This window comes from Corallincola platygyrae (assembly GCF_039544265.1).
In the GTDB taxonomy this organism is placed as follows: Bacteria; Pseudomonadota; Gammaproteobacteria; order Enterobacterales; family Neiellaceae; genus Corallincola; species Corallincola platygyrae.
Window position 1 is genome coordinate 115,344 of the sequence record NZ_BAABLI010000012.1, and the last position, 57,671, is coordinate 173,014.

Consider the following 57,671-nt stretch of genomic DNA (forward strand, 5'->3'; position numbering starts at 1 on the left):
GTTGAAACCAAGAATATGCGGGGGTGGATTTTTGGTAGTGAAAAGCAGGCAACCTGGACTCAGAAGATCTACCGCCAAAGCTTTAAGTTCCAGAACCCGCTACGCCAGAACTATAAACACGTTAAGACGATTGAAGCCGCGCTCAACATCCCGGCGGATACCATACATTCCGTGATTGCCTTTGTTGGTGACTGCACCTTAAAGACAGATATGCCTGCCAATGTCACTCAAAACGCTGGCTTTATCCGCTATATAAAATCGTTTACCCAGACGGTGTTTACTGAGGAAGAAGCTCAGAGATTAGTAGCGCAGATACAGGCTGGACGGTTAACCCCGTCATTCAAAACCGACCGCCAACATGTGAAACACCTGAAAAACCGCGAAAGTAAAAAACCAGAGAAACAGTGTCCGCGCTGCGGCTCAGCCATGGTGCTTAGAAAAGCAAAACGCGGTGCAAATGCAGGTAATGAGTTTTGGGGATGTTCGGCGTTTCCGAAGTGTAGGGCTGTGGAAAATCCGATTTAACGGTCAGCAGCCTGCTGCGGCTGCTGCCTAATAACCAAACAGGAACTAGCATATCTAAGCTCCCACTTAGCCATAATCCGCCTTTACAAATTCCTATTTGCCAGTTTGAAAACTTATACCTATTTAAGAATAAGTAAAAGGAGAATCAAAGTAACTAAGAAAAAGCAGTGCTAACATATATCTTAGTTTCTCCTTTGATTGTTAAAATACGCTCTAAAACCATAATGCATAACTATATCCGCATCTGGATCTAAGCTGTATATTTCAGACCCATCCAATGGCTCTCTGTATTTAAATTTAAAGTTGCTACTTGAATACTTGCTACCAATAATTGAACGCTCAAAAAGATCCTCCAAAACATCAGAAGAATCTTTTCCTTCGAACTCTGCATCATTCATATACTTGATAGCACACTCATAATTACAATCAATGTCATTGTGAATTTTTCTAAGCACCTTGAATATTTTAGAAACTTCTTTGTCCGAGTAAAAAGATGATATCTCGCTACGAAACTCTTTAACTAGCTGACTAGCATAAGTTCCTATAAAATCGTTTACCTGTTGCTTACTTAATGGAACTGAAGACTCACCAGATTCTAAAGGTAGAAATAACAAAAGAAGATCTCTTGGCCTAAAAAGTGTATGATCTAAAACATACTTGAAGGAAGATTTCTGTTGATAATTGTCTGTTGTATCCACCAAGCTTTTCCAAGGATCTGACTGGTTACATGGAAGTTCTGCTTTCTCAAATGCTTTTCTAATTCTCAAATCAATAAACTTTCTGATATTAAGATCACTTTCATTATCACCTCTCTGAAAGTCATCTTGATACCATTTAATAGGTGCTGCATATGAAGCCATCATCTTTGCAGTATCAGGGTATTTGTCTCCAACATATTTCTCAACATCATCTCTAAGAAGTATAACAGCCTTAGCTTTAATCTTATTCTTAGAGAAGAAATCATTATTAATGTATTTTGCAACTCGCAACAGACTGACAATACTATCTACGCTAGATCTATTATTTATATCAAAGCCAACATCAAGGTCATCAAAAAATATAACATAAGAGTTTTCATTATCTAACTCAAACCTAGACGTTAATACACTCTTAATAACTTCTTCCAAGTGAGGCAAGAGTTTATAGAAAACTGCTTTCTGAGATTTTATAGAAAATTCTTTTTTAATCTTTTGTCTATAAAACCTTTTTAAGGGCTCTACATTAACTTCAAATCCCTTGTTTTGAGTTATTTCAACTAAATCTGTTTCAGTTATATCCACAAACCCAGTATTCTTCCTTAAAAACTGCCTCAACTGTTCAAAATCATTACTATCCTTCGCGGCTTCACTCTCAGAAAAAAGACGGATAAGGTGAGTATATATTAGCCACTTAAAAATAGATTCTTTCTCAAAATCATGTCCCTTCTCATTACCAATTTGAACAAGCTCTTCTAGGTTTATTCTGTCTTGCTTAACAAAGTCGACAAAAAGGTTACTCATCCCTAAAGACTTAGCATATGCAAACTGGGCGAAGGCGCTTTTCCCTGCGCCTTTTCGCCCGATAACAATAAACTTCTCATGAGATAACTGATTGAATAGATCATGCCAATCTTCATATACATCAGTTAATTTCATTCTGGATTGTTCTAAAGCTTCAGCTTCAGCTTCAGGAGCGCCTAAGAACAGCCTCCTATTCTTGGTCCCTCGGGCAAGATTTCCAAATAACATCTAACCAATTCCTTTGTTTCGTTTACTTGATTATCTTCAAGTTAGCTAGGCCAATATGCTGAAAAACTCAAGATATCGTGACAACCTAACAACTTAAGCTAACTTTGCTTTTCGTATTTATCTGGAATTCGTGGTTCCAGTTAAAAGTCTTTACTCTTTAGACAAAATGACTTAATGCGGAGTGCATTTGCTAGCGTTTTAAAAAGCATAGTTATGAACTCACTTCGTACCAATTTTGTCCAAAGCCGACTTTAGTAATTTAGCAAGTTCACTCGCAGGAAGATCTTCTTTGTGATTATGTTTTTCTAGAGTTGAACTTGGATTAAAGTCTATAGCTTCAATTGTTGATGCCGCCAGCTTTGTTGTTAGTTCTTCTTTGGCTTCGCTATCATTTAGTTTTTCTATTTGGCGTTTGTGGCCAACGTATGTTTTTGCGATTGTTTCCTTGTGAGCATACTCTTCCTGTAACCGTTTACTTTGAGATTGTTGCTTACTAGAAAATAGAGCTAGCCAGATCAAGGGGCCGAATAGCGGTAGCCTCTTTAAAAACTCAACGGTGTAGTTAAGCTTATCTTCACCACTACCGTTTAAATCATTAGCCAGATAAACCATTATTGCTATACATGCTACAAATACGAACGTCCATATATTTTTAGGCCAGCGATAGGAATTTTTTTGATCTTGAAACGCTTTAGCCAGTTCGACATTCGTAGCACCAGATAAGGCTCCCTCAATTTGTGCCAACAGCTCTTCAGACCTTGATTGGTGAGTTTCTAGGTCATCTTCATATTTTTCAAAAAGGGACTCAAGCTTTGATTCTAATCCTTCTTCAGAATCTTGGTCTCCGTACAACCTGACATAGGATTCCTTAAACTTTTTTCTGGATGCTGAGGTTTCCTCTAAAATCTCTTCTATTTCAAACTTACTTGACTCTATTTCAGGCAATAAACCATTTGATGCTTCATGTATTCTCTCATGCGTGACTATAATTTCTGTAAGTAGAGAATCGGTTCTCTCAACAATATCGGAGATTTCATTTTTTGAGTCTTGAAGCTGAGACTTCAAACATTTACCTTCGTCATCATCCTCAAGTAAATATTTATGTAACTCAGATATTTCATGCTTATTCTGACGTAATTCACCTAATAGCGTATTGGCTTCTTCCTTTATCTGGTTTCTTAACCTAGTGAAAGAGCCTTTTTGACCAGGCGTTAAGTTTTCATTATCCAATATATTTAAATCCCTATAATTTCTTAAGCCACAATCATAAGTAATAGCTAGCGACTCAATGTGTCATGGATTTCCTTCTCGAAGTACTAAAAGACGAGCTAGTACCCAGTATTAACATATTTACTAATAAATACGGAAGACGATTTTTCTATCAATATAGAGAAACCAGTTTTTGGCTTCTGATAGCTTCTTGTTGCCCATTACAGCACCAGAAATCCAAATCACTTTTTCATCTGACTTTCCACCAAGGAGAGCAGAGGCTTCATCTAAACCTTTTTGTTTTAGAACACAAAGGTCGTCCGACTCCAGCAATATCGTTGTGACTGGCTCTTCTACACCATTTGCTCTATCTATTTTTAGAAGTTTCAAAAGATTCACGCCCCTTGATAAACATAGTTAGTTGCTTCTGTTCACCTAGAAGATCTAGCCTACCCTACAACGGAGAAGTTGCCTATGTCCGTCGCGCTCAATAGATTTAAAAAAGACTAACCAATAATACGGTAGTCGAGCAGAATAAAAATCGGAGCTAGCTCAAGATTATGGGAAGAGTTGCGATCTTCATAAGCTACACGAAGTCATTGAAACAATCGCTTTCACTCAAAAATCTATGTTTCAGAAAATTTCTACTTTAGGAGAGCACACATTAGTAGCTATAACGTGATAATTGATGGTCAATTGTTTATATAGTAGAAGGTTCGTTACTCTGATAAGTTTTGGTGCACGAACAGTCTGTTTTAAAAAAGCGAGCACCACTTTCGCGATGCTCGCTTCTTCTATCTAACCGCTTTTATGCCAGCAGCCTAACGCTGCTGACTTATGTTCTCAACGAACTAAACCCTACTCATACTCACTCATAGGTACACAAGCGCAGAACAGGTTGCGGTCGCCGTAGACATCATCAATGCGGTTCACCGATGGCCAGAACTTGTTGGCGGCGACAGCGCTTACTGGGTATACCGCGGTTTTGCGGTCATAGCTGTGCTGCCAGTCGGCTTCAATCACGTCGTACTGGGTGTGCGGGGCGTGAACCAATGGGTTGTCTTCCAGTGTCCAGTCGCCCTGCTCTACTTTGCTGATCTCGTTGCGTATAGAGAGCATGGCTTCGATAAAGCGGTCCAACTCTACTTTCGATTCAGACTCTGTCGGCTCTACCATCAACGTACCCGCTACCGGGAAGCTCATGGTGGGCGCGTGGAAGCCGTAGTCGATCAGGCGCTTGGCGACGTCCATCTCGGTGATGCCGGTGGCTTCTTTGAGTGGGCGCATATCGATAATGCACTCGTGCGCCACGCGATCATTCTGGCCGGTGTAGAGGATCGGGAAGTGGCCTTTGAGTTTGGCGACCAGGTAGTTGGCATTGAGGATCGCCACTTCGGTGGCTTTCTTCAGGCCGATGCCGCCCATCAGGGCGATATATACCCATGAGATAGGCAGGATGCTGGCACTACCAAAAGGTGCGGCAGATACTGCGCCGTTTTCGTTGCCCAAGTCGAACTGGGTGTGACCCGCCACAAACGGTGCCAGGTGTTTCTTAACACCAATTGGCCCCATGCCCGGACCGCCGCCACCGTGTGGAATACAGAAGGTTTTGTGCAGGTTCAGGTGCGATACGTCGGCACCGATAAAGCCAGGCGAGGTAACGCCTACCTGTGCGTTCATGTTGGCGCCATCCAGATACACCTGACCGCCGTGCTGATGCACAACGTCGCAGATCTCCTGAATAGTGTCTTCGTATACACCGTGGGTAGATGGGTAGGTGATCATGATGCAGGAGAGGCTGTCGGCCAGCTCTTCGGCTTTGGCACGCAGATCATCCATATCAACGTTGCCCTGCTTGTCACAGGCAACCACGACTACTTTCATGCTGACCATTTGTGCCGATGCCGGGTTAGTACCATGGGCAGAAGCCGGGATCAGACAGACGTTACGGTGACCTTCGCCACGGCTTTCGTGGTACTTCTGGATCGCCAGCAGGCCGGCGTATTCACCCTGTGCGCCTGAGTTAGGCTGCATGCAGATAGCATCGTAACCTGTGATATCCACTAGCCAGTCTGACAGCTGGTCGATCATGGTTTTGTAGCCAGTGGCTTGCTCTGCCGGGCAGAACGGGTGCAGCTCGCCGAACTCTGGCCAGGTCACCGGGATCATCTCGGCGGTGGCGTTGAGCTTCATGGTGCAGGAGCCGAGGGAGATCATGGAGTGGTTCAGAGCCAAGTCCTTGTTCTCCAGGCGCTTGATATAGCGCAGCATCTCGGTTTCGCTGTGGTAGCTGTTAAATACCGGGTGCTCCAATACTGCGGTTTCACGCTGCAGTTCGGCAGGAATTGAGCTGGCATCTGCGGCGGTCAGTTCGGCATCGATGTTATCGATTTCGAGTGCATGGCCTTCACCCAGCAGTACGTCCCACAGTTGAGCGATGTCGCTGCGTGTCACTACTTCGTGCAAGCTGACACCCAATTTGCCGTCCAGATCCAAACGCAGGTTAATGCCCGCTGCTTGGGCGCGGCTGACGATTTCGTCTTTGTTATCGACGGCCAGGGTCAGGGTATCGAACCAGTGGCCATTTACCGGCGTAATGCCTTTTTTGCTCAGGCCCGCTGCCAGAATATCTGTGTAGCGGTTGATGCGCTGAGCAATGGTTTTCAGGCCTTCAGGGCCGTGATAGACGGCATAGAATGCGGCCATATTGGCCAGTAATACCTGGGCGGTACAGATGTTGGAATTGGCTTTTTCGCGGCGGATATGCTGCTCGCGGGTCTGCATCGCCATACGCAGGGCGGTTTTGCCGTTGGTGTCTTTCGATACACCGATAATACGGCCCGGCAGTGCACGCTTATATTTGTCACGCGTAGCAAAGAAAGCCGCGTGAGGACCACCGTAGCCCATAGGCACACCAAAGCGTTGGGCAGAGCCCAGTACCACGTCGGCACCCAGTTCACCGGGTGATTTCAGCAGCATCAGCGCCATGATATCGGCCGCGACACAGGCCACGCCTTTGGCGTCCTGTACCGCTTTGATTTGGTCGCGGATATCAACAATGTCGCCTTCGCTGGTGGGGTACTGGAACAGGGCACCAAAGATATCTTTACCCGCAATACTCTCATCAGATAGGACGGTTGCCGGGCCCACTTCAACTTCAAACCCAAAGGCTTCGGCGCGAGTTTGCAGCACGTCGATGGTTTGTGGATGAACCGTGTCAGCCACATAAAACAGATTGGCTTTTTTGTTTTTGGAGACACGCTTGGCCAGGGCCATGGCTTCGGCCGCGGCGGTGGCTTCATCCAGCAGAGAAGCACTGGCCAGATCCATGCCGGTCAGGTCCATGCTCAGCTGTTGGAAGTTCAGCAGGGATTCAAGGCGGCCCTGGGCGATCTCAGGCTGGTATGGCGTGTATGCGGTGTACCAACCCGGGTTTTCTAATATGTTTCGCAGGATCACATTAGGTACCAGCGTGGGGTAATAACCCATGCCGATATAGGATTTTGCGACGGTGTTTTTGGCAGCAACAGATTTCAGGTAGGCCAGTACTTCCTGTTCGGTTCGGCTTTCGCCTGTGGCCAGCGGTTGTGGCAGGCGAATGGCGGCAGGCACGGTCTGTTCAATCAGATCATCCAATGAACTGGCGCCTGTATCGGTCAGCATGGCGGCGATCTCTTGTTCGCTTGGGCCGATGTGACGTCGAACAAAAACATCTTTCTGCTCCAGGGAGCTGAGGGAGCGGTTTGAAGGTGCGGTCATCTTTACTGTACCTGTCTGATTTACTGCGTCAGGGGTTAAAAAAGACAGGCCCCGGCAAAATGCCGAGGCCTGGTTAAGCGTATTACTAATTAATCTTCGTCGAGCGTGTTGGCGTAATCTTCAGCGCTCAGCAGATCGTCCAGCTCTTCTGGCTCGCTTGGCTTGATCTGGAAGATCCAGCCGTCGCCGAACGGGTCGTTGTTGACCTGCTCTGGGGTGCCTTCCAGATCTTCGTTAACGGCAACGATCACACCTGAGATAGGTGAATAGATGTCTGAGGCGGCTTTTACTGATTCACACACGGCAACGTCGTCGCCAGCGGCTACTTCGTCTTCCACTTCCGGCAGCTCGACGAATACCATATCGCCCAGCAGCTCTTGTGCATGCTCTGTGATACCTACGAAGCAGGTACCGTCGGCTTCTTTACGAACCCATTCATGAGTGGCGGTGTACTTAAGTTCACTCGGCACGTTACTCATCTTCTCTTCCCTCTGGATATTTATACTTCAAATAACTAATGCTTTTGACCGTTATACCACTGGCTTACCGTTACGAACAAAGACAGGCGGAACCAGTTTTACTGTAACCCACTTTTTGCGCATTTCCACTTCAACTTCAGCGACTTCAACTGAAGGAATACGGGCCAATGCAATACCTTGACTCAGCGTAGGCGAGAAGGTTCCCGATGTGGTGATGCCAGTATGCTCTGAACCGTCGGTGGCTTTCACTTTCACCGCCATGCCAGCGCGCAGTACGCCTTTGGTTTCCAGCAGCAGGCCAACCAGTTCTTCGGTGCCTTCGGCTTTTTGTGTTTCGAGTACGGCGCGGCCGATAAAATCACGGTCGCTAGGCTCAAGGGCGACGGTCCAGCCCATGTTTGCCGCCAGTGGGGATACGGTTTCATCCATATCCTGACCATACAGGTTCATGCCTGCTTCTAAGCGCAATGTGTCACGGGCACCCAAGCCGCAAGGACGTACACCGGCATCCAGCAGCTTCTGCCACAAGTCTTCCGCTTGTGCTTCAGGTACCACGATCTCGTATCCGGCTTCACCGGTGTACCCTGTGGTGGCAATAAACAGATCACCTGCCTGCACACCAAAGAATGGTTTCATGCCGTCGACCATGGTGTTTTGCTCATCGCTGAATACGGTAGCGGCTTTGGCTTTGGCTTCCGGGCCCTGCACGGCGATCATGGATAACTCTGGGCGCTCGCTTACTGCAACGTTGAATGCGTCTGCTTGTTTGTTGATCCACGCTAGGTCTTTTTCACGGGTCGCTGAGTTAACCACCAGGCGGAACCAGTCATCTGCCAGGTAGTAAACAATCAGGTCATCAATCACACCGGCTTCAGGCGTACACATGGCGGTGTAAAGGGCTTTGCCCGGCGTTTTCAGTTTGGCGACGTCGTTGGCGAGAAGAAAACGGAGGAAGTCGCGAACACGTGCGCCTTTAAGATCAACAATGGTCATGTGAGAAACATCGAACATACCGGCGTCTTGGCGAACGGCGTGGTGCTCTTCGATTTGTGAACCGTAGTTGATTGGCATCTCCCAGCCATAAAAATCAACCATCTTTGCGTTGGATGCTAAGTGCTTATCAAACAATACAGTTTTTTGCGGCATTGAGATGTCTCCGGCCGGGGGATGAGATGGGGGCGGATTATACCCGCCAGATTACGCCTGAGAAATACCTAATAGAGCAGAGATTGCTTTGACCTGTATCAAAACTGTAAAGCGGCGGCGACAGGCTCACCATTTTGGGGCTCTAAAAATTTGAAGTGACATTTTGGGGCCCCAGCCTGAGCTCAGGCTTGGTCTAACACTCGCTCTAAAACCGATATGAAACGTCTATGGAAAGCACATCAATACCGGGATTGTACTTATTGGTATCTGCGTTAGAGGTGTGCTGGAAGGTTAATCCCAGATGCCAGTTTCTATGGGCTTCAAATACGACACCGAGGTGAGACGTAAAATGTAGTTCACCACCAGCATCAAAATGGGGGGCTTCGGGTGAATCCAGGTACGTAGGTGCAATACCAAACTGCAGATGAAGAGGGAAATCGTCCTTGAACCAGCGGAAGTTGGGACCTATGGCCACATGCCACATATCGTGACCGTTGATCTCGTAAATACCGCCCATGGACATAATTTCTGTATTGAAGTGCCAGCCGCTATCCCAGGACCAGTTCCAGGGCGTGGAGAGGTTGGCATACACCGCCATCAACTCTTCTTCGTGGCTATTACTGTAGTCGGAGATACCGTATCGGGCACCGAGGCCGAGCAGGTCGAAGGTGGTTTCGTCCTCAGCGTAGGCTGAAGGCACCAGTACTGCAGCAGATAAACAAGCAACCAAACACCCTGACGCTCGCAGCATGCCTATATCTCCCTATAACTTATTGATACGCTTGATTAACTAAAGCACACCTATGAGATATAGAAAAATATTAAATGCTATTTATTAGGGGCTGGGCACACCTTCAATGGCGAGCTTCGCTAATTGCTGTTTGAGCGGTGTTAACTCATCGGCCACGCGCATACCGACACCACGCAATAGTTTCAGCGGTGGGATGTCGTTGCTGAACAGGCGTTTGATCCCTTCCATTGCAGCGATCATGGCAACGGTTTCGGCCTTGCGTTCACGTTCGTAGGCGCGCAGGTTCTGTCGCAAGCCGATATCTTTATTGCCATCCGCCAACGCCAGCAGGTGTTTTGCCAGTGCTTTGGCGTCCTGAAAGCCGAGGTTAACGCCCTGCCCTGCCAGCGGATGAATAGTATGGGCAGCGTCCCCCATCAGAACCACACGATCGCAGCTCCAATTGCGGGCATAACGCATGGTCAGCGGTATCACGGCTCGTTCGCCCTGTAGCTCACAAAGCCCCAGCTTCATATCAAAAGCAGTGGCCAGCTGTTTATTAAACTCGGCTTCAGATGCCTGGCCATGCTGTTTGGCTAACTCTGGCGGCAGTGACCAGACAATGGAGCAGAGGTTATCTTCCGGCAGTGGCAAAAAAGCCAGCGGGCCATCAGGTGTGAAGATCTGATAAGCGGTGTGGCTGTGTGGCAGATCGGTTTTGATTGTGGCGACCAGTGCGTGGTGGTCATAATCCCAGAATGTCAGCGGCAGGCGGGCCTGCTGACGCAGCCAGGAGTGGGCACCGTCGCCCGCCACCATCAGTGGTGCTGAAACAGGTTCATCGTCATCCAACAGCAGCCAGGCTTCTCGCTCACTGAGGCGCAGCTTTTTCGGCGCTACGCCGTATAGCAGATCGACATTGGCGGCTTGTTTCACCGCTTGATACAGGCCAGCACAGATATGACTGTTTTCGACAATATGGCCCAGGTGACTCATGGCTAATTCATCAGCCGCAAAGCCGATACGGGCAAAACTGTCTTTTTCCCACACGCTCATCTGCTGGTAAGGGCTCAATCGTGCCGGTGCAATATGCTGCCAGGCACCGATGTCACGCAAAAACTGTTCGCTGTTATGGTTTAGTGCGCTGACACGATTGGTATAGCTACTTTGATCGTTATCTGAAGCTTGGCCGACCGGCGGTTGGCCTTTATCTATCACAGCCACCCGCAGTGGGGTATCAGCCAATGCGGCGGCCAGACTCAGGCCGACCATACCACCACCCACAACGATCAGATCGTAACTACTCATAATGTGTTTCCAGAAAGAGGTTCAACACGGCCAAGGCCCATGCCCAGCTGTGTCAGAGGTGCCTGCAATGATGGCAGCCATTGCAGCGCCGCCAGTCCGGTGCTTCGCAGCAGCGCCATGGATCGGGCATTATTGGAGAACAAACGGCACAGGCCATCTGTGAAATTCACCACCTGATTGATATCTGCCTCTCGGCCATCGCGGTAATGTTTTAACACGCCATGCAGGCCGATATCAGTTTGTTCGCGCCAGCTGTCAGCAACCACCCTGACCAGGGTTTGAATATCGCGCATTGCCAGATTAAAACCCTGTCCTGCGATGGGGTGCAGCGCATGGGCAGCATTGCCCAAAACAACCGCGCGATGATGAATAAGCTGTTCACTCTGCATCAATTGCAGTGGATACACGTCTCGCACACCGGCTTTTTTCAATCGACCTAAACGATAACCTGCCACCGGCTGCAAGGCTTTGATAAAGGCTTGGTCATCTAATTCGGCGATCTGTTTGGCCTGCTCATGGCCCAGGCACCACACCAATGAAGTGCGACCGCCGGACATAGGCAGCAAGGCCATGGGGCCTGTGTCGGTAAAACGTTCGTATGCCCAGCCATTGTGTGGCTGTTCAAACTCCAGATTGGCAATCACTGCGCTTTGTTCATAGGCACTGCGTCGCACGCCGATACCCAATAACTCGCGGGTATGGGAGCGACCACCATCTGCTACCACCAGCAATTTGGCGGTTAGCTGCTTGCCGTTGTCCAGCTGCAACTGAACCTGATCCTGCTGTTGCTTGAGTTCAGAGACTTTGGCGGGTGCGAACAGGTCGACTTGGGATTGTTGCTGCAAACGCTGAGTGACCACTGCACCAACACTGCTGACTTCCAGCACATGGCCAAAGCTAGGCTGGCCTTGGCTAGAAGAGCTTTGCTCGGATGCATGAAGGTTGGTCACGCCAAAGTGGCCGCGATCAGACACCTGGATATGTTGGATAGGCGCGGCATCGGCTGCCAATGCGCCCCAAAGAGACCATGCCTTGAGCTGTTCAATGGTATTGGCTGATAGCGCAAGTGCGCGATTATCAAACGAGGGGTGGTTGTCGCTTTCAGGGGCGGCACCATCAATCAATGCCAAGCGAATTTGTGGGCATTCGTCGAGTAAACCCAATGCCAATGTGGCGCCGGCCATGCCGGCACCAACAATGATCAAGTCATACTGAGACGCTGCATCACTCATCAGGCAGTAACCGCTTCCCCGGCCATCATCTGCTCAACCTGATCCAACTCTTTCACAGCGCTGGCGGTGAGGTTGTCGTGACCGGATTTAGTCACCAGCAGGTTATCTTCAATACGAATGCCTGTGCCACGCCACTGCGCGTCGACTTCGGCATCGAGAGCGATGTACAGACCCGGTTCGATGGTCAGCACCATACCCGGTTCAAAAGGACGCTCGGTATCGTCCACTTTGTATTCGCCAACATCGTGTACATCCAGGCCAAGCCAATGGCCAATGCCATGCATGTAATACGCGGCGTAGGCTTTCTCTTTGATCAGGGTTTCCAGCTCACCTTCGAGAATGCCCAGCTTTATCAGACCGGCCGTGAGTACTTCAATCGCTTTGTCACCCACCTGCTTGATGGTGTTGCCGGGCGTGACCAAGGCCATCGCGGCTTTTTGTGCATCCAGTACCAACTGGTAAAGCTTACGTTGCGGTTCGCTGAACTTACCTGACACCGGGAAGGTACGGGTGATATCGGCGGCATAACCCTGCAGCTCACAGCCGGCATCGATCAGTACCAGGTCGCCATCTTTGAGGCCATCGGCGTTTTCGGTGTAATGGAGAATACAGGCGTTGTCGCCACTACCAACAATGGTGCCGTAAGCAGGCGAGCGAGCGCTGCGCATGGCAAACTCGTGGTGAATTTCCGCTTCCAGCTGATATTCGGTCGCACCGTCTTTTGCGAACCTCATAGCGCGGTGGTGGGCATCGGCAGAGATAACACCCGCTTCACGCATCACGGCTATTTCCGCTTCTGATTTAATCAGGCGCATCTCGTGCAAAATCGTGCGTGCGTCGAAGATCTCTTTTGGTGCTTTCCAGCCTTTCTTCGGGCCGCTGCGCAGTAAGCTCAGGGTGGCCAGGATCTGTTGGTCAAACTCCGGATAAATACCCTGAATAAAGTAAACGCGCTGTTTGCCATCCAGGGCTTTGCGAAGCTGTTCACTGGCATCTGCAATATCAAACGCTTCATCAACCTTCAGCGCTTCGACTGCCGCTTCTGGTCCCAGTCGACGCCCTTGCCAGATCTCCGCCAGCTTGTCTTTATTACGGCACAGCAGCTTGGTTTCGTTACTCTCGCCTTTGCTCTGGCCTTTGTTCTGGCCTTTGCTGAGGATCAGTAAGGCATCTGGTTCAGCAAACCCGGTCAGGTAGAAGAAGTCGCTGTCCTGACGGAACAGGAATTCGGTATCACGACTGCGGGTTAGCTCTTGGGCTGCCGCAAACACGGCCACGCTGTTGTCAGCCATCTGGTCAAAGAAACGCTGACGGCGGGCGATAAATTCAGACTGGGGGATGCTAGGTACTTGGCTCACTACGACGCTCTCATGCACTTAACTAAAAACAAACGCAATTAATGCAAACGGGGTTTTGATTCTGCCGCGGATGTTTCGCGATAACCCAGTTCATTGAAACAGAAGATGGCAGATACGCGCAGATACTCGACTACCTCAATAAATGCCGCTTCCATTTCATCGGGATCTTCATCCTCATCACCCAGAGATACGCGGGACAGTTCAGCCAGATCAGCGATAATCTCTTTGAGCTCGTCAGATGCGCTTTCCAATCCACCACAGGCAACGGCAAAACCCGCCAGGAACCCTTCAACCCAATCAGCCATGGCGTCAACACGTTGGGCCAGGTCAACTTCATCTTCGGGCAGCAACGGGGCAAACGTCAGACTCTCATCTACCAGCACCTGGCAGACATGTTGATAAACACGATCGGTGGCATCCGCAAGATCGGACGGCAACGCAAACCCTTCGTTTACCAGATCTGCCAGTGGTGCGCGCCAGCTGCGACCGTCGAGTGGAATGCCGCCGCAAACCAGGCCCGAAATAACACCGTGCACTTCTGCGGCCGATGCCAACAACTTGAATTTGTCCAACAGCTCGTTGAACTCTTCGAATTCGTAAATTGCGCTTGCGCTCATGGGGTAACCGTTAATATTAGCTCTTTGGGGGCTAGCTTAGCATTGACCTGGATACAGACCAACGCTGGCTGCTTTAATCCTGAGCAAACAGACCACAGAAGTGGCAAATTAGGTTGACTTGCACTCTGCCACGAGGAAAATGGATCCCACAGCGCATGCTAAGCTTTTAGCTTTCCTGGTGTGTTTGCCAGTGGGTTACGTCCCTGAGCCGATATCCACATTTTAAGGGTTGTTTAGTCATTGCTATTGAGCATGCTCAGCTCGACTGAGACGCCTACGGTAGTGCTAGATTTCCCGCCTTGAACCGGAGGGTTCAAGGGCTGACACCCGCAGCGGCACACTGGGAAACTTCTCATAATAAGGCCCGAATGCCTTGAACCTCAGCCGCCAACAGATCCGCCAACACGTTCGAGAACGACGTCAGCAACTCTCTGATGCTGACCAGCGGCTGGCGGCTGAATCGTTACTATGCCAATTACAGTCGCTTCCCCAGTTTCAAAACGCCAATCGCGTTGGGCTTTATCTGGCCAACGATGGCGAAATCGATCCTGAACCGGTAATTCAACACCTGTGGCACAAAGGCTGTGACGTCTATCTGCCGGTGCTTCACCCTTTCAGCAAGGGCCACCTGCTGTTCCTGCACTACGACAGAAATACCCTGCTGATCCGCAATCAATACGGTATTCCCGAGCCACGGCTGGATGCCACCGCCATTGCTCCCCTGACCTCACTGGACCTATTGCTGTGCCCATTGGTGGCATTCGACGCAGAGGGCAACCGTTTGGGTATGGGTGGCGGCTTTTACGATCGGACCCTCAGCCGCTGGCATCCTGAGGCAAATCCGGCTCCCTACCCCGTGGGACTGGCCCATAATTGTCAGCAAGTTGAGGCGTTACCGGCGCAAGAGTGGGATGTGCCACTGCCGATGATCGCCACACCAGACAAGGTTTGGCAGTGGTAGCCGACCTGTTTCAGACAAGGCTGAAGTTATTTTAGACGTCTAGACTTCTACTAGACGAAATACTCGGCTATAATTCCGCCTCCTTCAACCTGTACTCAGACACAGGGACTGACATGACGCAAGACGAACTGAAAAAAGCGGTCGGCTGGGCCGCATTAGAATATGTCCAACCTGGCACCATTGTTGGTGTAGGCACGGGCTCCACGGTTAACCACTTCATTGATGCGCTGGCAACAATGAAAGATGACATCGAGGGAGCCGTTTCCAGCTCGGAAGCGTCAACAGAGAAGATGAAGTCCCTGGGTATCGAAGTATTCGATCTGAACAGTGCTGGCCCGCTGGATCTATATGTAGATGGTGCCGATGAGATCACCAAACACCTGCATATGATTAAAGGTGGTGGTGCCGCACTGACTCGCGAAAAGATTGTCGCGGCAGTGGCGAAGAAGTTTGTCTGTATCGTTGACCAAAGCAAACAGGTTGGTCGCCTCGGCAAGTTCCCTCTGCCCGTTGAAGTGATCCCCATGGCTCGCAGCTATGTGGCGCGTGAGCTGGTTAAACTGGGTGGTGACCCGGTTTGGCGCGATGGCGTTATCACGGATAACGGCAACGTCATTCTGGATGTTCATAATCTGGATATCCTGGATCCAGTGGCACTGGAAACAGAGATCAATCACATCACGGGTGTGGTTACTAATGGCATTTTTGCTCGCCGCGCGGCAGATGTTGCGCTGGTTGGTAGCGAACAGGGTGTAGCTAAGGTCACTCTGGATTAATCATGATGGCCCGCAAGGGCTTTTAGCAGTTTTCAAAGTAAAGAGTTGGATGTCGTTATGCGCAAAATTTCGCTAGACAAGCACAAGATTAAAATCCTTCTTCTTGAAGGATTACACCAGAGCTCAGTAGAAGTTCTGAAAGCGGCCGGTTACGAAAACATTGAATACCACAAAGGCTCGCTGTCCGAAGATGCGCTGAAAGAAGCGATCAAAGATGTTCACTTTATCGGTATCCGCAGCCGTACCCAGCTGACCGAAGAGGTGCTGGCATGCGCTGACAAGCTGGTTGCTATCGGCTGCTTCTGCATCGGCACCAACCAGGTCAACCTGGCTGCCGCCGAGAAGCGTGGTATCCCGGTATTTAACGCACCGTTCTCCAACACCCGTAGTGTTGCCGAATTAGTTCTGGGCGAAATCCTGCTGTTGTTCCGTGGCGTACCAGAGCGTAACGCCAAAGCGCACCGTGGTGAGTGGGATAAGAGCGCTATCGGCAGCTACGAAGCGCGTGGCAAAAACCTGGGCATCATAGGTTACGGCCACATTGGTACCCAGCTGGGTATTCTGGCTGAAACTATCGGCATGAAGGTGTACTTCTACGATATCGAAACCAAACTGCCATTGGGTAACGCCAATCAGGTGGCCAGCATGGAAGAGCTGCTGGGCCTTGCAGATGTTGTTTCTCTGCACGTACCAGAAACGCCGCAAACCAAATATATGTTTGGTGCTGAGCAACTGTCTCAGATGAAAGACGGCGCCATCCTGATCAACGCCGCACGCGGCACTGTCGTTGAGATTGATGACCTGTGTGCAGCACTGCGTGAGAAGAAAATCTCAGGTGCAGCCATCGACGTATTCCCGGTTGAACCGAAAGCCAACGGCGAAGAGTTTGAATCACCGCTGCGCGAGTTCGACAACGTGATCCTGACACCACACGTAGGTGGTAGCACCCAGGAAGCACAGGAAAACATCGGCATCGAGGTAGCAGGTAAACTGGCCAAGTACAGTGACAACGGCTCTACCCTGTCTGCAGTTAACTTCCCAGAAGTATCACTGCCAGAGCACGAAGGCTGCAGCCGTCTGCTTCACATCCACCACAACCAGCCTGGCGTGATCAACCAAATCAACCAAGCGTTTGCAGCGAAAGGCATCAACGTTGCCGCACAGTACCTGCAAACAACCGCTGATATCGGTTATGTGGTTATCGAAATCGACACCGAGCAGGCTGATGTAGCACTGGCGGAACTGAAAGCGATTGATGGCACCATCCGCTGCCGTATCCTGCACTAGGATTTAGCTTTTGCTGGATTAAGAAAAGCCCTGCGATGCAGGGCTTTTTTGTTGCTGCCTTGTTTACTATTGGGTTCTATACAGTGGCTTCTTTAATTCAAAACTGAATTCCCGCCAGCCCAACCAATTAATAAAGGATTTCGGGCGCTTACTTTCATTTTTCTGAATTAAAATTGGATTTCAGCGCCCAAGTCAGGGAGTGAATACGCCTTCACTCCCTGACAACCACTCTTTACCGGCAGAGAGTGCGCCCCAACTATGTGCTTATCCTTCGCTTTCACCGGCATAGGGTCTGGTGGCCTTTGGCGTATGAGTGTTGTTCGAACGAAACGCGCAATTGAGCAAGAAATGAGTTGCGTAGCTTAGTGAGCTAAGCAAGTAACGAATGACGCAGCGAAAGTGCGTTTCGACGAACCCCATCTCCTCGAAAAAAGGGGCAGCATCAGTTGGGGATTTATTCTACGTTATCGGCAGCTTATTGAGACCCACTCAACTTCGCCACCTCTGCCTTGCCTAAATCCCCAACTGTTTGCTGCAAAAACACCCGCTAAAGGTCACCAGCCCCTACACTAACGGCTCGATAAACGTCCCTGTTTAACGAGCCTAAGATGGGCATCCTTGCCCATCTTCACGTCGATTCTTGGGCTCGCTACGGGCACATAGAGGGGGGAAGTGTCCCGTAGCTAACTACGGAGTAATTCCCCCTTCAAGCGCACTGACCGTAACAGCTATGCAAGGTCACGAGGCAGGACGCCGAGTGAACAAAGTCAGCACAGGGAAGTGCTGTCTTTGTGTGCCGCCAGCAGAGCTGGTTAAGGGAAGTGAACAGCGCTTGGTGGGGGCGCAGGCTACACCAGTAGAGAATGTTGTTAGGGCCTTGGGCGAGCAAGTCCCTAACTAAGGGTGCCAAATCAGAGCTCTATTAAAAAATAGGGAATATAAGCACACTTATGGTTTCAAGAGTTAGTTCAAGTCGCCTATCAGTTTTTTTAACGGAGAAAGTGTTCAGAAACGATACAACAACGTCAAACTGGTCCGGGTATCCAACGTCTCTAGCGTTTCATCAAATAGCCCATCGTCATTAATCGGGTTGGTCTGATGTACAAAGGAGAAACTTAGCTTCAGCAGCATCTGACCGATCAAAGAAGCACTAAGGGATGTGTCGGAACGGGTAATGGTGTTCTCCTGACCAATTTCAGAAGAGAACACTTCAGCAAAGGTGGCGGTATCACTGATCTGCCACTCGAGTTTGGCAGCCAGTCGGGAAATAAACTCTCGTTGATCTTTTTCTACATCATTTCGGCGGTAACCTGGGCCGGCTTCCAAATCGAGATAGGCGATATCGGCCTGCCATGCTCGCCAGCCATAACCTGCCGATACGGTGATCAAATCACGTAGGCCATTAAAGCGATCATTTTCGTAGTCAGCCAAACCAAACGTGTACTCTAAATCGTTCCATTCTCGCTGGGTCTTCAGAGTAAACTTGTAACGCTCTTGAGATGTTGACTCATCATCTTTCTTGAAATCAGACTCAAACGCATAATTATTGCGCCAACCAATCATAAAGTGATCGACTTCGATACGGCTGCGATAGCTGGTGGTTTCTGTATTACCGGTGGAGTTGTTAAGACCTACCTCAACGGAACCGGCAAAACCCCGACGCGATAACTCCTCATCACTGTATTCGTCATCCAGTGGTGACCAGAGATCGGCATGAGTAGGGAAAGAGCAGAGTGAGAAGAGTGACAAACTCACTGCCAAAATGCGCCTGAACAACCTCTCCCCCGAACGAACATAATAATCAATAAAAACCTAGATTCTATGTTACCCACACAACAGCCTTTGGCAATCAGAGATTACCAACTATGCGCGGTACTCGAGGAGTCTTTTTAGAAGCTATAGAGCAGTGTCACGGCAGTTCTGGTATCCGTCTTCGACAACTCTTCGTCGTCTTCCTCATCAACCGTCGGCGCAGTCTGATGAGTTACAGTAAAAGAAGCTTTCATCGCCAGTGAACCAATAATGCTTGCGGTTATGGCGGTTTCAGAACGGGTGACTACGTTATCTTCACCAATCTCTGAACTCAAGCGCTGGGTAAATTTTGAGGTTTCACTGATATCCCAGCTGTAATTGCCTGCGACACGAGCAATCATTTCATCATTCTTGTCTTTCGCATCATTAGTACGATAACCAGGACCACCTTCCAAATCGAGGAACATGCTGTCGGTTTCCAGAACCCGCTGACCGTAACCCACCGAAATGGTATTCGCGTCCTCCATACCGTTGAATCGATCGTTCTCATAACTGTATCGATAGAAGGTATAGCTATTGATAGCAAAGGCCCACTGTCGGTTACCCTGAGCAGACGCGAAGTAACGTTCCTCTTTCACCTCATCGTCATCTTCTTTGTAGTCGGTTTCGAATACGTAATTGTTTCGCCAACCAATAAGGAAATGATCAACATCGATTTTTGAGCGGTAGGTAGTGGTTTCAGTGTTACCCGTAGTCATGTTGAACCCCAGTTCAACGCCACCAGCAAAACCACGTTTGATCAGCTCTTCTTCGGTCAGTTCCTTTTCATCCCAATCAATATCTGCAAACGCGGGCGCGGCAAAAGAGACAACGAAAACGAGAGCAAAGGCAGTGAGAAACTTCATTGGTACACCAAACTGGAAGATAAAAACCTCAGCCAGCATGGACTGAGTAAACGTGTCGATTATGCACGTTTACCCAGCTCAGCTCTAGCATGAGATTGCAGATAGTACGTCTACGAAGCCTGCTTCATATTTAGGTCCATCTGTGGGAATGGGATCTCCACACCGGCTTCATCATAGGCTTTCTTAATCTGCTCATTCAGGTCGAAGAATACGGTCCAGTAATCAGGTGTATTCACCCAGCAACGAATTGCCAGGTTAACGGAAGAGTCAGCAAGCGCTGCTACGCCTAATGTGAAACCGTCTTCATTAATCACCAATGGGTGCTCAGACATCACTTTTTCGGCAATAGATTTCGCCTGGGCTAAATCAGCACCGTACGAAACACCAATCACCAGATCGACGCGACGTTTGGCTTCACGACTGTAGTTGGTGATAGCTCCACCCATGACCTGAGCATTAGGTACCACAATGACTTTATTGTCGGGGGTTTTCAGTACTGTTGAGAAAATTTGGATAGACTCAACCGCGCCTGACACACCACCGGCTTCAACAAAATCGCCTTTACTGAATGGGCGAAAGCCGACGATCAATACACCGGCTGCGAAGTTAGATAGGCTGCCCTGCAGTGCCAAACCAATCGCCAGACCAGCAGCTGCAATCACAGCGGCAAAAGAGGTAGTTTCTATGCCCAACTGAGCAAGAGTGATGATGATGGTGAAAGTTAATGCGGCGTAGTAAACCAGATTCCCAACAAAACCTATGAGAGTGGCTTCCATGCCCCTTGCCTTCATCATCTTCTCAACCAATCCACGTAACCAGCCGGAAACCATCCGACCGATAAAAAAGATAATAATGGCAAGGACTACATTGGTGGCGAATGTCAGCAGCATGGGCTGACCATCTTTGATCAGGACTTCGATCTGTTCCATGGAGCACGCTCCCTTCTGAATCGTTTTTTATTTTCCACTAGAGTCACAGACTCTAACATTCACCTCGTACTGCTCTATCTCGGGCTTGGGTTAACTATAGCGGTGGAGTGTGACAAACCAAAACATCAATGTCAGATGACCAAAGCCAGGCCTTCTATTCAGGGGGAAACGACTAAAGTGAAGGGGGTTAGGTTGCTGCGAAACATAGATAAGCACTGGAGCAATTTTCGACCGTTCTTCCTGTACATCGTCACTCCTGTGCGCCCGTGTGCCCGCGGAATACGACCGCCATGGACGGCGGAAATGTCGAAAATGCAGGAGCAATTTTCGACCGTTCGTCCTGAACATCGTCACTCCTGTGCGTCCATGCACCCGTGACATACCGTTCGTCCTGAACATAAAAAACCCGCCGGATGGCGGGTTTTTAGAAGCTTATAAAAGCTCAGCGATTACAGTACGTCGATCGCGTTCAGGTCAGCGAATGCTTTTTCAAGACGCGTAACCATGTTGGCTTGCGCTTCACGCAGCCATACACGTGGGTCGTAGTACTTCTTGTTTGGTGCGTCTTCACCTTCAGGGTTACCGATCTGGCCCTGCAGGTAGTCTTTCTTAGACTCGTAGAAGTTCTTGATACCTTCCCAGTTAGCCCACTGAGTATCAGTATCGATGTTCATTTTGATAACACCGTAAGAGATAGACTCTTGGATCTCAGCTTCGCTAGAACCTGAACCACCGTGGAATACGAAGTTCAGAGAGTTAGCTGGGATACCGAATTTCTCTGAGCAGTGAATCTGAGAATCACGCAGGATAGTCGGAGTCAGAACAACGTTACCAGGCTTGTATACACCGTGTACGTTACCGAAAGAAGCAGCGATAGTGAAACGAGGGCTGATCGCGTTCAGCTTCTCGTAAGCGTAAGCTACGTCTTCTGGAGTAGTGTACAGCTCAGACTGATCCATATCAGTGTTGTCTACGCCGTCTTCTTCACCACCAGTACAACCCAGTTCGATTTCCAGAGTCATGCCCATCTTAGCCATGCGCTCCAGGTACTTACCACAGATCTCGATGTTCTCTTCCAGAGACTCTTCAGACAGGTCAATCATGTGAGAAGAGAACAGAGGCTTACCAGTTTGAGCGAAGAACTCTTCACCCGCGTCCAACAGGCCGTCGATCCAAGGCAGCAGTTTCTTAGCTGCGTGGTCAGTGTGCATGATCACAGGAACGCCATAAGTCTCAGCGATAGCGTGAACGTACTTAGCACCAGCAACAGCACCTTTGATTTGTGCTTCCTGACCTTCCAGTTTCAGGCCTTTACCAGCGAAGTAAGCAGCACCACCGTTAGAGAACTGAACAACAACTGGAGACTTAACTTTTGCAGCTGCTTCCAGAACACCATTGATGGTGTCGGTGTTAACTACGTTAACTGCTGGCAGAGCAAACTTGTTCTCTTTAGCGATTTCGAAAACTTTCTGTACGTCGTCACCAGAGATAACGCCCGGCTTTACTGCATCAAAGATCTTAGACATGACAAATTTCCTAATTAAGATTCATTTCTTAGTGTTCCCTAGCGGCGATTCAGTTCCATCACCTTGTTAATTGCTATCAAATGTAGCAGGAACACAGCAAAAGACGGGCATTTACGCCCGTCCTATCGCATTTAGCCTTTTGCGCGCTCTTCAAGCATCGCAACGGCTGGAAGCGTTTTACCTTCTACAAACTCAAGGAAGGCACCGCCACCAGTAGAGATGTAAGATACATCTGCTTTAATACCGAACTGGTCGATAGCAGCCAGGGTGTCACCACCACCAGCAACAGAGAAGCCAGCGCTTGAAGCGATTGCTTCAGAGATACCCTTAGTACCCGCTTCGAAGTTCTTGAACTCGAATACGCCTACTGGACCGTTCCAAAGAATGGTCTTGGCATCTTTTAGGATCGCAGCCAACTCAGCAGTAGAGTTAGGACCCAGGTCGAAGATCATATCGTCGTCAGCAACTTCGCTCACGTCTTTGATCTCAGCTTCTGCATTTTCGTCGAAAGCTTTGGCACAGGCAACATCAGTTGCAACTGGGATTGAGCACTCTTCCATCAGCTTCTTCGCTGTAGGGATAAGGTCAGCTTCGTACAGAGACTTACCAACGTTGTGGCCTGCAGCAGCGATGAAGGTGTTTGCGATACCACCACCAACAACCAGCTGGTCAGCAACTTTTGACAGAGACTCAAGAACAGTCAGTTTGGTAGATACTTTAGAACCACCAACGATAGCAACCATTGGGCGCTCAGGGTTAGCCATTGCTTTACCCAGTGCATCCAGCTCGCCAGCCAGCAGAGGACCAGCACAAGCAACAGGTGCGTACTGAGCAACACCGTGAGTAGAGCCCTGTGCGCGGTGGGCAGTACCGAACGCGTCCATTACGAATACGTCACACAGTGCTGCGTACTGCTTAGCCAGACCTTCTTCGTTCTTCTTCTCACCTTTGTTGAAGCGAACGTTTTCCAGAACTACCAGCTCACCAGCAGCTACTTCAACGCCTTCCAGGTAATCTTTCGCCAGACGAACAGGCGCGTCCAGTGCTGCTACCAAGTAGTCAACAACTGGCTTCAGAGAGAACTCTTCAGCGTACTCGCCTTCGGTAGGACGACCCAGGTGAGAGGTCACCATCACTTTTGCACCTGCTTCCAGTGCCAATTTGATGGTAGGCAGTGATGCCAGGATACGAGCATCTGAAGTAACTTTACCTTCTTTAACAGGTACGTTGAGATCGGCACGGATTAGTACACGTTTGCCGGCCAGCTCCAGATCAGTCATTTTTATAACAGACATGGTGGTTCCTCTAAGTTCGACTGAAGTTAAGTGAATCAGGTTGAGTTTGTGAGACCGCATTCATTATAGACCGGGCTGTATCAATCATCCGGTTTGCGAAGCCCCATTCGTTGTCGCACCAAACTAGTAATTTGATCAAATGATGGTGGCTAACTCTGGTTTGTGTTCCATCCACAATCGATGAGTGTGGATCGTGGTTAAAGTCAGCTGATACCAATGGTTCGTCAGTATATGACAGGATTTGGGAGAATTCTCCCTTAGCCGCATTTTGTAGTAATTGATTTACATCACGGATCGTCACTTTCTTGTGAACCGTGACCGATAGATCCATCGCCGTGACGTTTATTGTCGGTACTCGCACCGCAATCGCTTCAAATCGTCCGGCAAACTTCGGCAAAATGCGTTCAACCCCTGCCGACAGTTTAGTATCGACAGGAATAATCGAATGTCCAGCGGCACGGGTACGTCGCAGATCAGGGTGATACGCATCGATCACCGGCTGATCATTCATTGCCGAGTGTATCGTCGTTATCGCGCCCGACTCAATGCCAAACGCATCATCCAGCAACTTAATGACAGGAACAATACAGTTGGTGGTGCAGCTACCGTTGGAGATAATGGTGTGCTCTGGTTCAAGCACATCATGGTTAACGCCCCAAATCACTGTGGCATCTACATCGGCTTCTTTACGCGCTGGCTGTGAAAACAGCACTTTCTTGGCGCCCGCATCCAGATGCATCTGGGCATGGCCGCGACGGTTGAAACTACCGGTACATTCAAAAACGATATCAACGCCCAACTGGTCCCATGGCAACTGAGAGATATCAGCTTGCTGGAACAGGGCGATATCATCATCACCTACTCTTAAGCCCTGCTCTGTCAGTTCAACAGACTCAGAGAAACGGCCATGGGTAGTGTCGTAGCGCGTTAGGTGGGCAATGCCATCAGCATCGGCCAGCTCATTAATCGCGACCACTTTGATATCTTGTTCGTTGCGCTCATACAAGGCGCGCAACACGCTACGGCCGATGCGGCCATAGCCATTAATCGCCACTCTTATCGTCATAGCGTTGCGACAGAATGTCCTTTAATGGGGAGAGCTAATGAAAAGGCGAGCCATGGGCCCGCCTTACATCAAAACAGAATTAGCCGAGCAGTTCGCGGCAATTCTCAAGTACGTTTTCGGTGGTGATACCGAACAACTTGAACAGTTCGCCAGCAGGCGCTGACTCACCGAAAGTGTTCATACCGATAACGCGGCCATCGAGGCCAACATATTTGTACCAGAAGTCAGCAATACCGGCTTCAACTGCAACACGGTTAGTCACAGCCAATGGCAACACGGCTTCTTTATATGCAGCATCCTGAGCATCGAACACGTCGGTAGAAGGAATCGATACTACACGTACCTTGCGGCCTTCTGCAGTCAGTGTTTCGTAAGCTTCAACTGCCAATTGAACTTCTGAACCGGTAGCGATCAGGATCAACTCTGGCTGGCCTTCACAGTCTTTCAGGATGTAACCACCACGAGCGATGTCAGCAACTTGTTGAGGTGTACGCTCCTGGTGTGCCAGATTCTGGCGAGTAAACACCAGTGACGTAGGACCGTCTTTACGCTCAATCGCTGCTTTCCACGCTACCGCTGATTCAACGGTGTCACATGGACGCCAGTTTTCCAGGTTAGGTGTCATACGCAGGCTGGAAAGCTGCTCAACCGGCTGGTGCGTCGGACCATCTTCACCCAGGCCGATAGAATCGTGGGTATATACGAAGATGCTGCGTTGCTTCATCAGTGCAGCCATACGCACAGCGTTACGCGCGTATTCCACAAACATCAGGAAGGTTGCGCCGTAAGGTACGAAACCTTTGTGCAGTGCAATACCGTTCATGATGGCAGACATACCGAATTCACGTACGCCGTAGAAGATGTAGTTGCCGCTGGCATCATCAGCCGTCAGGCCTTTAGCATCGCTCCACAGGGTCAGGTTTGAACCTGCCAGGTCAGCTGAGCCGCCCATAAATTCTGGCAGCAGAGGACCGTAGGCGTTCAAACAGTTCTGGCTCGCTTTACGCGTTGCGATAACCTCGCCTTTATCCTGCAGGTCAGCGATGTACTGATTCGCTTTCTCAGCAAAGTCAGCAGGCAGGTCACCCTTCATGCGACGCTCATATTCAGCCGCCAACTCTGGGTAAGCCGCTTTGTATGCGCCGAACTTGTCGTGCCAAGCCGCTTCTTCGGCCTGACCCGCTTCTTTCGCGCTCCACGCATCGTAGTGATCTGCAGGGATTTCGAATGGACCATGAGGCCAACCCAGGAATTCGCGGGCTGCTGCGATCTCTTCATCACCGAGAGGAGCACCGTGACAATCGTGGCTGCCACCTTTGTTAGGAGAGCCGTAACCAATCACTGTCTTACAGCAGATCAGCGTCGGTTTGTTTGTTTCTGCACGCGCCGCTTCGATAGCCGCTGCAATCGCGTCAGCATCGTGACCATCAACGTTAGCAATCACGTGCCAGCCGTAAGACTCGAAACGCTTAGGTGTATCGTCAGTGAACCAACCTTCTACTTCACCGTCGATTGAGATGCCGTTGTCGTCCCAGAATGCAACCAGTTTACCCAGGCCCAGGGTGCCGGCCAGAGAACAAGCTTCGTGGGAGATACCTTCCATCAAGCAGCCATCACCTAGGAAACAGTAGGTGAAGTGGTCAACGATGTTGTGGTCATCACGGTTGAACTGTGCAGCCAGTGATTTTTCAGCAATCGCCATACCTACCGCATTGGTGATGCCCTGCCCCAGTGGACCTGTGGTGGTTTCAACACCTGGTGCATAACCGTATTCAGGGTGACCTGGAGTTTTTGAATGCAGCTGACGGAAGTTTTTCAGATCGTCAATTGAGAGGTCATAGCCGGCAAGATGCAGCAGGGAATAAAGCAGCATTGAACCGTGGCCGTTAGAAAGAATAAAGCGGTCACGATCAGCCCAATCCGGATTGGTTGGATTGTGCTTGAGATAATCGCGCCACAGAACCTCGGCGATGTCAGCCATACCCATTGGGGCGCCCGGGTGTCCGGACTTGGCTTTTTGCACACCGTCCATGCTCAAGGCACGGATCGCATTGGCTAGATCACGACGAGAAGGCATCGAATACTCCCTGCTCAAATATGAAGTGTCTGAAAAAAATGGACGCATATTGTCAATGTTTCTTGGGACATTAGCAATGAAATTCTCAGACTGCTTCACTGTAATCTAAAATTTACGTTTACTCGTATGAGAACAGCGCTATGTACCTAATTTGGAAATTGGGGCTAGCACCGAAACACGACAATTGGTTAGAATAGACGTCTAGACGTTTATACATTTATCAGTCTATCTATCTGGATGACACCATGGCACAACATATTTTTACCTCAGAGTCAGTCTCCGAGGGGCACCCTGATAAAATAGCGGATCAGATCTCTGATGCCGTGCTTGACGCTATTCTTGAGCAGGATTCGATGGCCCGAGTTGCCTGTGAGACCCTGGTAAAAACCGGCATGGTTTTGGTTGCGGGTGAAGTGACCACCGAAGCCTGGGTAGACATAGAGCAGTTGGTACGCGATACCGTACGTGACATTGGCTACATTCACTCTGACATGGGTTTTGATGCTGACTCTTGTGCTGTCGTGAATGCTATCGGTAAGCAGTCCCCGGATATCGCACAAGGTGTTGACCGTGGTGACCCACGTGAACAAGGCGCCGGTGACCAGGGCCTAATGTTCGGCTACGCCAGCAACGAAACTGACGTTTTGATGCCTGCACCTATTACCTATGCTCACCGTTTGGTGAAGCGTCAGGCTGAAGTTCGCAAGAACGGCACACTCCCCTGGTTGCGTCCTGATGCGAAAAGTCAGGTCAGCTTTATCTACGAAGGTGGTAAGCCAGTCGGTATCGACGCCGTAGTACTTTCCACTCAGCATTGCGACAGCGTCAGCCAGAGCGATCTGGTTGAAGCAGTACGTGAAGTGGTGATTGACCCAGTCCTACCACGCGAGTGGATCACAGACAAAACCAAGTACTTCATTAACCCAACCGGTCGTTTCGTTATCGGCGGTCCAATGGGTGACTGTGGCCTCACCGGCCGTAAGATCATTGTAGATACCTACGGTGGTATGGCTCGTCACGGTGGTGGTGCTTTCTCTGGTAAGGACCCATCTAAGGTTGACCGCAGTGCCGCATACGCTGGCCGCTATGTAGCCAAGAACATTGTTGCGGCGGGTCTGGCAGATCGCTGTGAGATCCAGGTCAGCTACGCCATTGGTGTGGCTGAGCCAACTTCTATCAGCGTTGAAACCTTCGGTACCGGTAAAGTGGCTGATGAGTTGCTGGTTAAGCTGGTGCGTGAGCACTTTGACTTGCGCCCATACGGCCTGACCGAAATGCTCAATCTGGTTCAGCCTATCTACAAAGAAACAGCCGCATATGGCCACTTTGGTCGTGAGCAGTTCCCTTGGGAGCAGGTTGATAAAGCTGACATTCTTAAGGATGCCGCGGGCTTGTAATTCAATAATCAGCCCCCACTATAAAGGCAAGCGTACGCTTGCCTTTTTTGTTTATACTGCCAAACAGCTTGTACTGTTTTCGCTGTAATTTATGCAAGCACTGCCTCACTTATAGCGACGGAGCTTTCTATCCCCCATGCGCATAGTTCGCCTCTACCATCCTGATCCGATTCAACAGGGCGATCAGGTTCAACTTTCAGATGACGCCGCGGGCCACGTTGCCCGCGTATTAAGAATGCGTGTGGGTGATGGTATTACCCTTTTCAATGGTGATGGCAACGCCTATCACGGTGCGCTGATTGAAGTCGCCAAACGTTCGGTTAAAGCCGAGATCTCCAGCGTTGAAGCTGCGAATACCGAAAGCCCTCTGGCCATTCACTTGGGCCAGGGGATCAGCCGCGGCGATAAGATGGACCTAACGATTCAAAAATCTGTCGAGCTGGGTGTCACTGAGATAACCCCACTGATCACTGAACGTTGCGGCGTCAAACTCAATGCCGACCGCTGGGACAAGAAGGTCGTCCACTGGCAGAAAGTCGCTATCAGCGCCTGCGAACAGTGTGGACGCAATCGTCTTCCCGTGGTCAATCCACCCCAACAGCTCAGCGATTGGTTAGCCCGTGAAATCCATGCCACACGGATAACACTGCATCCCCACACCGACACCAGCTTTGCCACCATGGAGCAGCCCGGTGAATCGGTCGAGTTATTGATTGGCCCTGAAGGCGGCTTGTCAGAGCAGGAAGTTACCCTGGCGGAACAGCAGGGGTGCAAAACCATCAAGCTGGGCCCCAGAATTCTTCGAACAGAAACCGCTGCACTGGTCGCGATCAGTGCGCTGCAACTCAGATTTGGCGATTTAGGATAAACAGATGACGAGAAAAATCGGCATAGTGATGGACCCCATCGCTGATATCAATATCAAGAAAGACAGCAGTTTTGCCATGCTGTTGGCTGCTCAGGCGCGCGGATGGGAACTGCACTATATGGAGATGCAGGACCTGTTCCTCGATCAAGGCGAAGCTTTTGCTCACACCCGCTCACTGGCAGTAAAAGAAGATCCTCAAGGCTGGTTTACGCTGGGAGAAGAGCGTACTCGCCCACTAAGCGACCTTGATGCGATCCTGATGCGTAAAGATCCACCCTTCGATACCGAGTACATCTATGCCACCTATATGCTGGAGCGTGCTGAGCAGGCAGGCGTATTGATCGTCAATAAACCTCAGAGCCTTCGAGATGCCAACGAAAAGCTGTTTACTGCCTGGTTCCCCGAGTTAACACCACCCACTCTGGTTAGCCGCCGTGCGGACGATATTCGCAGCTTCTACGCCAAACATGGTGACATTATTCTAAAGCCACTTGATGGTATGGGTGGAGCATCGATTTTCCGCGTTAAGCCGGAAGATCCTAACCTGGGCGTGATCATCGAAACACTGACCGAACACGGCCAGCGCTACTGCATGTCTCAGGCGTTTATTCCTGATATCACTGATGGCGACAAACGCATTTTGGTGATTGACGGCGAGCCCGTGCCTTATTGTTTGGCTCGTATACCAGCCGAGGGGGAAACCCGTGGCAACCTGGCCGCTGGCGGCCGCGGTGAGGCGCGCCCATTGAGCGAATCCGATATGCGTATTGCCAGAACAGTTGGGCCAACTCTGAAAGAGAAAGGTCTGATATTTGTTGGCCTAGACGTAATCGGCGAAGGGCTCACCGAAATCAACGTGACCAGCCCTACCTGCATCCGTGAAATCGAATCTGCGTTTGATATTGATATCGCGGGCATGCTGATGGACGCTATTGAGAAGCGGCTTTCCGTTCGCTAGTTACAGAAGTCGCTAGTTACGAAAGTAATAACTAAATCAAATGGCAGCGAATACGGTGAAATGGCACCGTAGCTGCCATACTAAGAAGTATCAGAAGTAAACGGGGCCCCGATATATGGAAAGCTTGCGTAACCACCTGCTTATTGCCATGCCCACGCTGAAAGATCCCTATTTTTCGCGCAGCGTCACCTACATCTGCGAACATGATGACAAAGGTGCCATGGGCTTAATCATCAATCAGCCCGCGCCCATTACCGTGAGTGAGTTACTTAAACAAGTCGAGCACCTGGAGCTTGACCAACTTCCTAATGCAACCAAGGAACGTAAGGTCTACTCCGGTGGTCCGGTCAGCCCTGAGCGCGGTTTTGTTCTGCACTCTGCACAGCATGGCTGGACCAGCAGCTTGCAGGTGTCGCCAGAGATCATGGTGACGACATCCAAGGACATTCTCACCTCGTTGGGTACAGAAGCCGCACCTGACCAATATATTGTGACGCTCGGCTACTCCGGCTGGTCTGAGGGGCAGTTGGAAGAGGAGCTGGCTAAAAACAGCTGGCTAACCATCCCGGCCGATGATGATCTGATATTCAACGTACCTGCCGATAAGCTTTGGGAAGAAGCCGCTAAGCGTCTTGGCATCGATATTTGGAGCATTAGTCCCGAGGTTGGCCACGCCTAATGAGCACAACAAATCGAACAGTTCTGGGCTTTGACTACGGCACCGGCAGTATCGGTGTGGCTGTGGGTCAGGAACTCACAGGTACAGCCTCCCCCTTGGCCGCGCTCAAAGCCCGTGACGGCATACCAAACTGGGACCAGATAAAGCTTTTAATCGACGAATGGCAACCGGACCTACTTGTGGTTGGATTACCGCTCAATATGGACGGCACTGAACAACCCATTACGGTTAGAGCAAAGAAGTTTGCAGGCCGCCTGCATGGACGTTTTGGCAAACCCTTTGAAATGCAGGATGAACGCCTGACGACGGCGGATGCCAAAGAACGCTTGTTTGAGTTTGGTGGCTACCAGGCACTGCAGAAAGATAAGATAGACAGCGTCTCCGCTGTGCTGATTATCGAAAGCTATTTCAGCGCACAATATGAGTGATCTCGGATACCGACGGACAGGGAGACGGACAGAGAGCAGCGCCTTCGCGAAGTCTGTACTTCGGTTATCCAAACAAACCGGTACTCCGTTTGCCAATTAAAAAGTTTGTTTTGCCTATTTTCCAATCATCATTTTGGGGATACTATATCGCCATTCGACGATTAACTATGATAATGAGTCATGCCTCAGTGTTCACCTGCTAGCTCTATCTTCGAAAGAACTGCCGAAGATGTAGTAAACGAAGAGCAGTTTGCAGCGATAGCGAAAGCTTTGGCACATCCTGCTCGAGTACGGATTGTTGCTATTCTTACTGAGCTGGAAACTAGGAACGGTTGCCTTAACAGTGATTTGGTCACCGAACTAGGTTTGGCTCAGTCCACTGTCTCTGAACACCTGCGTATATTAAAAAAAGCGAAGCTGATAACGGCAGAGCCGCAACCACCGCGGATGTGTTACCGGATCAACAGCGAGCAGTTAGCGCGCTTTTCTACTCTGTTAGCCAAGATTCAAGCGCCATAGTTAAGCCAAACAGCGGCGTATCTCACGCAACTAGTTTGGCAAAATAAATCGCTATTCGACGATTAACGAAATAAGTTTATAGAAAAACTCGCAATAGGCGAGATGAAGCAGGAACATTATGCAACAGCAACCTAAACTCGGCTTTTTGGACAGATATTTAACCCTTTGGATATTTGTCGCCATGACCATCGGCGTCAGCCTGGGAACCCTATTCCCTGAGCAGATTGAACAGTTCAATACCGATTGGTCAGTGGGCACCACCAACATTCCGTTGGCGATCGGACTGATTCTGATGATGTACCCCCCCCTGGCAAAAGTGAACTACAGCCTGATGGGCAAGGTATTCGCCGATAGAAAAGCGGTGACGCTCTCTTTGATACTCAACTGGTTGGTAGGCCCCATACTGATGTTCGCACTTGCCCTGCTGTTCTTGGGAGACGAGCCTGGTTTGATGACAGGGGTTATTCTGATCGGCCTGGCTCGCTGCATCGCCATGGTTTTGGTTTGGAATGATATCGGCGGCGGTAACAAGGAGTATGGCGCTGCGCTGGTTGCGCTTAACAGCGTATTCCAGATCGTTAGCTACAGCTTTCTGGCGTGGTTATTTATTACGGTATTGCCGCCCAAGCTGGGCTTCACCGGCCAAGTCGTTGATATCTCCATCGGAGAAATCGCCTACAGCGTCTGTATTTATCTCGGGATCCCATTTGCTGCGGGCATTCTGGGTCGCTCGATTCTGATTAAGTTAAAGGGTGAGGACTGGTATACCAATCGATACATTCCGGCCGTTTCTCCCATCACGCTGATTGCCCTTCTGCTGACGATTGTGCTGATGTTCAGCCTGAAAGGAGAGATGATATTCGACTTGCCGATGCAGGTGGTTCGGGTCGCCATTCCGCTCTGTATCTATTTTGTGCTGATGTTCTTTATCAGTTTCTATATAGGCAAAAAGATGGGGATCCAGTTCGATAGGAATGCTTCGATTGCTTACACGGCAACGGGCAATAACTTCGAGCTGGCAATTGCCGTCGCGATTGCAGTATTTGGGTTGAACTCCGCCGAAGCCTTTGCTGGCGTAATAGGCCCACTGATTGAAGTGCCAGTGCTGATCGCCTTGGTGAACTTTACCTTGCGAGTGAGAAATAGGATGGGTAAACGAGCCACTGCAGCGAGTTTATGACCAAAACAGGCCGCGAAAGCGGCCTTCTTGCGTTCTCAGGTGAAGCAGAAAGCCCACCAAGCTCACAACTTCACATTTCTTAATACAGTCTCGTTATCTACTTGGTTAGGATAAGCAAATTCGAAACTAGGTGTCGAGTTTAAGGGATGTAACCCAAATGATGTGTCAGGTTGGGAAGTGGTTGTCTTGCGTATTGATTGGCATGGTGCTGATTGGATGCAGTGGCAAGCCGAAACCAGAAATGCCAAAAGCAGTGCTAAACTACCACGCCGAAGATGATGGCAGCATCGCATTTACTTACACCCTACCTTTTGTGAACCCGCTTTTTAACCAAACGTCAAAGCAGCAGAAGCCTAAAGGCGGACAGTATCGCAGTCTACAATCGGCATCAGGGCCCCTGGACCCGGCTCTGATGGGGATTACTGACCCACAGATGGAAGAGATGGCAGAAGTGGGATTAGATGCAGCATTGGATGAAAAGGCGCTTTGCCTGGAGTCAATCACCATCAAACAGCGTCAATGGACTCATGCCGGATATCAACTATCAGGGCACTGCCGCTAGCTAGGAAACGGCCCCGCCAGCAGAAACTGTGCGGTTTCTTCCTTCACTTTTAGCTTGGTAAAGCGCGGTGTCAGCACGCTTTAAAAGCTCTTCGAGTGAACTATCTTCACCCCGATACTCTGCATAACCAATACTGGCAGTAATGATACGGGGTACATCTTCCACTTCCAGCTTGGTCATTGCCAATCGAATGCGTTCTAAAATCGGCGCAGCATGAATCTCATCGGTGTTGGGAAACAGGATTAAAAACTCTTCACCGCCATATCTGGACGCGGTATCGACCACTCTCACCTCACGGCCAAGCATTTTGGCTATCGCACACAACACCTGATCACCGGCATGATGGCCATGAGTATCATTAATTGCTTTAAAGTGATCGACATCCATCAACGCCACACAGAAGTTTTCGCTGTACCGTTTTGCACGCTCTTTTTCCGCCCTCAACAACTCGAGCACATGTCTGCGGTTGGATAGGCCTGTCAGTGGATCTTTGCGTGCCATATCTACCATTTGGCGGGTGACTTTGCGATTTACAAACAGCAGCCAGGTCAACACCACTGCGACCATTATTAAGGTAGCCACAAACAACACTGCATATCCACGCATGCGCTCTACTTCCGCAATGCGCGCTTGTTTGGATTCGTTTTGCAAACGCAATAGCTGGTTTTCTTTGTCCTGTGTACGCCGCTTAAATTCTGCTTCCATCCGAGCGACTTCGCGATTCATATCTTTATCAAAAATTTTCTCGCTAAGCTCGAACCGCTCCTTCATTGCGTCATAGGCCAGTTCATGTTGCTCGGTGTTTGCATACAGCTCTGCCAGTAGCGCAAGGCTCTTTTCAATACCTGCGACAGCATCCGAGTCCCGGTATAGTTTTAAGCCTTCTTCCGCTAACGGAATGGCTTCTTCTGTGTCACCCAGTTCATCCATCCAACGGGCTTGTTTTAACAGCGTACTGGCGGCGCCTTCCATCTCCCTATACCGGGTAAAAATAGGGTACATCTGCCGGGCGACTTCTATTGCCTCTGAAAGCTGCCCCATATTGGCAAAGCAGGTCGCGATATGAACATCGGCATAAGCGACGCCCAGCTCATCTTTTGCTTCCAGAGCCAACCGGCGAGACTTTTCTGCCCAGGTTTTCGCTTCCTGCCAGCGCTCCATGTCCATCAATACATTTGAAATGTTATAAGTTGCGACCGACTGGCCGACTAAATCACCGAACTCGGCCAGCAGATCTACAACGCGATAATAGTATTCCAGCGCTTTATCGTTCTGCTTCATATAGCCATAGGTATTCCCCATCGCATTCATCATCTGCAGCATATAGTGCTGATCATCAACGCCACTCTTCTCAAATAGCGCGAAGGCTTTAGTAATATCTTTGATACTGTCTCGGTAGTTGCCGCGGTAGGAATTGAGTTGACCTCGGGAGGCATATACCCAGGAGAGTTGGTAGTCCAAACCAGGGGCATCAGCAACTTCAATCAAATCGTTATATATAGTCAGTGCCTCATCAAGCTGTCCTTGGCGTTCAATTGCACGGGCGTGACAACTTTCGATCTCAACTAAACTGGCCTTATTTCCCGGCTTTGATAGCAATGGTTTGGTCTGAAGATAGATCTCTTCAACTTTTTTATATCGACTGTACGCCAGATGAGTAATGCAAAGCTTACCCAAAACTTTTAATCGAGAAGATTCTGTCAGTGGCTGAGCCAGATAAGTTTCAGCGGTTTTGACGGCCTGCTCAGCATCTGTATCAGCAAGCTTTTTCAATGCCCAAATCTGCGCATCGGTCAGCTCGATAGGCTCAGCCCATAAAGATCCTGACACCAGCCAAAGTAGAACAATGAAAAACCGCTTCAATCTCATTACCACATCCAAACAGCACTTACCCTGAACTTTACCATCTTTGGGGCTACTACTCACCGATATAAACATCCAGGATCTGCTGCCATTGAGGAGTATCAATCAAACTGAGGATCTGTTGATTCAGCATCTCTCTGCGGCCACGCTTGGTGGGGAGTGCAATACCATAGTCCTGTCTCACAACCACGCTGGGCAACACTCTCAGTTGCTCAGAGTAGTCAGCTTTTATTTGATACTGGAGGATCGGCATATCGTAGACGACGGCTTTGGCTTTACCTTCTGACACCATCTTCAAACCCTGCTCCACATTATCCACATCGATATGCTTAATCAGTCTTTCGGTAAGATAGTGAGCACTTGTGCTGTCCCTAACAGTGACTACCTTTTCACCATAAAGATCTTCAATGCTGCTGATGCTCTGCTCCAGTTGTCCCACGGTAAGTGACGTTGCGATTGCGGCAGTAAAACCGGAAATCACAATAATACTGGCAAACATCCAAATCAGTCCGAGCACGCGACCTCTTAGTGTGACAGGTGCTTTATCACCATAACCCACTGTCGTCATAGTAACGGCTGACCACCAAAGGCCAGCGCCAATGCCCCTCACTGGTGCCTCACAGAATTGTTCGTTGCGACGACGTTCCGCTAGCCAGATAAGCACGCCAACAATGGTCAGCAACACCAACAAAGCGCCAGCCGCTTTAAGAAACGGCCCGGAGAAAATTCTCTGCAAGGTGGAAAAGCCCGTGATCTCATCGCGTTTAGCAACCGCTATTCCGAGCCCAGAGGTCAGATAGGGATGTGTGAAATCCATCAACAATTCGCGCTCTGCTGTCACAGTTAGTGCTGCAGCAGCCATATCTATTTCAGCGGCTGCCGTTTTATCCAGCATCTCATCGAGCCCCATCTCGACGAAACGAATTTTAAGCCCTTGCTCAGTTGCGATCTGTTTAACCAGATCGATAGTAATGCCACTCCAATCGCCATTCCCTTTAATTGCAAATGGCGGCGTGTGCCGTGTTCCCACAACTATTGTGTCATCTGAAGCTTCATCAGCGAATGCCTGAGTTGAAAAAACAGAAATGCAGCAGAAACCTAATGTGATAAACCAGCGGTACATGACGGTGAACCTCCATGAACAAACGTCTTATGCCAAGTCAAACAACGGAATTGGCATGGTATGAAAAGCTAACTATTTATATTCAAGGCTCTTCGTCGCTCCTGTACATTAGCATGCCCCACCAAGTACTTTGGGTACCATGTACCCGCGACAAAGCTCACCCCGCGAAGCGCTGTGGGTGTAAGACCGCCACGGACGGCGGAAATGTCGAAAATGCACGGAGCAATTTTCGACCGTTCGTCCTGAACATCGTCGCTCCTGTACTTCCATGTACCCGCGACATACCGTTCGTCCTGAACATCGTCGCTCCTGTACTTCCATGTACCCGCGACATACCGTTCGTCCTGAACATAAAACAAAAAAGCCTGTTCAAATAGTAGAACAGGCTTCGTCAAACAAACGTTAATTATCTTTAAAAATCATCATCATCACCATCAAGGGTGACACCATCCAGGAATCCGGAACCGCCAGCTGGCTCCTCCCCTTGCAGCTTAATCATCAATCGCAGATCGTTCGGCGAGTCAGCGAAGTGCAACGCATCGGCGTAACTGATTTCGCCAGCCTGATAAAGGTCGAACAGCGCCTGGTCAAAGGTCTGCATCCCCTGTTCACGAGACTTAGTCATGGTCTCTTTGATCAGGTGCATCTCGTTACGGCGAATATGCTCGGCCACCATAGGGGTATTCAGCATAATCTCAATTGCCGCACGACGGCCATTACCATCCCGACGCGGTACCAGCTGCTGAGCAACAATGCCGCGCAGGTTAAATGACAAATCAAACAGCAGTTGGTTGTGCTTCTCTGTGGGCGCCAGGTGCATAATACGGTCTAGCGCCTGGTTAGCGTTGTTAGCGTGCAACGTAGCCAGACAGAGGTGACCAGTTTCGGCAAAGCTAAGCGCATACTCCATGGTTTCCATGGACCGGATCTCACCAATCAGGATAACGTCTGGCGCCTGACGCAACGCACTTTTCAGTGCGGCATCAAACGACTCAGTATCCAGGCCAACTTCACGCTGGGTGATCAGACTCTTTTCATGCTGATGCACGAATTCGATGGGATCCTCAATAGTCAGGATATGACCGCGAGAATGTCGGTTACGATGGCCTAGCAGAGCTGCCAGTGAGGTTGATTTACCAGTACCGGTCGCACCCACAAACAGTAGCAAGCCACGTTTGGACATTACCGTTTCTTTCAGAATCGGAGGCAGCCCCAAACTGTCTGGATCCGGGATTTGAGTTTCAATCTTACGGGCAACCATGCCAGCACTGTCACGCTGCCAGAACGCACTGATACGGAAACGGCCTACGCCATTCAGTGCGATAGCGAAGTTACATTCGCGTTCTTCATGGAACTGAGTTTTCTGCTTCTCGTTCATTGCGCTTTCGACGATCTCCAACGCGCGGTCACGAGTCAGTGGCGTCTCCGCCAAAGGCGTCATCTCGCCATCGATCTTGGCGCTGGGTGGAAAGCCAACAGTAATGAAAAGGTCAGACGCCTTATCATTACTCATACGTGTCAGCAGTTGATTTAACAGCATGGCCTAACTCCCTTAGATAGCGTTCTTATCGTGCGCTTTCAGTCTCGCATCATCAGCAGTCACAATACCTCGACTCACCAAGCCCTGCAGACATTGGTCAAGGGTCTGCATGCCGTGAGCCATACCGGTCTGAATGGCTGAGTACATCTGCGCAACCTTATCTTCACGGATCAGGTTACGAATCGCTGGGGTACCGATCATAATTTCATGAGCGGCCACACGACCACCACCCAGTTTCTTGAGCAGGGTCTGAGAGATTACTGCGCGTAATGACTCTGATAGCATCGAGCGCACCATGGCTTTTTCTTCTGCCGGGAATACGTCAACAATACGGTCAATAGTTTTTGCTGCCGAGGTGGTGTGCAGGGTACCGAATACCAAGTGACCGGTTTCTGCTGCTGTCAGGGCCAAGCGGATGGTTTCCAAGTCACGCATCTCACCAACCAGAATCACGTCAGGGTCTTCACGAAGTGCGGAACGCAATGCAGCGTTAAAGCTGTGCGTATCTCGGTGCACTTCACGTTGGTTGACCAGGCATTTCTTGTTCTCGTGAACAAATTCGATCGGGTCTTCGATGGTCAGAATATGGTGATGCTGGGCTTCATTGATGTAATCAATCATCGCCGCCAGCGTGGTCGACTTACCGGAACCTGTTGGTCCCGTCACCAACACCAGGCCACGTGGATACTCAGAAATCTTCTTGAAGATCTCTGGTGCGCCCAGGGTTTCCAGAGTTAAAACCTCGGTCGGAATGGTACGGAAAACCGCGCCAGCACCACGGCCCTGGTTAAAAGCATTCACACGGAAGCGAGCAAGGTTAGGAACCTCAAACGAGAAATCCACTTCCAAGTGTTCTTCATACTCCCGACGCTGTTTATCATTCATGATGTCATAAATCAGCGAGTGCACCTCTTTGTGCTCTAATGCGGGAACATTGACACGACGCACTTCGCCATCAACGCGGATCATTGGCGAAACACCGGCGGACAGATGTAAATCTGATGCATTATGCTTGACAGTAAACGCCAGTAATTCGGTAACATCCATAGCCTAGCTCCAGAAGATATCAGGTATTCAAATTCTTATGAGTGATGTAACGGCTCGCCTACGAGCTTTGCTCGACCGCATCGACACCGCATGTCAGGACCACCAAAGGCAACCTGGCAGCGTCACCCTTTTAGCTGTCAGCAAGACCAAGCCTGTGGAGGCTATTGCTGCCGCAGCCGACGCGGGTCAAAAATGCTTCGGTGAAAACTATGTTCAGGAAGCAGTCGATAAAATTCAGCAGCTCTCAGATCTGGGACTGGAATGGCATTTCATTGGCCCCATCCAATCCAACAAAACTCGTCTTTTGGCTGAGCACTTCGACTGGGTACAAAGTGTAGACCGAATCAAGATAGCCAACCGCCTCAGCGAGCAACGTCCGAGCCACATTACGCCGTTAAATATTTGTATTCAAGTCAATATAAGTGACGAACCTCAAAAGGCCGGGATCTCGTTGCAAGCCTTGCCAGAACTGGCGAAGCAGGTCTCAGAATTACCCAATGTTGTGCTCCGTGGGGTGATGGCAATTCCTGCTAACGTGACCGGTTTTGAAGCACAGCGAGCACAGTTCCACCGACTTAAATTGGCGTTTGAAGATTTAAAAAGCAGCTATCCGACCATAGATACACTATCTATGGGGATGAGTGGCGATCTTGAAGCTGCGGTGGCGGAAGGTGCTACCATGGTCAGAGTTGGCACCGCGATATTTGGCGCCAGAGCGCCCAGACAATAGATAAAAGCCCAACAGCTAAGGGATAGACAAACAGATGTTCGAACAGCAGGAACACAAAAAAATCACCTTTATCGGTGGCGGTAATATGGCCCGCAGCATCATTGGCGGCCTGATTAAGCGCGGCTATCCAGCCAAGTTGATTAGCGTTACAGCACCAACTGATCGCACTCGCGAAAGAATGGCTGACGATTTTGGTGTAAATACCTTTGAAGATAATGCCAAAGGAGCAAATGACGCCGATGTCGTGGTATTAGCGGTGAAACCGCAGCTGCTGGATGTGGTGTGCGAACGCCTGGTCGCTGATATGGGCGGCCATGGCGACAAGCTGTATCTCTCAATTGCTGCTGGCGTGCCACTGGAAAAGCTGCGCACTTATTTGAGCGGTGCACCTCGTATTGTTCGTTCAATGCCGAATACACCATCCTTACTGGGGCTCGGCATGACCGGCCTTTATGCGCCTGCAGGCGCGAAAAACGAAGACAAAATGCTGTGTCAGGGCCTGATGGAAGCGGTAGGCAAAATCGTCTGGGTGGAAGAGGAAGCCGGTATCAACCACGTGATCGCAGCCGCAGGCAGCGCTCCGGCCTACTTCTTCCTGTTTATGGAAGCGATCCAGAAAGAAGCAGAAAACATGGGCTTTGATGCCGAAACGGCTCGCGAATTGGTGCAGCAAACAGCCTTGGGCGCCGCGCAGATGGTGACCGAAAGCACCCTGTCTTTTTCTACATTGCGCGCTCAGGTAACCTCTAAAGGAGGCACCACCGCTGAAGCAATCCGAACCTTTGAAGAGGGCGCGTTGTCAGAGTTGGTGGCCAAAGCAATGCGGGCCGCAGTTGATCGTGCCGACGAAATGGCAAAACAATTCTAATTCACAGCAAGATCCCAACAGGAGAGTAACGCTATGGCGAGTCAGTCCGCCTTTGTGTTTTTGGTCGACATCCTTTTTAACCTCTATTTAATGGTGGTGATCCTTCGGATCTGGCTGCAGCTTGCACGCGCCGACTTCTACAACCCACTTTGCCAGTTTGTGGTGAAAGCGACCCACCCGGTAGTGGGTCCTCTGCGTCGCGCGATCCCACCCATTGGCCGTTTAGACACAGCAACGCTGGTATTTGCCTTCGCGATTGCCTGTATCAAGGTTGTTTCATTGGCACTGCTGATGGGAGTAAATTTTGATGTAGTCGCAGTGCTGTTCTCAGGCGCCATCACGTTAGTTAAAGAAACCTTCTCAGTGGTGTTTTATGTCCTAATCCTGCGCGCGATCCTAAGCTGGATCAGTCAGGGGTATAACCCGATAGAGATGGTGATGGGACAACTGACTGAACCGATGCTATCTCCTATTCGCAAAGTCATACCGCCCATGGGTGGCTTAGACCTGTCGATTCTTATCCTGATAATCGCCCTGCAGTTCTTTAAGATCCTGCTGTTCGGCGGGACGATGTTTTAGGGAGCAAGGTTTTAGGGAGCTAGGTTTTAAGGGACTAGGTTCCAATAGCTGCGTTCTGAAACAGAAAAATTAACGTGTCAGCAGTAGAACAAACAAACTCCGGCCTCGTTTTGCGGCTCTATATTCAGCCCAAAGCGAGCCGGGATAACTGGATGGGATTGCACGGTGATGAGATAAAACTCGCTATCACCGCGCCACCCGTCGACGGCAAAGCCAATAGCCACTTGATTAAGTACCTGGCCAAGCAATTTAAAGTCGGGAAAAGTTCTGTGGTGCTGTTAAAAGGTGAAACCAGCCGTCACAAACAGGTGGCTATCACGCACCCCCAACAGCTACCCGATGCTATCAAATCGCTACTCTCGGTAACCGACTAACCGATCCTGTGGCACACTTCTATAATCAAATAACTACAACAAGATAAGGGCAAATGATCATGGCCAAGCAACATACAGTGCGCACACTATTCGCACTCTGCTTAGCGCTACTTATGCTGGTGGCTCTGCCAGCCAAGGCAAATGTTGAGAAGTTCGGTGACGTCCACGTCCATTATGTCGCCTTTTCCAGCACCTTTCTGACCCCAGCCATAGCCAAGGCCTATGGCATCAAGCGCAGTCGCACCAGCGGCCTGGTCAATATCTCGGTACTGGACGCAGGAAAGCAAGGCAGCCCTGCAATGGCGGTGGGCATTAAAGGTGAAGCCCGCAACCTGATTGGAAACCGTGTTGACCTGGACTTTAAAGAGATCCGTGAAGAAAACGCCATCTATTACATCGCCCCTATCGATTACAGCAATGAAGAAACCTTCCGCTTTAAAATCGATCTGACGTTGGCAGATGGCAGCGTGAAAACGGTGGAGTTTCAGCAGAAGTTTTATGCGGATTAAATAGCGTTCCTCCCTTATCTGTTTGTAAGAAGACCAGAATGAGGGGCTATAAAAACCGAAAATCCCCCTCACCCAATGCCCACTCCCCCAAGGAGAGGGTATTGGGCTTTTACCCATCTCTTCACTCTGCGTTACAATGCGCCCCTACTTATCATCAGAAACTAATTTCGATATGAAAAAAATCGTCCTCGCGACTGGCAATCAAGGCAAAGTCAGAGAGTTAAACCAGATGCTGGCAGATACCGGCATCGATGTGGTCGCGCAGAGCGAATTCGATGTGCCTGAAGTACCAGAAACCGGCACAACCTTTGTCGAAAACGCAATCATCAAGGCGCGACACGCAGCGAAAATCACTGGCCTGCCAGCCATTGCGGACGACTCAGGGTTGGAAGTCGATGCACTGAATGGCGCACCTGGGATCTACTCTTCTCGTTTTGCCGGTGAACCAAGCGATGACCGAAAGAACCTGGAGAAAGTACTCACCCTGTTGGAAGGTAAAACGGCGGAGCAACGCTCTGCACGCTTTCAATGTGTACTGGTCTATATGCGTCACGCAGATGACCCCACACCACTGATTTGCCAGGGCAGCTGGGAAGGTGAAATCGCGCTGGCTCCAAGTGGTGAAAATGGCTTTGGTTATGACCCTGTTTTCTGGGTTCCGTCGGAGCTGAAAATGGCCGCAGAACTGAGTAAGGATCAGAAGAACCAACTCAGCCATCGCGGTCAGGCGTTGAAAAAGCTGCTGGCAGCATTTGCTGAAAAATAACTGCGTTTTAATCGATAGAATTCAGCCATGCTAACTTTGCCGCCGTTATCACTCTACATTCATATCCCTTGGTGTGTGCAGAAATGTCCATACTGCGACTTCAACTCTCATGCTCTGAAGGAGGGAGTTCCGGAAGACCAGTATGTCGATGCGCTGCTGACAGACCTGAAACAGGATGCTCACTATGCTCAAGGACGGCAAATCAGCTCTATTTTTATTGGTGGAGGTACTCCCAGCCTGCTTTCCGCCGATGCTATCTCACGACTGTTAAGCGGTGTCCGCGATCTGGTACCACTGCAACCAGACTGCGAAATCACATTAGAAGCCAACCCTGGCACAGTAGAGAGTGACAAGTTCACCGGCTTTCAACAGGCAGGCGTTAATCGTATCTCCATAGGTGTTCAGAGCTTTCAAAATGAAAAGCTGACAGCCTTAGGGCGTATTCATGGTAAGAATGAAGCTTTGCGCGCCATCGAACAGGCGCAGCAGGCAGGCCTGGACAGTTTCAATATCGATTTGATGCATGGTCTGCCGGACCAGTCCCTTGAAGATGCGCTGTCAGATCTTGCTCAAGGCATCGCCATGGCGCCACCTCACATGTCTTGGTATCAGCTAACCATTGAGCCCAACACCCTATTCCATAGTCGCCCGCCAACATTGCCCGATGACGATATACTCTGGGATATCTATGAACAGGGCCATAAAGTGCTGCAAGCGGCTGGCTACCGACAGTACGAGGTATCTGCCTATCATCGGATAGACGAACATCGCGCAAATGAGACCAACGACTATCGATGCCGTCACAATCTGAATTACTGGCGGTTCGGCGACTACCTGGGTATCGGTTGTGGTGCCCATGGCAAAATTACACTTCCGCTGCAAAACCAGATCCTGCGTACCAGCAAGATTAAACACCCGCGCGGCTATTTGGCCGCGAAACAGCAGTTTGTTGATCAACAGAGTTTTATCGCTAACGAAGATCTTCCATTCGAATATTTTATGAATCGGTTCAGACTGTTTGAAGCTTTCCCTATAAGCGAATACAGTGAACGCACCGGTCAGCCATTATCGAGCGTAGAAAAAACCTTGGCTGATGCCGAGCAGCAGGGACTATTAACGATAGAGCGGCAGCACTTGCAGCTCAGCCTGAAGGGACACAGGTACCTCAACAGCCTGCTTGAATCCTTTTTGGCTGATTAGCTTGTGCTGATCTATCAAAGGCTAAATACGGTAGATGACATTCAGAGATGTAGTACTCAAACGGATTTTAGATTTTATGATCCCTTCCCGAATTAAACTGATGGTCAGTGCAATAGCGCTGGCAGGTGTACTGTCAGGCTGCGAACCTGCGGCAGAAGCACCACCAAAACCCATCAATGCCAGCGAGCAACCGGCCACGCCTGAACAGGCAGCGTTCAATGCTGAAGTAAACAAACAGCTTGATGAACTCTATATGGCCCTCATTGAGCGTCATCCTGAATGGCTGACGGCGCTCGGTAAAAAGCAGGACTATGACAAGTGGAACGATCGCAGCGAAGCTTTTGAAGCGGAAACGCAAACCCTCCTGCGTCGGCAGCTTGCCCAACTCAGAGATATCGACAATCAACAATTGGTTGGTGAAACAGCACTCTCTTATCAACTGTACATCGACTTTCTAAACGACCAGGTCGAAGACTATAAGTGGCGCTATCACACTTACCCTGTGCAACAGATGGGCGGCCTGCAATCACGCGTTCCTTCTTTGCTGATTAACCAGCACAGAGTTGAAAGCCAGGAAGATGCTCTGGCCTATGTGGCGCGTCTTTACGGTGTCCCGGCTCTGTTTGAGCAGCTTTTGGCACAACTCAGAAAGCGGGAAGAGTTAGGTATTATCGTACCCAAGTTCATCATTCCCTACGTTATCAGTGACAGCCAAAACTTGCTGAAAGGGGCGCCTTTCGAAGTGGCAGAAAGCGGCGAACCGCTTCCTGATAGCACCTTGATGGCTGATTTTCGTGCCAAAGTGACCGCATTAGACTTGGATGAAAAAGTCGAACAGAAGCTGTTAGACGCTGCCGTTTTAGCACTGACGGAGCATGTAAAACCCGCGTACCAAAAGCTGATCGCTTACCTGACAGAGCTCGAATCTAAGGCAGACAATAACGCGGGCGTATGGAAGCTACCTGACGGCGGACAGTTCTATCAAACCATGCTGGAGCGTCAGACAACCACCGACATGACAGCAGAACAGATCCACCAAATTGGGTTGGATGAAGTCGCCCGTATTCACGAAGAGATGCGCGCGATTATGCTGGAAACCGGATTTACCGGTTCACTTCGGGAGTTTTTCCAGTTCATGCGCGAAGATCAGCGCTTCTACTACCCAAATACTGATGTAGGCCGCGCCGCCTATCTGACAGAAGCGACTGCCCTGATTGAAAATATGAAGGGGCGTTTGGACGAACTGTTTCTCACCAAACCTAAGGCCGAGTTGAAAGTTAAGGCCGTTGAACCGTTTCGTGAGAAAACTGCGGGTAAGGCATTTTACGAGTCACCATCGCTAGACGGTACCCGACCGGGGATCTACTACGCCAACCTGTACCGCATGAGCAATATGCCGATTTACCAAATGGAAGGGCTGGCATATCACGAGGGGATCCCTGGCCACCATATGCAGCTAGCGATCGCTCAAGAAATAGAAGGCTTGCCGCTGTTTCGGAAACTAGGAAACTACACCGCATATATCGAGGGGTGGGGCCTCTACTCCGAACTGTTACCCAAAGAGATCGGCTTGTATCAAGATCCCTACTCCGATTTCGGCCGGCTGGCGATGGAACTTTGGCGGGCCTGTCGATTGGTCGTAGATACCGGTTTGCACGATAAGCAATGGACGCGAGAGCAAGCCATCGCTTACCTGTCCCAAAATACACCTAATGCCCTCAACGATGCAGAGCGCGCTATTGACCGCTACATAGTCCTGCCCGGTCAGGCAACCACCTACAAGATAGGTATGAATAAGATCCTTGAATTGCGTGAACATGCCAAATCGCAGTTAGGCGAAAAGTTCGATATCCGTGCTTTTCACGATGTTGTGCTGACCCACGGCCCACTGCCATTGGATACGCTGGCGACCCAAGTGGACGCGTTCATTGAGCAATATCAAAAACAGTAACCACTGTACGCTTTACGGCTAATTTTAAAGCTGCTAACTTGGCCTCTCTTCTCGAGAGGCCTTTTCCTTAGATTTAAATCTCGCCTCTCCCCTATGGAGGTTACATTTTGAAGCAGGATGCTCACTCTCCGGCGATTTCCGCGCCCACATCCCAACCGTTTTCTTCAGGGCCTGTCTCTTCCGGGCCAGTCTCTTCTGGGCTAAGAATCGATATAGACAATCTGGACGAAGCCGAGGTGCGCCTCCAGCAACTTCACCTCTATGTCGACAATCACCAACATGACCGCCTCTTGGCCCCCATGCTGGCGCTCATTACCGGCTCTGTACTCAGTATCTGGGTGACCTGGCAGGTTGCCGCCCTCTGGATGTTGGTGGCATTTCTAATCACCCGCAACTATCTGCGTGTGTACAACAACTTTAAGCAGGCAGACCCAGAAGCGGCAGATGTCGTTAAGTGGGAACGAAGAATTGCCACCGCTCATGGCATGCATATGCTGCACTGGGGCGGTCTCTGTATATGGGCCTGGCAACCGGGTGTATTCGAGAACCATATTTTTATCGCCATGATTGTGCTTGGCCTGATGTGTGCCACCACGGCCATGAGTTCACCCTCATATCGCCTGTTCATCAGAGACATGGCACCGGTGGTTATTATTGGTTGCGCCAGACCGCTATTTGAAGAGGGTTTGTTGTATCACGCCATGTCGGCACTAAGTGTCTGTTTCTCTATTTTGATGGTGAACGTTGGACTGCAGATCCATCGCAACCTGTTGCGTATGCTTTGCCTGCAGCAGGAACGTCGCCAGTTGATTACCGAGTTGGAAAACATGGCGACAACCGATGCACTGACAGGTGTTTCAAACCGCCGTGCATTTATTCAGTGCGCCAGCGAAGAGATCAACCGTAGTCGCCGTTACGAACACCCACTCAGCCTGCTGATGATCGACATTGATCACTTCAAGAAAGTTAACGATACCTTTGGCCATGCCATGGGCGATGAAGTGATCAAACAGGTCGCGCAAATGATCGAGCGTGACTGCCGCCACAACGATCGATTGGCGCGCTTTGGGGGCGAAGAGTTTGCGGTTCTGTTGCCCGAGTCTGAGATCTGCTTAGCTGAACTCACTGCAGAAAGAATTCGCCAGCGGATTGAAAGCACTGAGATCATCAAAGAGGGTCAAGAAGTTCGCGTCACTATCTCTGTCGGTGTTGCAGAGTTGAGCGCAACCGACCAGCATATTGATCGCCTGTTGGATGTCGCGGATAAACGCCTTTATCAGGCGAAGAACAATGGACGTAACCGAGTAGAGACGGCGTAGCCCACGCTAATCTGGCCCTAACCCTTGCCCTGACCTCAAAAAAAACGCAAAGTTAGCTCGCTGTTAAAACCCGAGGTGACTATGCGTTATTTTCTTAGCCTACTGTTCGTCGCAATCAGCTTGCCAGCGCAAGCAGAGATGCTCTCCGTTGATCGGATCTTCAGTGATCCCTCCCTCTCCGGCACACCACCGAAAAAATTAAAAATTGCGCCAAATGGCAGTCAGGCTTCATTTATTCGACCTCGCGAAGACGATTACAACGCATATGACCTATGGAGCTATGACATCACCACCGGCAAAACGGCCAAGCTGGTTGATGCCGCATTGCTCACCGGTGGTGAAGAGGAACTTTCAGACGAAGAGAAAGCACGCCGCGAGCGCCAACGTATCTTTGGCAAAGGTATTCTTGAGTACCACTGGTCACCCAACGGCGAAGCACTGTTGTTCCCTCTGGGTGGTGATCTGTACCTCTATCACCTCTCCCTGAAACGTGCACAGCAGCTGGTAAAATCTGAGGCGTTCGAAACCGACGCCAAAGTCAGCCCCAACAGTCGATTTGTCAGTTTTGTGCGCGAACAAGACCTTTATTTCGTCAACGTCAAAACTGGCGAAGAGACCAGAGTCACCAAAGATGGTGGCGGCCCTATCAAAAACGGTATGGCCGAGTTTGTTGCCCAGGAAGAGATGGGTCGGATGACTGGCTACTGGTGGTCGCCAGATGAAGCAAAAATCGCGTTTATTCGTGTTGATAACAGCCCGGTTGACCGTGTTATCCGCAGTGAAATCTATGCCGACGAAATCAAACAGATTGAGCAAGCCTACCCAGCCGCAGGTCGTCCAAACGTCACCTACAAACTAGGCGTCTACTCTCTGGCGGACGGCAAAACCCAATGGGTAGATTTGGGCAGTGAGCCTGACTATTACCTGCCTCGCGTCAACTGGACGCGTAGCAGCGACCAACTTACCTATCAATGGCAGAACCGCAGCCAACACCTACTGAAACTGATGCTGGTGAATCTGCCTGACGGCAAACAGCGCGAAGTACTGCGCGAAACCAGTAATACCTGGATTAACCTGCACAGTGACCTGCGCTTTCTTAAAGACGGTGAGCACTTCGTCTGGGCATCAGAGCGTGATGGTTTTAAACACCTCTATCTGTACAACCTGGATGGCAAACTGGTTCGCCAGTTAACCCAAGGCGAATGGATCGTCGATAAGCTCGAAGCGATTGATGAAGAAGCGGGCCTGCTGTTTTTCAGTGGCCGCAAAAACACGCCGCTTGAGAAGCACCTTTACTCTGTAACGCTGAAAGGCGAGCCAAGCATCAAGCGTATTACCCGAGATAATGCCTACTACGATATCTCATTTGCGAAGGATGGCAGTCACTACCTGGCAACCTCCTCAACCGTCAACACGCCACCTCAAGTCAGTTTGCACAAAGCCAGTGGCAAGCAGTTGGCTTGGATCGATGAAAATCGCCTCAACAGTCGTCATCCGCTAACGCCTTACCAAGACCAATGGTCACGACCAGAGTTTGGCACCATGAAAGCGGAAGATGGCCAGACCATGCATTACCGTATGTTCAAGCCCGTCGACTTCGATCTCAGCCGTCAGTATCCGGTAATAGTGCGTGTTTATGGTGGTCCTCACGCCCAGCGCGTGGTGAACCGATGGAGCTGGCAGAACCTGTGGACACAGGTGATGGTGCAGCGTGGTTTCCTGGTGTTTGAACTGGATAATCGCGGCTCATTTAATCGCGGCAAAGCATTTGAAGATCCTATCTATCGTCACCTTGGTGAAGTTGAGCTCAAAGACCAAGTCGTTGGTGCCAAGTACCTCAAAACCCTGCCCTATGTTGATGGTGACAAGATCGGTATCTTTGGCCACAGCTACGGCGGCTACATGACCCTTATCAGCATGTTTAAAGCAGGTGATGTCTTTGCTGCTGGCGTTTCCGGCGCGCCGGTTACCGACTGGCGCCTTTACGACACCCACTACACTGAACGTTATCTGGGCCACCCAGCTGGCAACAGCCAGGGCTATGAAGCCTCTGCCGTATTCCCATACGCAGAACAGCTGAAAGGGCCATTGATGATCTATCACGGTATGGCTGACGACAACGTGCTGTTTACTCATAGCACCAAGCTCTACACGCAGCTGCAGAATGCCATGCTGCCATTTGAAATGATGAACTACCCGGGTAAGAAACACTCTATCCGCGGCAAAGAGACCCGCATTCATCTTTACCGCACCATTCAACAGTTCTTTGAAAGGCATCTGATGCCGGAGCTTTAATTCGTTCGGTCGCCAATCAGTGATTTCCGAACCAAAGGCCCTCTTAGATAAGAGGGCCTTTTTGTATTCTAGAAAACGCTTAGTGCTTCATTTTTCTCAATAGCTAAATTGCAGTCCAGGAAACAAAGCTATTATTCTTCAATAACCTAACTGACCTGAGTAGCTGTGATGCAAACCGATAAATATGATCTGATTGTTTTTGGTGCCACCGGCTTTGTGGGCCAAATCATCTGCCGTTATCTGGTTGGACACTATGCATCTGAAGACCAGCCTCTCAGGTGGGCTATCGCTGGACGCTCCAAGACCAAGCTTGAGCAACTGAAACACTCTTTGGGGCAACAGGCTAATGACCTGCCAATAATCGTCGCCAACGCGAGCGATGAGGCCTCACTGCTTGAGATGTGTCAGCAGACCCGCGTCGTGATGTCCACTGTCGGCCCTTATGCCCTCTATGGCGAACCACTGCTAAAAGTCTGTGCTGAATCCGGTACCGACTACTGTGATTTAACTGGTGAGCCTCAGTGGATTAAAAAGATGCTCGAGCGTTATGAACAAACTGCAAAGGCTTCCGGTGCTCGCATCGTCAACTGCTGTGGATTTGATTCCATCCCTTCGGATTTTGGCGTCTGGTTTATTCAGCAGCAGGCAATCGCTAAGTTCGGCAAGCCACTAAGCCAAATCCAAATGCGGGTAAAAGCGATGCGTGGCGGATTTTCAGGTGGCACAGCGGCCAGTTTGATGTGTGCACTTGAACAGGCCAGCGAGGATCCTGAGCTGCGCCGGGAGATGGTAAATCCCTACTCTCTTTGTCCAGAACATCATGGCCTTAATACTCGCCAATTCAACCAGAAAGGCCCGCGTTTCGATGAGTCTTATAAGGCCTGGAGCGCGCCTTTTGTAATGGCTGCAATCAACACGCGCATTGTGCATCGCTCCAATGCACTCACTGGTAACAGTTATGGCAGCGACTTCCAATATGATGAAGCCATGCTAACAGGACGAGGTTTCAAAGGCAGGCTGACAGCGATTATGCTGACGGGGGGGCTAGCGACATTGATGGTTGGAGGCAGCTTCAGCCCAACCCGGTCATTAATCTCTCGTTTTATGTTACCCAAACCCGGTGAAGGGCCGAGTCCGAAGGCACAGGAAACTGGCTTTTACGATATGCGTTTTTGGGGACAAACTGATGATGGCCAAACCCTGAGGGCAAAATTTACCGGCGACAAGGATCCAGGCTACGGCTCAACCGCTAAGATTCTTTCACAAGCGGCTATCTGCCTGGCAAGAGAACTAACACACGAGCAAACACCGGGGGGCTTTTGGACACCATCTACAGCGTTTGGCGAAAAGCTGTTACCTCGTCTCCGCGATTATGCGGGGGTGGTGTGTGAGTTGTTAGAGTGAGCAGCTATTTACCACACAGTGAATAAGTAAGGTTTCTGTGCACTGTTTAGTTTTGACCTGCTAAGCATTTTAAAGACGCTTGATGTGACAGTGTTTCAAACTGGGGAACAGTGATAGCTTTTGCGCATGAGCGAGACGAATAAACTATTGAACTTATTTTACTTTCTTTCCATTTCGGTACTCACACTCATAGGTTTCTGAGGCTTCAATGTCGCCGCATATTCCAAGTCCATGTGGAATTCCCGCTTCGAATATGCCATCGAAAAAACTCTCATCAGCAAACCATACGATCTTACCTTTACCGCTTTTCCGACCATCGACCCACTGTCCAGCATACTTGTATTCATCAACTATCAATAATTCACCCTCTCCATGATAACGATTGTTCAAGAATTCACCGATGTAATAGTCCCCATTTCCAAATGTGTAACTTCCCTTACCTGACATTTCATTCTTCAGCCAATGACCTTTGTATGTGAAGCTCAATGGAAACGCTAAAGTTAGCTCTCCAAACCCGCTTCTCTGCCCAATGTCATCATATTCACCAACATAATTATCCATGTAGGATTCAGGAATTGGGCCGCTTTGGAGGGCTCCGCGACGATAGAAATAGTAAAATTTATTGCCTGAAGGTCTTGTGAGAAGAAAGCGACCGTGTCGCCTCCCTTCAGCAAATTTGCCCGCTGCTGTAGAGCCTGAGTTATCGTAAATTACAAAGTTTCCCTCCATGACTCCATGCTCAAAAAAGCCTTGGTACTTGTCGCCTAGTCCAGTGACAAAAATGCCTTCTCCATTCGGTTTACCACTGCACAACTCACCAGTGTAAAGACCCTTTTGCACACCTCTTCTATAGTCTGGAAGCTCAAGCTCGATATCCCTCTCCTGTATACAATCACCAACTGGCGATGAAGCCATTGCCGGAAAGCATAAAACCCAAACCAAAAACAAAAGAAATACGTTCATTAACTGTTACCAATAATCACTTTGTCGATGCTAAACCATTCCATGCTTCTCAGTGCTTGCCTGGTGGAGAGTAAAAAGCAATCAACGTTTAAGAATCTTGAAACTAGAAATTACCGTGTACTTTAGGCTGCACTTACTCTACAACTGAAAAGTGGCAGATACGACATTCAACTGTTAAAACTCGTTCAACCACACAACAATCACTTACAAAAATCTCTGCGTAAAAAGTCGCCAAAACAGCGTCCAAACCTTGCCCACCAAGTAACAATTCGGCAACATGCGCCGTCTAATAAGAAAAAATTATATTAAATTTCCTCTCCAGGGAGCAGAAGATGATGTGGTACCGTGCCGCGGCATTAGCGCTGGCCGTTAGTGTTTTAATGCCTGTTCACGCCAAAACGTGGACCAAACAGCCATTTGATGACAAATTCCGTCAACTCGACGAGATCCTTCCCACACCTAACGAATACCGTACAGGCTCTGGCGCACCCGGCCATAAGTACTGGCAGCAGCAGGCCGACTACAAGATCCAGGTCAAACTGGATGAAGAAGCCAAACGCATTACCGGTAGCGAGACCATTGTTTACACCAATAACTCGCCAGACCGCCTCAACTACCTGTGGGTCCAGCTGGATCAGAACCGATTTGAGAAAAACTCAGACTACAACCTGAGCCTGCGCGCCCAGACCCGCTATATCATCAAGCCTTCCGATGCCGGTGATAAACAGTCGCTGAAAGATTTTCGTGGCCGTACTGCCCGTCAGAACTTCGATGGCGGTTACAAAATCAGTAACGTCTTTGATGCAGGTGGCCAACCGCTGCGTCATACCATCAACAAGACCATGATGCGTATCGACCTAAATACGCCACTACTGCCAGGCGAGCAGTTCACCTTCAGCCTGGACTGGTGGTACAACATGGTGGAAGCCAAGACCCACGGCGGTCGTGGCGGCTACGAATGCTTTGAAAAAGATGGCAACTGCATCTTCCTGGTAGCCCAGTGGTTCCCTCGGATGGCGGTTTACGACGATGTAAACGGCTGGCAGAACAAGCAATTCCTTGGCCGTGGTGAGTTCTCACTGGAATTTGGTGATTACGAAATCAGTTATGACGTGCCTGCCGACCATATTGTTGCCTCTACCGGTGAACTGATTAACGCCGAAGAGGTGCTGACGAAACAACAGATGCAGCGCCTAAAAAAGGCAAAGACGGCCAAAAAGCCGGTGCTTGTCGTTACCGAAAAAGAAGCTCGCAAAAACGAAGAAGACGACACCAGCAAGCGCAAGGTGTGGACCTTCCGCGCTGAGAACGTGCGTGATATCGCCTGGGCCAGCTCGCGTAAATTTATCTGGGATGCCTGGGGCGTGAAGAGCGGTGACCAAACCGTGATGGCAATGTCCTACTACCCGCAGGAAGGCAACCCGCTGTGGGAACAGTACTCCACTCAGGCGATCGTGCACACCATTGAGCAATACAACAAGTACAGCTTTGATTACCCTTATCCGGTTGCCATCTCGGTGAACGGTCCGGTGGGCGGCATGGAATACCCCATGATCACCTACAACGGCCCGCGCCCTGAAATAGACAAAGAAGATGAAACCAAGCGTACTTATTCACGCCGCACTAAGTACGGCCTGATCTCGGTGATCATTCACGAAATTGGTCATATCTACTTCCCGATGATTGTGAACTCTGACGAACGTCAGTGGACCTGGATGGATGAAGGCTTAAACACCTATGTTCAGTTCCTGGCGGAACAGGCCTGGGAAGAGAACTACCCTTCTCGTCGTGGTGAGCCGCGTAAGATCATCGATTACATGACCAGTGCCAAACAGGTGCCGATCATGACTAACTCCGAGAGCATTCTGCAGTTTGGTAACAATGCCTATGGCAAACCGGCAACGGCGCTGAACATCTTGCGTGAAACCATCATGGGTCGTGAACTGTTCGACTACGCGTTCCGCGAGTACTCTCAACGCTGGAAGTTTAAACGCCCCATGCCTGCTGACTTCTTCCGCACCATGGAAGATGCATCTGCAGTCGATCTGGACTGGTTCTGGCGCGGCTGGTTCTACAGCACAGACCATGTCGATATCAGCATTGATGATGTTCGCGTGATGCAGGTAAACACTGAAGATCCAGATACCGAAGCAGAGTTCAAACGTGAGCGCAAAGCCGCAGAACCCGACTCACTGTCAGTGCAACGCAATGAAGGCATGGAGCGTCGTGTCGACCAGTTCGACGATCTGGAAGACTTCTACAACGATAACGATGAATTCACCGTTTCTCCGAAAAACAAGAAGGATGCGGAAGGCAAACTCAAGCCTTACGAAGATTGGGAAAAGGAGATGCTGGAAACCGAAGGTAACTTCTACCTGCTCGACTTCAGCAATGTCGGTGGCCTGGTGATGCCGATTATTCTGAGTATCGATTATGAGGATGGCAGTCATGAAGAGTTGCGTATCCCAGCAGAGATCTGGCGTCAGGATCCGAAGAAAGTTTCGGTGCAACTATGGCGTGAAGAGCTGATCAGTCAGGTGACGGTTGACCCACATTGGGAAACGGCCGACGCGGACATCAGCAACAACTATTTCCCGCGTAAGATCCTGCCTTCTCGCCTGGAGCTGTTTAAAGAGAAGAAGAAACGCAACCTGATGAAAGAGATGCAGGAAAAGGATTAATCACCAAAACTATCGTTCAGATCAACGTATAAGACACTGATCTGATTATAAAAACCGTTCTTCAATGCAAATCACGTTTTAGTAAAAAACGGTTTGTGTATGAAGGGCGGTTTTTTTTACTGTCCTGACTGATGACCAGCACTTTAATTAAAGCTTGGCGCACACCAAGGATAACATTGATGAAAAAAACAACTGCCGTCGCGGGCCTGCTCGCAACGACCCTGCTTGGCACCGTGCCCTGCCTGAACACCGCCAACGCTTCCAGCGCAGATCAAACTATCGAGCCTCGTACGCTGAAAGTGAAATCTCATGTGATGGATCTTTCCATCATTCCAGCCGCACCTCCTAAAACCCAGCTACCGGCCGACTGGTGGCAAAATGCGGTTTTCTATCAAGTGTTCGTGCGCTCCTTTAGTGACTCCAACGGCGATGGCCACGGCGATATCCAGGGACTAATCGATAAGCTGGATTACATTGAGGCACTGGGAGTGAGAGGGATATGGCTAATGCCGATGACATTAAGCCACTTCCACACTAACGGATACGCTGTTGTCGACCACCGTAAGCTAGAAACGGACTACGGTGAAATGAAAGACTTTCAGCGCTTGCTGGAAGAGGCACATAAGCGGGATATTGGTATCATCGTCGACTACGTCATGAACCATGCCGGCGTCAGTAATCCGCTGTTTCGTGCCGTCACCTACGGTAGAAATCAAGAATACAAAAACTGGTTTGTCTGGCGCCCAGATAATCCGGGTTGGACACGCTGGGATGGCAGACAGGTGTGGCATGGGATCCGCTCAGGCGAGCATTATTACGGCGTATTTTGGTCTCTCCTGCCCGACTTTAACCTGAAGAACCCGGATGTGTTGGAATACCATTACAGCAGCATGCGCTACTGGCTCAATATGGGCGTCGATGGGTTTCGTTTCGATGCGGTAAAACAGTTTGTAGAGAACGGAGCCTCAGCTCAGGAAGACCAGCCAGAAACCCTAGCCATCTTAAAAGATGTGCAGGCGCTGGTAAAAAGCTATGACAACACCTACATGGTATGCGAAGCACCCGGCCAGTCCACGCTGTACTCCGGTGATGAGGCCTGTGGTAGCGCCTTTAGCTTTCGATTTGGCAACGATCTGATCCGTTCCGTAAAACACGGCCGTGCCGCGGGCTCACTTGCCGAAAACTATTGGCACAGAACAGAGCGGCCTTACACCAATATCGCCACATTGTTAGCCAACCATGACCCGTTTGCAGGCAAACGCCTGATGGAGCAGTTTAGTGATGACGAAGCCCGCTATAAGTTGGCAGCGACGCTGCTATTAACCCATCCAGGCCAGCCTTTTGTTTACTACGGCGAAGAGATTGGCATGCGACATGTTCGCAACGAATCAAATAAAGACTTTGCGCTTCGTGGCCCCATGAGTTGGCAAGCAAATAAACAAAACGGTGGATTTACAGAAGGTCGTCCTTATCGCGGTTTGGCAACCAACGTCATGACCCACAACGTTGCCATGCAGGAAGCTGACCCCAACTCGCTTCTGAATACCTATCGTGAGTTGATCAAGCTGAGAAACAATAATCCGGCGTTGCAAAATACGGCTCCGTTAACTGTGCTCACAGAATCTGGCGATAAGGTGGCCATGTATCTGCGCCAATCCGCCACTCAAACACTGTTGGTAGTGGTCAATCTCGATGACGATGAAACAAGCATTTCGTTGGCAGACGCGACAAAAAGAGCAAAATCGACAGGAGACTGGCACCCAATCTATACCAGTGCAGAAGCGCTCAATACCGGCGAAGCACTCAGTGCAAACTCAGAGATAACCTTGCCGCCATTAAGCGCTACCGTTTTGGAGCTGAAACCCAACTAGCGTCTGCGCCAGGCATGCCCGGTAGCAATAAGTAAAGAGTTCAGCAGCTAGGGCCCAGTTCAATAACTGGGCCTTTTAGAATGTTCCAGCTAAGTTGTTCTAACCGAGCGGGCTCGGTAAAATCTAACGCCTGGCGCATTACCCCAGCTACCATCAACTTTGAGAGCCTCAATGAATCGTCTGCCTATTTTGACCGCGTTGTTTACCCTACTTGTCGTGATTTACTCAAAGTCGGCTTTTGCTCATACCTACCACGCCACGCTGACCGATATCCGAATCAACCCACAGACCAATCAGATGGAAGTTGTGCACCGCTTTTTTGCTGATGATGTGGCCAAGGTGCTTTCAGCTGAAACCGGCACTAAAGTGAAGTTTGGGGATAAGTTGCTAAGTGACCAAGAGCCACTGATTCAGGCATATGTTGAAAAACAATTTGTACTGACAGGGCCGGACAAACAGCGCTATTCACTGAGCTATGTGGGTGCTGAGTTAGATACCCATTACCTGTTTGTCTATCAGGAAGCGCCAGCTCCCAAGCTTTACGATGGCTACCAGTTGAAAAACAATCTACTGTTCGGCCACCTGCATGACCAGATCAACACGGTAAATATCAAATTTGATGGCGTATCACAGTCGCTGGTATTTACACCCAGAGAAGTGAGATTGCCGATTAGTCGACCATAGAAAAAGGTATGACTTTACGTCTAGTAGCTTAATCCCATTAGTACTGTCGTTTGGCCCGACAAAAAGATCGCACTAGTGGTTACATTTGAGCATCTGCGCGCTAGATCACACCTAAACCACTCTGTCATTCTCCTGTCAGTGAACCACTGGCACACTGAGTCGTATTAAGAATTATTTTCTTTCAGGCCTAGCTCTGTGCTGAACAAATTCGTAGACCATTTCTTCCGTCCACTGGACGCGTCCTCCGTCGCGGTGTTTCGTATTGGCTTTGGCTTGGTGATGCTGATTGATGCCATTGGCCATATTGGCTTTGTCGATTTGCAGAGCATGTATGTCGAGCCGACTGTATTCTTTAAGTACTATGGCTTTGAGTGGCTCCCAGCGCTACGCGAGGGGGTGTATTGGGTCTACGGCATCTCAGCGATTGCATCGCTTGGGTTGATGCTGGGTTTCCATTATCGAATAAGTACCGCGATAGTCGCGATATGCAATGCGGCGATATTTCTACAGGATCAGGCCCAATACCTGAATCACCTATATCTGTTAATACTGTTCTCCAGCGTGATGGTGTTTGTACCGGCTCACCGCTACTGGTCATTGGATGCCAAACGGAATCCAGCCATTGCCAACGATACCCTGCCCGCCTGGT

The 57,671-nt window shown here is 49.8% G+C and carries 51 protein-coding genes and 1 other RNA gene (2 of these 52 cut by a window edge); 29 read left to right on the forward strand and 23 right to left on the reverse strand.

Features of this window, described 5'->3' with window-relative positions; genetic code table 11:
• A protein-coding gene (locus ABEA14_RS10430) for an NERD domain-containing protein (protein WP_345339931.1) crosses the window boundary here: on the forward strand, positions 1-525 show its 3' portion. The gene continues 321 nt to the left of window position 1, outside the view; only the last 525 of its 846 coding nucleotides appear in the window; its start codon lies beyond the left edge, outside the window; it ends in the stop codon at positions 523-525.
• A gap of 182 nt (positions 526-707) precedes the next feature.
• Here the strand turns inward: ABEA14_RS10430 and ABEA14_RS10435 are convergent, their stop codons facing one another.
• The 11 genes from ABEA14_RS10435 to ABEA14_RS10485 all read right to left on the reverse strand — a co-directional run bounded on the left by ABEA14_RS10435 (position 708) and on the right by ABEA14_RS10485 (position 14,090).
• Positions 708-2,252 (reverse strand): P-loop ATPase, Sll1717 family, encoded by a 1,545-nt coding sequence (locus tag ABEA14_RS10435; RefSeq protein WP_345339932.1) that lies wholly within the window; start codon positions 2,250-2,252, stop codon positions 708-710.
• Between the two features lie 219 nt (positions 2,253-2,471).
• Positions 2,472-3,482, reverse strand: a complete 1,011-nt coding sequence (locus tag ABEA14_RS10440) for a hypothetical protein (protein ID WP_345339933.1) — start codon at positions 3,480-3,482, stop codon at positions 2,472-2,474.
• Positions 3,483-3,605: 123 nt separating this feature from the next.
• The gene (locus ABEA14_RS10445; protein ID WP_345339934.1) at positions 3,606-3,851 is read right to left on the reverse strand and encodes a hypothetical protein; all 246 of its coding nucleotides are present in this window, start codon (positions 3,849-3,851) and stop codon (positions 3,606-3,608) included.
• A gap of 468 nt (positions 3,852-4,319) precedes the next feature.
• Positions 4,320-7,220 carry an aminomethyl-transferring glycine dehydrogenase gene (gcvP, locus tag ABEA14_RS10450; RefSeq protein ID WP_345339935.1) on the reverse strand — a complete coding sequence of 967 codons (2,901 nt, stop codon included), beginning with the start codon at positions 7,218-7,220 and terminating at the stop codon, positions 4,320-4,322.
• An 89-nt stretch (positions 7,221-7,309) separates the two neighbouring features.
• Positions 7,310-7,699: a glycine cleavage system protein GcvH gene (gene gcvH, locus ABEA14_RS10455; protein ID WP_345339936.1), complete on the reverse strand. Its 390-nt coding sequence runs from the start codon at positions 7,697-7,699 to the stop codon at positions 7,310-7,312.
• Between the two features lie 51 nt (positions 7,700-7,750).
• Positions 7,751-8,845: a glycine cleavage system aminomethyltransferase GcvT gene (gene gcvT / locus ABEA14_RS10460; RefSeq protein WP_345339937.1), complete on the reverse strand. Its 1,095-nt coding sequence runs from the start codon at positions 8,843-8,845 to the stop codon at positions 7,751-7,753.
• 205 nt (positions 8,846-9,050) lie between these two features.
• Positions 9,051-9,596, reverse strand: coding sequence for an acyloxyacyl hydrolase (locus tag ABEA14_RS10465; protein ID WP_345339938.1), 546 nt, complete (start codon positions 9,594-9,596; stop codon positions 9,051-9,053).
• An 84-nt stretch (positions 9,597-9,680) separates the two neighbouring features.
• Positions 9,681-10,883 (reverse strand): FAD-dependent oxidoreductase, encoded by a 1,203-nt coding sequence (locus ABEA14_RS10470; protein WP_345339939.1) that lies wholly within the window; start codon positions 10,881-10,883, stop codon positions 9,681-9,683.
• The gene (ubiH, locus tag ABEA14_RS10475) at positions 10,880-12,115 is read right to left on the reverse strand and encodes a 2-octaprenyl-6-methoxyphenyl hydroxylase (protein ID WP_345339940.1); all 1,236 of its coding nucleotides are present in this window, start codon (positions 12,113-12,115) and stop codon (positions 10,880-10,882) included. Before ubiH ends, ABEA14_RS10470 begins: the two co-directional genes overlap by 4 nt.
• Positions 12,115-13,473, reverse strand: coding sequence for a Xaa-Pro aminopeptidase (gene pepP, locus ABEA14_RS10480; RefSeq protein ID WP_345339941.1), 1,359 nt, complete (start codon positions 13,471-13,473; stop codon positions 12,115-12,117). The genes ubiH and pepP overlap by 1 nt, the downstream gene beginning before the upstream one ends.
• Positions 13,474-13,511: 38 nt before the next feature.
• The gene (locus ABEA14_RS10485) at positions 13,512-14,090 is read right to left on the reverse strand and encodes a UPF0149 family protein (RefSeq protein WP_345339942.1); all 579 of its coding nucleotides are present in this window, start codon (positions 14,088-14,090) and stop codon (positions 13,512-13,514) included.
• A 169-nt stretch (positions 14,091-14,259) separates the two neighbouring features.
• Between ABEA14_RS10485 and ssrS the strand changes: the two genes are divergently transcribed.
• The 5 genes from ssrS (at position 14,260) to ABEA14_RS10510 (ending at position 18,015) form a co-directional block, all read left to right on the forward strand.
• A non-coding RNA gene (gene ssrS / locus ABEA14_RS10490) (6S RNA) lies at positions 14,260-14,441 on the forward strand.
• Positions 14,442-14,463: 22 nt separating this feature from the next.
• On the forward strand, positions 14,464-15,051 hold the full coding sequence (locus ABEA14_RS10495) for a 5-formyltetrahydrofolate cyclo-ligase (protein WP_345339943.1): 588 nt from the start codon (positions 14,464-14,466) through the stop codon (positions 15,049-15,051).
• A gap of 113 nt (positions 15,052-15,164) precedes the next feature.
• On the forward strand, positions 15,165-15,827 hold the full coding sequence (gene rpiA / locus ABEA14_RS10500) for a ribose-5-phosphate isomerase RpiA (RefSeq protein ID WP_345339944.1): 663 nt from the start codon (positions 15,165-15,167) through the stop codon (positions 15,825-15,827).
• A 57-nt stretch (positions 15,828-15,884) separates the two neighbouring features.
• Positions 15,885-17,114 carry a phosphoglycerate dehydrogenase gene (gene serA, locus ABEA14_RS10505; RefSeq protein WP_345339946.1) on the forward strand — a complete coding sequence of 410 codons (1,230 nt, stop codon included), beginning with the start codon at positions 15,885-15,887 and terminating at the stop codon, positions 17,112-17,114.
• A 757-nt stretch (positions 17,115-17,871) separates the two neighbouring features.
• Positions 17,872-18,015, forward strand: coding sequence for a hypothetical protein (locus ABEA14_RS10510; RefSeq protein WP_345339948.1), 144 nt, complete (start codon positions 17,872-17,874; stop codon positions 18,013-18,015).
• A 104-nt stretch (positions 18,016-18,119) separates the two neighbouring features.
• On the opposite strand, the gene ABEA14_RS10515 is transcribed toward ABEA14_RS10510, so the two are convergent.
• From ABEA14_RS10515 to tkt, 7 genes are all read right to left on the reverse strand, one after another.
• The gene (locus ABEA14_RS10515; protein ID WP_345339949.1) at positions 18,120-18,869 is read right to left on the reverse strand and encodes a DUF481 domain-containing protein; all 750 of its coding nucleotides are present in this window, start codon (positions 18,867-18,869) and stop codon (positions 18,120-18,122) included.
• A 134-nt stretch (positions 18,870-19,003) separates the two neighbouring features.
• Positions 19,004-19,771 (reverse strand): DUF481 domain-containing protein, encoded by a 768-nt coding sequence (locus ABEA14_RS10520; RefSeq protein ID WP_345339950.1) that lies wholly within the window; start codon positions 19,769-19,771, stop codon positions 19,004-19,006.
• Positions 19,772-19,881: 110 nt separating this feature from the next.
• Positions 19,882-20,700 carry a mechanosensitive ion channel family protein gene (locus ABEA14_RS10525; protein ID WP_345339951.1) on the reverse strand — a complete coding sequence of 273 codons (819 nt, stop codon included), beginning with the start codon at positions 20,698-20,700 and terminating at the stop codon, positions 19,882-19,884.
• A gap of 449 nt (positions 20,701-21,149) precedes the next feature.
• Complete coding sequence (gene fbaA, locus ABEA14_RS10530) at positions 21,150-22,226, reverse strand: class II fructose-bisphosphate aldolase (RefSeq protein WP_345339952.1); 1,077 nt, start codon at positions 22,224-22,226, stop codon at positions 21,150-21,152.
• Positions 22,227-22,357: 131 nt separating this feature from the next.
• Complete coding sequence (locus ABEA14_RS10535; RefSeq protein WP_345339953.1) at positions 22,358-23,521, reverse strand: phosphoglycerate kinase; 1,164 nt, start codon at positions 23,519-23,521, stop codon at positions 22,358-22,360.
• Positions 23,522-23,531: 10 nt separating this feature from the next.
• Complete coding sequence (gene epd, locus ABEA14_RS10540; RefSeq protein ID WP_345339954.1) at positions 23,532-24,587, reverse strand: erythrose-4-phosphate dehydrogenase; 1,056 nt, start codon at positions 24,585-24,587, stop codon at positions 23,532-23,534.
• 79 nt (positions 24,588-24,666) lie between these two features.
• The gene (gene tkt / locus ABEA14_RS10545; RefSeq protein WP_345339955.1) at positions 24,667-26,664 is read right to left on the reverse strand and encodes a transketolase; all 1,998 of its coding nucleotides are present in this window, start codon (positions 26,662-26,664) and stop codon (positions 24,667-24,669) included.
• A 245-nt stretch (positions 26,665-26,909) separates the two neighbouring features.
• Between tkt and metK the strand changes: the two genes are divergently transcribed.
• The 8 genes from metK to ABEA14_RS10585 all read left to right on the forward strand — a co-directional run bounded on the left by metK (position 26,910) and on the right by ABEA14_RS10585 (position 33,255).
• Positions 26,910-28,061: a methionine adenosyltransferase gene (gene metK / locus ABEA14_RS10550; protein ID WP_345339956.1), complete on the forward strand. Its 1,152-nt coding sequence runs from the start codon at positions 26,910-26,912 to the stop codon at positions 28,059-28,061.
• 136 nt (positions 28,062-28,197) lie between these two features.
• Positions 28,198-28,929, forward strand: coding sequence for a 16S rRNA (uracil(1498)-N(3))-methyltransferase (gene rsmE / locus ABEA14_RS10555; RefSeq protein ID WP_345339957.1), 732 nt, complete (start codon positions 28,198-28,200; stop codon positions 28,927-28,929).
• Between the two features lie 4 nt (positions 28,930-28,933).
• Positions 28,934-29,887 (forward strand): glutathione synthase, encoded by a 954-nt coding sequence (gene gshB / locus ABEA14_RS10560; protein WP_345339958.1) that lies wholly within the window; start codon positions 28,934-28,936, stop codon positions 29,885-29,887.
• A gap of 115 nt (positions 29,888-30,002) precedes the next feature.
• Positions 30,003-30,566, forward strand: a complete 564-nt coding sequence (locus ABEA14_RS10565) for a YqgE/AlgH family protein (RefSeq protein ID WP_345339959.1) — start codon at positions 30,003-30,005, stop codon at positions 30,564-30,566.
• The gene (ruvX, locus tag ABEA14_RS10570; RefSeq protein ID WP_345339960.1) at positions 30,566-30,994 is read left to right on the forward strand and encodes a Holliday junction resolvase RuvX; all 429 of its coding nucleotides are present in this window, start codon (positions 30,566-30,568) and stop codon (positions 30,992-30,994) included. The genes ABEA14_RS10565 and ruvX overlap by 1 nt, the downstream gene beginning before the upstream one ends.
• A gap of 180 nt (positions 30,995-31,174) precedes the next feature.
• Entirely contained in the window at positions 31,175-31,513 is a 339-nt protein-coding gene (locus tag ABEA14_RS10575; RefSeq protein ID WP_345339961.1) for an ArsR/SmtB family transcription factor, read from the forward strand.
• Between the two features lie 118 nt (positions 31,514-31,631).
• Positions 31,632-32,693: an ACR3 family arsenite efflux transporter gene (gene arsB / locus ABEA14_RS10580; protein ID WP_345339962.1), complete on the forward strand. Its 1,062-nt coding sequence runs from the start codon at positions 31,632-31,634 to the stop codon at positions 32,691-32,693.
• A 157-nt stretch (positions 32,694-32,850) separates the two neighbouring features.
• A complete protein-coding gene (locus ABEA14_RS10585; RefSeq protein WP_345339963.1) occupies positions 32,851-33,255 on the forward strand; it encodes a hypothetical protein in 405 nt (134 codons plus the stop codon).
• On the opposite strand, the gene ABEA14_RS10590 is transcribed toward ABEA14_RS10585, so the two are convergent.
• The 4 genes from ABEA14_RS10590 to ABEA14_RS10605 form a co-directional block, all read right to left on the reverse strand.
• On the reverse strand, positions 33,256-35,181 hold the full coding sequence (locus ABEA14_RS10590; RefSeq protein WP_345339964.1) for a diguanylate cyclase: 1,926 nt from the start codon (positions 35,179-35,181) through the stop codon (positions 33,256-33,258).
• A complete protein-coding gene (locus ABEA14_RS10595; protein ID WP_345339965.1) occupies positions 35,174-36,241 on the reverse strand; it encodes a transporter substrate-binding domain-containing protein in 1,068 nt (355 codons plus the stop codon). Before ABEA14_RS10595 ends, ABEA14_RS10590 begins: the two co-directional genes overlap by 8 nt.
• A 412-nt stretch (positions 36,242-36,653) precedes the next feature.
• Positions 36,654-37,781: a PilT/PilU family type 4a pilus ATPase gene (locus ABEA14_RS10600; RefSeq protein ID WP_345339966.1), complete on the reverse strand. Its 1,128-nt coding sequence runs from the start codon at positions 37,779-37,781 to the stop codon at positions 36,654-36,656.
• A 12-nt stretch (positions 37,782-37,793) separates the two neighbouring features.
• The gene (locus ABEA14_RS10605) at positions 37,794-38,828 is read right to left on the reverse strand and encodes a type IV pilus twitching motility protein PilT (protein WP_345339967.1); all 1,035 of its coding nucleotides are present in this window, start codon (positions 38,826-38,828) and stop codon (positions 37,794-37,796) included.
• A 37-nt stretch (positions 38,829-38,865) separates the two neighbouring features.
• Here ABEA14_RS10605 and ABEA14_RS10610 point away from each other — a divergent pair, with 37 nt between their 5' ends.
• The 11 genes from ABEA14_RS10610 to ABEA14_RS10660 all read left to right on the forward strand — a co-directional run bounded on the left by ABEA14_RS10610 (position 38,866) and on the right by ABEA14_RS10660 (position 50,823).
• Positions 38,866-39,558 (forward strand): YggS family pyridoxal phosphate-dependent enzyme, encoded by a 693-nt coding sequence (locus ABEA14_RS10610; RefSeq protein WP_345339968.1) that lies wholly within the window; start codon positions 38,866-38,868, stop codon positions 39,556-39,558.
• Between the two features lie 34 nt (positions 39,559-39,592).
• The gene (proC, locus tag ABEA14_RS10615) at positions 39,593-40,426 is read left to right on the forward strand and encodes a pyrroline-5-carboxylate reductase (RefSeq protein ID WP_345339969.1); all 834 of its coding nucleotides are present in this window, start codon (positions 39,593-39,595) and stop codon (positions 40,424-40,426) included.
• Between the two features lie 33 nt (positions 40,427-40,459).
• The gene (locus tag ABEA14_RS10620) at positions 40,460-41,005 is read left to right on the forward strand and encodes a YggT family protein (RefSeq protein WP_345339970.1); all 546 of its coding nucleotides are present in this window, start codon (positions 40,460-40,462) and stop codon (positions 41,003-41,005) included.
• A 74-nt stretch (positions 41,006-41,079) separates the two neighbouring features.
• Entirely contained in the window at positions 41,080-41,379 is a 300-nt protein-coding gene (gene yggU / locus ABEA14_RS10625) for a DUF167 family protein YggU (RefSeq protein WP_345339971.1), read from the forward strand.
• 59 nt (positions 41,380-41,438) lie between these two features.
• Positions 41,439-41,888, forward strand: a complete 450-nt coding sequence (locus tag ABEA14_RS10630; protein ID WP_345339972.1) for a DUF4426 domain-containing protein — start codon at positions 41,439-41,441, stop codon at positions 41,886-41,888.
• A gap of 172 nt (positions 41,889-42,060) precedes the next feature.
• Positions 42,061-42,654: an XTP/dITP diphosphatase gene (locus tag ABEA14_RS10635; protein WP_345339973.1), complete on the forward strand. Its 594-nt coding sequence runs from the start codon at positions 42,061-42,063 to the stop codon at positions 42,652-42,654.
• Positions 42,655-42,681: 27 nt separating this feature from the next.
• Positions 42,682-43,854 (forward strand): radical SAM family heme chaperone HemW, encoded by a 1,173-nt coding sequence (gene hemW, locus ABEA14_RS10640; protein ID WP_345339974.1) that lies wholly within the window; start codon positions 42,682-42,684, stop codon positions 43,852-43,854.
• 76 nt (positions 43,855-43,930) lie between these two features.
• Positions 43,931-45,805, forward strand: coding sequence for a DUF885 domain-containing protein (locus ABEA14_RS10645; RefSeq protein ID WP_345339975.1), 1,875 nt, complete (start codon positions 43,931-43,933; stop codon positions 45,803-45,805).
• A 107-nt stretch (positions 45,806-45,912) separates the two neighbouring features.
• Positions 45,913-47,124, forward strand: coding sequence for a GGDEF domain-containing protein (locus ABEA14_RS10650; protein WP_345339976.1), 1,212 nt, complete (start codon positions 45,913-45,915; stop codon positions 47,122-47,124).
• 81 nt (positions 47,125-47,205) lie between these two features.
• Positions 47,206-49,419 (forward strand): S9 family peptidase, encoded by a 2,214-nt coding sequence (locus tag ABEA14_RS10655; protein WP_345339977.1) that lies wholly within the window; start codon positions 47,206-47,208, stop codon positions 49,417-49,419.
• Positions 49,420-49,587: 168 nt separating this feature from the next.
• Positions 49,588-50,823 (forward strand): saccharopine dehydrogenase family protein, encoded by a 1,236-nt coding sequence (locus ABEA14_RS10660; RefSeq protein ID WP_345339978.1) that lies wholly within the window; start codon positions 49,588-49,590, stop codon positions 50,821-50,823.
• Positions 50,824-50,976: 153 nt separating this feature from the next.
• Here the strand turns inward: ABEA14_RS10660 and ABEA14_RS10665 are convergent, their stop codons facing one another.
• Positions 50,977-51,786, reverse strand: coding sequence for an MORN repeat-containing protein (locus ABEA14_RS10665; RefSeq protein ID WP_345339979.1), 810 nt, complete (start codon positions 51,784-51,786; stop codon positions 50,977-50,979).
• 332 nt (positions 51,787-52,118) lie between these two features.
• Here ABEA14_RS10665 and ABEA14_RS10670 point away from each other — a divergent pair, with 332 nt between their 5' ends.
• From ABEA14_RS10670 to ABEA14_RS10685, 4 genes are all read left to right on the forward strand, one after another.
• Positions 52,119-54,467: a M1 family metallopeptidase gene (locus ABEA14_RS10670; RefSeq protein WP_345339980.1), complete on the forward strand. Its 2,349-nt coding sequence runs from the start codon at positions 52,119-52,121 to the stop codon at positions 54,465-54,467.
• Positions 54,468-54,646: 179 nt separating this feature from the next.
• Positions 54,647-56,338: an alpha-amylase family glycosyl hydrolase gene (locus tag ABEA14_RS10675; RefSeq protein WP_345339981.1), complete on the forward strand. Its 1,692-nt coding sequence runs from the start codon at positions 54,647-54,649 to the stop codon at positions 56,336-56,338.
• Positions 56,339-56,509: 171 nt separating this feature from the next.
• On the forward strand, positions 56,510-57,022 hold the full coding sequence (locus ABEA14_RS10680; protein WP_345339982.1) for a DUF6702 family protein: 513 nt from the start codon (positions 56,510-56,512) through the stop codon (positions 57,020-57,022).
• A gap of 195 nt (positions 57,023-57,217) precedes the next feature.
• Positions 57,218-57,671, forward strand: the start of a protein-coding gene (locus ABEA14_RS10685; RefSeq protein WP_345339983.1) for an HTTM domain-containing protein. 938 nt of this gene lie beyond the right edge of the window; only the first 454 of its 1,392 coding nucleotides appear in the window; its start codon is at positions 57,218-57,220; its stop codon lies beyond the right edge, outside the window.

Coding starts and splice junctions, on each gene's coding strand:
- tkt (WP_345339955.1), bottom strand. CDS start 26,664: ATGCCTTCTCGTCGTGATCTAGCCAATGCGATCCGTGCCTTGAGCATG.
- ABEA14_RS10675 (WP_345339981.1), top strand. CDS start 54,647: ATGAAAAAAACAACTGCCGTCGCGGGCCTGCTCGCAACGACCCTGCTT.
- ABEA14_RS10585 (WP_345339963.1), top strand. CDS start 32,851: ATGATGTGTCAGGTTGGGAAGTGGTTGTCTTGCGTATTGATTGGCATG.
- ABEA14_RS10665 (WP_345339979.1), bottom strand. CDS start 51,786: ATGAACGTATTTCTTTTGTTTTTGGTTTGGGTTTTATGCTTTCCGGCA.
- arsB (WP_345339962.1), top strand. CDS start 31,632: ATGCAACAGCAACCTAAACTCGGCTTTTTGGACAGATATTTAACCCTT.
- ABEA14_RS10680 (WP_345339982.1), top strand. CDS start 56,510: ATGAATCGTCTGCCTATTTTGACCGCGTTGTTTACCCTACTTGTCGTG.
- ABEA14_RS10635 (WP_345339973.1), top strand. CDS start 42,061: ATGAAAAAAATCGTCCTCGCGACTGGCAATCAAGGCAAAGTCAGAGAG.
- epd (WP_345339954.1), bottom strand. CDS start 24,587: ATGACGATAAGAGTGGCGATTAATGGCTATGGCCGCATCGGCCGTAGC.
- ABEA14_RS10575 (WP_345339961.1), top strand. CDS start 31,175: ATGCCTCAGTGTTCACCTGCTAGCTCTATCTTCGAAAGAACTGCCGAA.
- metK (WP_345339956.1), top strand. CDS start 26,910: ATGGCACAACATATTTTTACCTCAGAGTCAGTCTCCGAGGGGCACCCT.
- ABEA14_RS10465 (WP_345339938.1), bottom strand. CDS start 9,596: ATGCTGCGAGCGTCAGGGTGTTTGGTTGCTTGTTTATCTGCTGCAGTA.
- ABEA14_RS10470 (WP_345339939.1), bottom strand. CDS start 10,883: ATGAGTAGTTACGATCTGATCGTTGTGGGTGGTGGTATGGTCGGCCTG.
- ABEA14_RS10620 (WP_345339970.1), top strand. CDS start 40,460: ATGGCGAGTCAGTCCGCCTTTGTGTTTTTGGTCGACATCCTTTTTAAC.
- gcvH (WP_345339936.1), bottom strand. CDS start 7,699: ATGAGTAACGTGCCGAGTGAACTTAAGTACACCGCCACTCATGAATGG.
- ABEA14_RS10600 (WP_345339966.1), bottom strand. CDS start 37,781: ATGCTGTTAAATCAACTGCTGACACGTATGAGTAATGATAAGGCGTCT.
- ruvX (WP_345339960.1), top strand. CDS start 30,566: ATGAGCACAACAAATCGAACAGTTCTGGGCTTTGACTACGGCACCGGC.
- ABEA14_RS10610 (WP_345339968.1), top strand. CDS start 38,866: ATGAGTGATGTAACGGCTCGCCTACGAGCTTTGCTCGACCGCATCGAC.
- rsmE (WP_345339957.1), top strand. CDS start 28,198: ATGCGCATAGTTCGCCTCTACCATCCTGATCCGATTCAACAGGGCGAT.
- ABEA14_RS10660 (WP_345339978.1), top strand. CDS start 49,588: ATGCAAACCGATAAATATGATCTGATTGTTTTTGGTGCCACCGGCTTT.
- ABEA14_RS10520 (WP_345339950.1), bottom strand. CDS start 19,771: ATGAAGTTTCTCACTGCCTTTGCTCTCGTTTTCGTTGTCTCTTTTGCC.
- rpiA (WP_345339944.1), top strand. CDS start 15,165: ATGACGCAAGACGAACTGAAAAAAGCGGTCGGCTGGGCCGCATTAGAA.
- gcvT (WP_345339937.1), bottom strand. CDS start 8,845: ATGCCGCAAAAAACTGTATTGTTTGATAAGCACTTAGCATCCAACGCA.
- hemW (WP_345339974.1), top strand. CDS start 42,682: ATGCTAACTTTGCCGCCGTTATCACTCTACATTCATATCCCTTGGTGT.
- ABEA14_RS10595 (WP_345339965.1), bottom strand. CDS start 36,241: ATGTACCGCTGGTTTATCACATTAGGTTTCTGCTGCATTTCTGTTTTT.
- ABEA14_RS10670 (WP_345339980.1), top strand. CDS start 52,119: ATGATGTGGTACCGTGCCGCGGCATTAGCGCTGGCCGTTAGTGTTTTA.
- proC (WP_345339969.1), top strand. CDS start 39,593: ATGTTCGAACAGCAGGAACACAAAAAAATCACCTTTATCGGTGGCGGT.
- ABEA14_RS10630 (WP_345339972.1), top strand. CDS start 41,439: ATGGCCAAGCAACATACAGTGCGCACACTATTCGCACTCTGCTTAGCG.
- ABEA14_RS10565 (WP_345339959.1), top strand. CDS start 30,003: ATGGAAAGCTTGCGTAACCACCTGCTTATTGCCATGCCCACGCTGAAA.
- fbaA (WP_345339952.1), bottom strand. CDS start 22,226: ATGTCTAAGATCTTTGATGCAGTAAAGCCGGGCGTTATCTCTGGTGAC.
- ABEA14_RS10605 (WP_345339967.1), bottom strand. CDS start 38,828: ATGGATGTTACCGAATTACTGGCGTTTACTGTCAAGCATAATGCATCA.
- ABEA14_RS10655 (WP_345339977.1), top strand. CDS start 47,206: ATGCGTTATTTTCTTAGCCTACTGTTCGTCGCAATCAGCTTGCCAGCG.
- ABEA14_RS10535 (WP_345339953.1), bottom strand. CDS start 23,521: ATGTCTGTTATAAAAATGACTGATCTGGAGCTGGCCGGCAAACGTGTA.
- ABEA14_RS10435 (WP_345339932.1), bottom strand. CDS start 2,252: ATGTTATTTGGAAATCTTGCCCGAGGGACCAAGAATAGGAGGCTGTTC.
- gcvP (WP_345339935.1), bottom strand. CDS start 7,220: ATGACCGCACCTTCAAACCGCTCCCTCAGCTCCCTGGAGCAGAAAGAT.
- ABEA14_RS10525 (WP_345339951.1), bottom strand. CDS start 20,700: ATGGAACAGATCGAAGTCCTGATCAAAGATGGTCAGCCCATGCTGCTG.
- ABEA14_RS10645 (WP_345339975.1), top strand. CDS start 43,931: ATGATCCCTTCCCGAATTAAACTGATGGTCAGTGCAATAGCGCTGGCA.
- ubiH (WP_345339940.1), bottom strand. CDS start 12,115: ATGAGTGATGCAGCGTCTCAGTATGACTTGATCATTGTTGGTGCCGGC.
- serA (WP_345339946.1), top strand. CDS start 15,885: ATGCGCAAAATTTCGCTAGACAAGCACAAGATTAAAATCCTTCTTCTT.
- ABEA14_RS10485 (WP_345339942.1), bottom strand. CDS start 14,090: ATGAGCGCAAGCGCAATTTACGAATTCGAAGAGTTCAACGAGCTGTTG.
- gshB (WP_345339958.1), top strand. CDS start 28,934: ATGACGAGAAAAATCGGCATAGTGATGGACCCCATCGCTGATATCAAT.